The 57671-nt window shown below is 42.5% G+C and carries 51 protein-coding genes (2 of these 51 running past the window's edge); 24 read left to right on the forward strand and 27 right to left on the reverse strand.

The annotated features are described in order from the left end of the window. Positions 1–952, forward strand: partial view of a M13 family metallopeptidase gene (locus BUC20_RS23370; protein WP_073233611.1) — the end only. 1082 nt of this gene lie to the left of the window's left edge; only the last 952 of its 2034 coding nucleotides appear in the window; its start codon lies off the left edge, out of view; its stop codon occupies positions 950–952. 77 nt (positions 953–1029) lie between these two features. On the opposite strand, the gene BUC20_RS23375 is transcribed toward BUC20_RS23370, so the two are convergent. Beyond that, positions 1030–1365 carry an MmcQ/YjbR family DNA-binding protein gene (locus BUC20_RS23375; RefSeq protein WP_073233614.1) on the reverse strand — a complete coding sequence of 112 codons (336 nt, stop codon included), beginning with the start codon at positions 1363–1365 and terminating at the stop codon, positions 1030–1032. Positions 1366–1424: 59 nt separating this feature from the next. Between BUC20_RS23375 and mnmD the strand changes: the two genes are divergently transcribed. From mnmD to BUC20_RS23410, 7 genes are all read left to right on the forward strand, one after another. Further along, positions 1425–2087 (forward strand): tRNA (5-methylaminomethyl-2-thiouridine)(34)-methyltransferase MnmC2, encoded by a 663-nt coding sequence (gene mnmD / locus BUC20_RS23380; protein ID WP_073233616.1) that lies wholly within the window; start codon positions 1425–1427, stop codon positions 2085–2087. 202 nt (positions 2088–2289) lie between these two features. Further along, positions 2290–3240 carry an aldo/keto reductase gene (locus BUC20_RS23385; protein ID WP_073233618.1) on the forward strand — a complete coding sequence of 317 codons (951 nt, stop codon included), beginning with the start codon at positions 2290–2292 and terminating at the stop codon, positions 3238–3240. A gap of 120 nt (positions 3241–3360) precedes the next feature. Next, positions 3361–4476 (forward strand): AI-2E family transporter, encoded by a 1116-nt coding sequence (locus BUC20_RS23390; RefSeq protein ID WP_073233620.1) that lies wholly within the window; start codon positions 3361–3363, stop codon positions 4474–4476. Positions 4477–4480: 4 nt separating this feature from the next. Next, positions 4481–4777, forward strand: coding sequence for a hypothetical protein (locus tag BUC20_RS23395; protein WP_073233622.1), 297 nt, complete (start codon positions 4481–4483; stop codon positions 4775–4777). 8 nt (positions 4778–4785) lie between these two features. Then, a complete protein-coding gene (gene mazG / locus BUC20_RS23400; RefSeq protein WP_073233624.1) occupies positions 4786–5592 on the forward strand; it encodes a nucleoside triphosphate pyrophosphohydrolase in 807 nt (268 codons plus the stop codon). A 14-nt stretch (positions 5593–5606) separates the two neighbouring features. Then, complete coding sequence (locus tag BUC20_RS23405; protein WP_073233626.1) at positions 5607–6728, forward strand: helix-turn-helix domain-containing protein; 1122 nt, start codon at positions 5607–5609, stop codon at positions 6726–6728. 83 nt (positions 6729–6811) lie between these two features. Continuing rightward, positions 6812–8224 carry a carcinine hydrolase/isopenicillin-N N-acyltransferase family protein gene (locus BUC20_RS23410; RefSeq protein WP_073233628.1) on the forward strand — a complete coding sequence of 471 codons (1413 nt, stop codon included), beginning with the start codon at positions 6812–6814 and terminating at the stop codon, positions 8222–8224. 7 nt (positions 8225–8231) lie between these two features. Here BUC20_RS23410 and BUC20_RS23415 read toward each other — a convergent pair whose 3' ends face one another. Next, positions 8232–9533, reverse strand: a complete 1302-nt coding sequence (locus tag BUC20_RS23415) for a DEAD/DEAH box helicase (RefSeq protein ID WP_073233630.1) — start codon at positions 9531–9533, stop codon at positions 8232–8234. Between the two features lie 104 nt (positions 9534–9637). On the opposite strand from BUC20_RS23415, the gene BUC20_RS23420 reads away from it, so the two are divergent. Both BUC20_RS23420 and BUC20_RS23425 read left to right on the forward strand, forming a co-directional pair. Further along, positions 9638–10396: a YqjF family protein gene (locus BUC20_RS23420; RefSeq protein ID WP_073233632.1), complete on the forward strand. Its 759-nt coding sequence runs from the start codon at positions 9638–9640 to the stop codon at positions 10394–10396. 6 nt (positions 10397–10402) lie between these two features. Continuing rightward, positions 10403–10945, forward strand: coding sequence for a YfiT family bacillithiol transferase (locus BUC20_RS23425; protein ID WP_073233634.1), 543 nt, complete (start codon positions 10403–10405; stop codon positions 10943–10945). Positions 10946–10962: 17 nt separating this feature from the next. Here BUC20_RS23425 and BUC20_RS23430 read toward each other — a convergent pair whose 3' ends face one another. From BUC20_RS23430 to BUC20_RS23440, 3 genes are read right to left on the reverse strand one after another with little or no spacing between them, the layout of a single operon-like run. Then, a complete protein-coding gene (locus BUC20_RS23430) occupies positions 10963–12720 on the reverse strand; it encodes an ABC transporter ATP-binding protein (protein WP_073233636.1) in 1758 nt (585 codons plus the stop codon). Beyond that, the gene (locus BUC20_RS23435; protein ID WP_073233638.1) at positions 12704–14440 is read right to left on the reverse strand and encodes an ABC transporter ATP-binding protein; all 1737 of its coding nucleotides are present in this window, start codon (positions 14438–14440) and stop codon (positions 12704–12706) included. The genes BUC20_RS23430 and BUC20_RS23435 overlap by 17 nt, the downstream gene beginning before the upstream one ends. A 21-nt stretch (positions 14441–14461) precedes the next feature. Next, a complete protein-coding gene (locus tag BUC20_RS23440) occupies positions 14462–15682 on the reverse strand; it encodes an ABC transporter permease (RefSeq protein ID WP_073233640.1) in 1221 nt (406 codons plus the stop codon). Between the two features lie 81 nt (positions 15683–15763). Here BUC20_RS23440 and BUC20_RS23445 point away from each other — a divergent pair, with 81 nt between their 5' ends. After that, complete coding sequence (locus BUC20_RS23445; protein WP_073233642.1) at positions 15764–17035, forward strand: exo-beta-N-acetylmuramidase NamZ family protein; 1272 nt, start codon at positions 15764–15766, stop codon at positions 17033–17035. 13 nt (positions 17036–17048) lie between these two features. Beyond that, positions 17049–17261 carry a hypothetical protein gene (locus BUC20_RS23450; RefSeq protein WP_073234062.1) on the forward strand — a complete coding sequence of 71 codons (213 nt, stop codon included), beginning with the start codon at positions 17049–17051 and terminating at the stop codon, positions 17259–17261. A gap of 19 nt (positions 17262–17280) precedes the next feature. Here BUC20_RS23450 and BUC20_RS23455 read toward each other — a convergent pair whose 3' ends face one another. Continuing rightward, positions 17281–18336, reverse strand: coding sequence for a DNA topoisomerase IB (locus BUC20_RS23455; RefSeq protein WP_073233644.1), 1056 nt, complete (start codon positions 18334–18336; stop codon positions 17281–17283). A gap of 59 nt (positions 18337–18395) precedes the next feature. Here BUC20_RS23455 and fmt point away from each other — a divergent pair, with 59 nt between their 5' ends. Beyond that, positions 18396–19316 carry a methionyl-tRNA formyltransferase gene (gene fmt, locus BUC20_RS23460; RefSeq protein ID WP_073233646.1) on the forward strand — a complete coding sequence of 307 codons (921 nt, stop codon included), beginning with the start codon at positions 18396–18398 and terminating at the stop codon, positions 19314–19316. Here fmt and BUC20_RS23465 read toward each other — a convergent pair. Both BUC20_RS23465 and BUC20_RS23470 read right to left on the reverse strand, forming a co-directional pair. Next, on the reverse strand, positions 19284–20129 hold the full coding sequence (locus BUC20_RS23465) for an aminotransferase class IV (protein WP_073233648.1): 846 nt from the start codon (positions 20127–20129) through the stop codon (positions 19284–19286). The genes fmt and BUC20_RS23465 overlap by 33 nt on opposite strands. Then, positions 20130–21161, reverse strand: a complete 1032-nt coding sequence (locus BUC20_RS23470; RefSeq protein ID WP_073233650.1) for an RluA family pseudouridine synthase — start codon at positions 21159–21161, stop codon at positions 20130–20132. It abuts the gene before it with no gap. A gap of 351 nt (positions 21162–21512) precedes the next feature. On the opposite strand from BUC20_RS23470, the gene BUC20_RS23475 reads away from it, so the two are divergent. The 8 genes from BUC20_RS23475 to BUC20_RS23515 all read left to right on the forward strand — a co-directional run bounded on the left by BUC20_RS23475 (position 21513) and on the right by BUC20_RS23515 (position 31625). Further along, positions 21513–22382: a 1-aminocyclopropane-1-carboxylate deaminase/D-cysteine desulfhydrase gene (locus BUC20_RS23475; protein ID WP_073233652.1), complete on the forward strand. Its 870-nt coding sequence runs from the start codon at positions 21513–21515 to the stop codon at positions 22380–22382. 43 nt (positions 22383–22425) lie between these two features. Then, positions 22426–23217: a class I SAM-dependent methyltransferase gene (locus BUC20_RS23480; RefSeq protein WP_073233654.1), complete on the forward strand. Its 792-nt coding sequence runs from the start codon at positions 22426–22428 to the stop codon at positions 23215–23217. 14 nt (positions 23218–23231) lie between these two features. After that, positions 23232–24170: a hypothetical protein gene (locus BUC20_RS23485; protein WP_143166889.1), complete on the forward strand. Its 939-nt coding sequence runs from the start codon at positions 23232–23234 to the stop codon at positions 24168–24170. Between the two features lie 153 nt (positions 24171–24323). After that, positions 24324–27167: a TonB-dependent receptor domain-containing protein gene (locus BUC20_RS23490; protein ID WP_084529200.1), complete on the forward strand. Its 2844-nt coding sequence runs from the start codon at positions 24324–24326 to the stop codon at positions 27165–27167. 37 nt (positions 27168–27204) lie between these two features. Further along, positions 27205–28440, forward strand: coding sequence for a RagB/SusD family nutrient uptake outer membrane protein (locus BUC20_RS23495; RefSeq protein WP_143166890.1), 1236 nt, complete (start codon positions 27205–27207; stop codon positions 28438–28440). Between the two features lie 388 nt (positions 28441–28828). Further along, a complete protein-coding gene (locus BUC20_RS23505) occupies positions 28829–29731 on the forward strand; it encodes a prohibitin family protein (protein ID WP_073233659.1) in 903 nt (300 codons plus the stop codon). 17 nt (positions 29732–29748) lie between these two features. Beyond that, the gene (locus BUC20_RS23510; protein ID WP_073233661.1) at positions 29749–31125 is read left to right on the forward strand and encodes an aspartate kinase; all 1377 of its coding nucleotides are present in this window, start codon (positions 29749–29751) and stop codon (positions 31123–31125) included. Continuing rightward, entirely contained in the window at positions 31125–31625 is a 501-nt protein-coding gene (locus tag BUC20_RS23515) for a GNAT family N-acetyltransferase (protein ID WP_073233663.1), read from the forward strand. Before BUC20_RS23510 ends, BUC20_RS23515 begins: the two co-directional genes overlap by 1 nt. Here BUC20_RS23515 and BUC20_RS23520 read toward each other — a convergent pair. The 12 genes from BUC20_RS23520 to BUC20_RS23580 form a co-directional block, all read right to left on the reverse strand. Beyond that, positions 31615–32019, reverse strand: a complete 405-nt coding sequence (locus BUC20_RS23520) for an iron chaperone (protein WP_073233665.1) — start codon at positions 32017–32019, stop codon at positions 31615–31617. The two genes, BUC20_RS23515 and BUC20_RS23520, sit on opposite strands and share 11 nt — an antisense overlap. Before the next feature lie 72 nt (positions 32020–32091). After that, complete coding sequence (locus BUC20_RS23525) at positions 32092–32997, reverse strand: AraC family transcriptional regulator (RefSeq protein ID WP_073233667.1); 906 nt, start codon at positions 32995–32997, stop codon at positions 32092–32094. Between the two features lie 106 nt (positions 32998–33103). After that, on the reverse strand, positions 33104–34348 hold the full coding sequence (locus tag BUC20_RS23530) for an NAD(P)/FAD-dependent oxidoreductase (protein WP_073233669.1): 1245 nt from the start codon (positions 34346–34348) through the stop codon (positions 33104–33106). 34 nt (positions 34349–34382) lie between these two features. Beyond that, on the reverse strand, positions 34383–35384 hold the full coding sequence (locus BUC20_RS23535) for a 4-hydroxyproline epimerase (RefSeq protein WP_073233671.1): 1002 nt from the start codon (positions 35382–35384) through the stop codon (positions 34383–34385). Next, on the reverse strand, positions 35384–36964 hold the full coding sequence (locus tag BUC20_RS23540; RefSeq protein ID WP_073233673.1) for an aldehyde dehydrogenase (NADP(+)): 1581 nt from the start codon (positions 36962–36964) through the stop codon (positions 35384–35386). The genes BUC20_RS23535 and BUC20_RS23540 overlap by 1 nt, the downstream gene beginning before the upstream one ends. 20 nt (positions 36965–36984) lie before the next feature. Further along, a complete protein-coding gene (locus tag BUC20_RS23545; protein ID WP_073233675.1) occupies positions 36985–37902 on the reverse strand; it encodes a dihydrodipicolinate synthase family protein in 918 nt (305 codons plus the stop codon). Positions 37903–38163: 261 nt separating this feature from the next. Then, on the reverse strand, positions 38164–39924 hold the full coding sequence (locus BUC20_RS23550) for a RagB/SusD family nutrient uptake outer membrane protein (RefSeq protein ID WP_159441152.1): 1761 nt from the start codon (positions 39922–39924) through the stop codon (positions 38164–38166). 28 nt (positions 39925–39952) lie between these two features. After that, on the reverse strand, positions 39953–43414 hold the full coding sequence (locus BUC20_RS23555) for a TonB-dependent receptor (protein WP_073233677.1): 3462 nt from the start codon (positions 43412–43414) through the stop codon (positions 39953–39955). 245 nt (positions 43415–43659) lie between these two features. Then, positions 43660–44796, reverse strand: a complete 1137-nt coding sequence (locus tag BUC20_RS23560) for a FecR family protein (RefSeq protein ID WP_073233679.1) — start codon at positions 44794–44796, stop codon at positions 43660–43662. Positions 44797–44863: 67 nt separating this feature from the next. Beyond that, entirely contained in the window at positions 44864–45427 is a 564-nt protein-coding gene (locus BUC20_RS23565; RefSeq protein ID WP_073234067.1) for an RNA polymerase sigma-70 factor, read from the reverse strand. A 313-nt stretch (positions 45428–45740) separates the two neighbouring features. Further along, on the reverse strand, positions 45741–46259 hold the full coding sequence (locus tag BUC20_RS23575; protein ID WP_073233683.1) for a hypothetical protein: 519 nt from the start codon (positions 46257–46259) through the stop codon (positions 45741–45743). A gap of 60 nt (positions 46260–46319) precedes the next feature. Then, a complete protein-coding gene (locus BUC20_RS23580) occupies positions 46320–46961 on the reverse strand; it encodes a DUF4272 domain-containing protein (protein WP_073233685.1) in 642 nt (213 codons plus the stop codon). 281 nt (positions 46962–47242) lie between these two features. On the opposite strand from BUC20_RS23580, the gene BUC20_RS23585 reads away from it, so the two are divergent. After that, the gene (locus BUC20_RS23585) at positions 47243–47749 is read left to right on the forward strand and encodes a hypothetical protein (RefSeq protein ID WP_073233687.1); all 507 of its coding nucleotides are present in this window, start codon (positions 47243–47245) and stop codon (positions 47747–47749) included. Positions 47750–47776: 27 nt separating this feature from the next. Here the strand turns inward: BUC20_RS23585 and BUC20_RS23590 are convergent, their stop codons facing one another. Beyond that, positions 47777–48709: an Rpn family recombination-promoting nuclease/putative transposase gene (locus BUC20_RS23590; protein ID WP_073233689.1), complete on the reverse strand. Its 933-nt coding sequence runs from the start codon at positions 48707–48709 to the stop codon at positions 47777–47779. Positions 48710–49030: 321 nt separating this feature from the next. Here BUC20_RS23590 and BUC20_RS23595 point away from each other — a divergent pair, with 321 nt between their 5' ends. Further along, a complete protein-coding gene (locus tag BUC20_RS23595) occupies positions 49031–49633 on the forward strand; it encodes a Crp/Fnr family transcriptional regulator (RefSeq protein WP_073233691.1) in 603 nt (200 codons plus the stop codon). Positions 49634–49697: 64 nt separating this feature from the next. Next, the gene (locus BUC20_RS23600; protein ID WP_073233693.1) at positions 49698–50393 is read left to right on the forward strand and encodes an alpha/beta hydrolase; all 696 of its coding nucleotides are present in this window, start codon (positions 49698–49700) and stop codon (positions 50391–50393) included. Positions 50394–50455: 62 nt separating this feature from the next. Here the strand turns inward: BUC20_RS23600 and BUC20_RS23605 are convergent, their stop codons facing one another. The 6 genes in view from BUC20_RS23605 to ispG are tightly spaced (at most 57 nt apart) and all read right to left on the reverse strand, a layout consistent with a single transcriptional unit that may run on beyond the window. Continuing rightward, positions 50456–51478 carry a terpene synthase family protein gene (locus BUC20_RS23605; RefSeq protein WP_073233695.1) on the reverse strand — a complete coding sequence of 341 codons (1023 nt, stop codon included), beginning with the start codon at positions 51476–51478 and terminating at the stop codon, positions 50456–50458. 28 nt (positions 51479–51506) lie between these two features. Continuing rightward, on the reverse strand, positions 51507–52499 hold the full coding sequence (locus BUC20_RS23610; RefSeq protein WP_073233697.1) for a terpene synthase family protein: 993 nt from the start codon (positions 52497–52499) through the stop codon (positions 51507–51509). Positions 52500–52516: 17 nt separating this feature from the next. Further along, positions 52517–53704 carry a 1-deoxy-D-xylulose-5-phosphate reductoisomerase gene (locus tag BUC20_RS23615; RefSeq protein ID WP_073233699.1) on the reverse strand — a complete coding sequence of 396 codons (1188 nt, stop codon included), beginning with the start codon at positions 53702–53704 and terminating at the stop codon, positions 52517–52519. Between the two features lie 14 nt (positions 53705–53718). Beyond that, entirely contained in the window at positions 53719–54924 is a 1206-nt protein-coding gene (locus tag BUC20_RS23620) for a 4-hydroxy-3-methylbut-2-enyl diphosphate reductase (protein WP_073233701.1), read from the reverse strand. Beyond that, on the reverse strand, positions 54911–56857 hold the full coding sequence (gene dxs, locus BUC20_RS23625; RefSeq protein WP_073233703.1) for a 1-deoxy-D-xylulose-5-phosphate synthase: 1947 nt from the start codon (positions 56855–56857) through the stop codon (positions 54911–54913). Before dxs ends, BUC20_RS23620 begins: the two co-directional genes overlap by 14 nt. Before the next feature lie 57 nt (positions 56858–56914). Further along, positions 56915–57671, reverse strand: the end of a protein-coding gene (ispG, locus tag BUC20_RS23630; RefSeq protein ID WP_073233705.1) for a (E)-4-hydroxy-3-methylbut-2-enyl-diphosphate synthase. It continues 1187 nt past the right edge of the window; 757 of the gene's 1944 nt are visible here — the last part of the coding sequence; the start codon falls outside the window, past its right edge — the gene reads right to left on this strand; its stop codon occupies positions 56915–56917.

Genomic DNA, 57671 nt, shown 5'->3' on the forward strand with positions numbered 1-57671 from the left:
AGGTCAGCTTTATGTGGCCAAATATTTCAAGCCTGATGCCAAAGTACGCATGACAGAGCTGATCAGTAACCTTAGAAAAGCATTTGAAATCAGGATTAAAGGACTGGACTGGATGAGCGATGCCACCAAGGAAAAAGCATTGGCAAAACTGCATGCTTTTGTACCAAAAATCGGTTATCCTGAGAAATGGAAAACTTATGATGGACTACAGATCGGCCGTACCACTTATCTTCAAAACTTACGTAACTCAGGTGCCTGGGCATATAAAGAAATGATCGATCAACTGGGTAAACCAGTAGACCGTACCCGTTTCGGAATGACCCCACCAACAGTAAATGCCTATTATAGTCCAACCATGAACGAGATTGTATTCCCTGCCGGAATCCTTCAGTTCCCATTCTTTGACCCGAATGCTGATGACGCTGTAAATTACGGTGGAATCGGTGCGGTAATCGGACATGAGATGTCACACGGATTTGATGATTCAGGTAGCCAGTACGATAAAGATGGTAACCTGCGCAACTGGTGGACACCGGAAGACAAAGTTAAATTTGAAGCAAAAACAAAAGCACTGGGCGAGCAATTTGATGCCTATACTGTATTGGATACCATTCATGTAATTGGTAAACTGACCATGGGCGAAAACATTGGTGATCTGGGTGGATTAAATGCAGCATATACTGCTTTCAAATTAACCAAACAAGGTCAGTCTGAAGAGAAAATTGATGGCTTTACCCCTGATCAGCGTTTCTTCTTATCATGGGCACAGGTATGGAGAGGAAATGTGCTGGATGAAACCGCAGCACAGCTGATCAAAACGGATCCACACTCGCCAGGCCCTTACAGAACCATTGGTGCTCCGGTAAATATGGACGCGTGGTACAAAGCATTTGATGTGAAACCAGGTGATAAACTATACAAAAAACCCGAAGACAGAATCAGAATGTGGTAACACATATTGACACATAGACTTCTATACATATAGATATCTATATACAAAAAGGCATCATGAAAATGATGCCTTTTTGTTTACTTATACTTTTCCTGAAGTTTCTTACTGAGTTTAGCCACTACAAATGCCCTGGAATCGGAAACCCTTCTTTTGAGTTCATCCTCCGGCATTACTTCCAGACCATCTACCCTGATCCATTGTCTTTTTGCCATATGTGAAGCCTGTTGGATTCCAGGCCTGCCAACCAGTCCATCAAATTCCTCGGGGTCACATTTAACAGAAAAGCTTCCGTCTTCCAAAGAAATGATCACATACATTTTTTCTTCCACCATAAAACAAAGATGCCCCCATTTCATGCCTTCGGTAGTTCCGTTTAAAGTCAGGCAGTGTTCCCTGAATGTTTCGATATCCATATATCAACAATTAATTCCCTGCAATTTAAAAAATCTTATCTTGCGGTTCATCTTTAAAAATGAATAAAATAACCATAACTGCCGACGGCTCGAATACCTTATACAACGAAACGATTGGCGAACATTACCACTCCAAACACGGCGCTTTACAGGAAAGCAAACATGTATTTATTGATGCAGGTCTGAAACACGTAGCTGCCGGAAGAAACGACATTGCCATTCTGGAAATCGGGTTCGGCACCGGACTTAATTTCCTGCTCAGCCTTGCTCATGCCGTGTCAGAAAAACTGCAGCTTAATTATACCGGGATTGAGGCTTTTCCTCTGGAAACAGCAGAGCTGAAATCTACCGGATATGATCAGTACGTACCCGAAGAAATCTGGAATAGCCTGGAAACAAATTACCTTTCCGCTTTAAAAGCGCCGGTATCACTTTTCCCGGATCAGCAGTTGTTCATTCCACATACTACGCTCGATCAGTTTCAAAGTCCGCCGCAGTTCGACCTGATTTATTTTGATGCTTTTTCGGTACAGCATCAACCCGAAATGTGGTCTGATGAAATCATTGCACATACCTGCAGTTTCCTTAAACCAGGTGGCACTTTTGTGACCTATGCGATCACCGGAAAATTGAAACGTGCCTTAAAAGCCAATGGCTTCAGCATTGAAAAACTTCCCGGAGCACCCGGAAAAAGGGAAATGCTGAGAGGGACAAAGTTGTAATCAACCGGGTTTACAATTCCATCCCCCGTTCCGGAGTTGGGAAAATATTCAGGAAAGCCGCCAAAATATTCAGAAAAGTCAGCGAAATGTTTAATTCCTGTTTTTCTTCCTATTTTCCAGTAAGAAGCTAGATATTGTGGAACAAAATCATCCCGGTGTTGTTAATCATCCTACGTTCCCAACATCATCATATAGCTACAAAATGGAAAAAAGAAAATTAGGCAATTCAGACTTATTTGTATACCCGATCACCTTTGGTGGTAACGTTTTTGGCTGGACAATAGATCAGGCTAAATCATTCGAAATACTAGATGGCTTTACAGAAGCCGGCTTCAACTTTATAGATACTGCCGATGTATATTCCAGGTGGAAACCCGGAAATGAAGGAGGAGAATCAGAGACGATCATTGGCAATTGGCTGGCGGAAAGAAAAAACAGAAGCGAAGTGATTATTGCCACAAAAGCAGGTGCAGACCTTGGAAATGGAAAGTCACTTTCGAAGAAAAATATTCTGGAATCGGTAGAAAACTCACTAAAAAGGTTAAAAACAGATTATATAGACCTTTATCAGTCGCACTATGACGACCCGGCTACGCCAATTGAAGAAACACTGGAAGCTTACGATCAACTCATCAAAGCAGGTAAAATCCGTTGGATTGGTGCTTCCAATTATTCCGCAGCACGTTTAAAAGAATCATTGGATACTGCACAAAGGCTGAGCCTTCCAAAATACCAGACCTTCCAGCCGGAATATAATTTATATGCCCGTGAGGGTTATGAAAAAGAGTTGGAGCAGGTGGTAAAGGAATATCAGCTTGGTGTGATCAATTATTATGCGCTGGCTAGTGGTTTCTTAACTGGAAAGTACCGTTCGGAGGCTGACTTAAATAAAAGTCAGCGGGGCGGTGGAATAAAACAATATCTGAATCCCAGAGGATTTAAAATATTGAAAGCATTGGATGAAGTTTCTGAGCAGTATAATGCTTCTCCTGCAAGCGTGGCCCTGGCCTGGCTGATTGCACGTCCTTCGGTAACGGCTCCAATTGCCAGCGTAACGAGCCTGAATCAGCTGGAAGACCTGAAAAAAGCAGCTGCGTTAAAATTAAACATCGAAGATATCGCGATTCTGGATCAGGCAAGTGACTGGAAATAAACCAATCCCATGTTCCGGCAAAGGAATATCCTCAAAATAAAAATGCCCTGCTGAATAATATTTGGCAGGGCATTTGTCTTTATGTGTAAATTACATCTAAATTAAAACCCGGAAACAACGATGAAGAACCTTTCCTCACAACCTTTTAACACCAAGTTAGCGATGGTATTATTTTCCATCATCTGTGTAGGCTACCTTGCTATTTTAGGGCAAACGCTCCTTGCTCCATTGCTGACTTCATTCCTGCTTGCAGTATTATTATTGCCAATGGCTAATTTTCTGGAGCAAAAATGGCGTTTTAAGAGAAGTCTGGCTTCGATCGTATCAGTCATCCTGATGATTGCTGTAATTTCCAGTATCCTTTACTTTCTGGCCAACCAGCTCACTGATCTGTGGCAAGACTGGCCCTTGCTGAAGAAACAAGGGGAAACCTCTTTTCATGACCTTCAGCATTGGATCTCTTCTAGCTTTGGGGTAAATGCACAAAAACAGATTGAATATGTTAAAGATGGTGCTTCAAAAGCATTATCCACCAGTGCAACGGTACTGGGAGCTACTTTACTGACGCTTTCCTCTACCCTGTTATTCTTATTTTTCTTGTTACTCTTCACCTTTTTTCTGCTCAATTACCGCAAGGTATTGTTCAGCTTCCTGACCTCCGTATTCGAAGAAGAACATACTGAAAAAGTGAGTGAAATTGTAAGACGCATTCAATACATCATCAAAAAATACATCACCGGACTGTTCTTACAAATGGTGATTGTGACCTTAATGATGATGCTGGTTCTCTGGGCACTTGGTGTAAAATATTCGGTGCTATTAGGCTTAATTGCAGGTATTTTTAACATCATTCCTTATATCGGAATCTTCAGTGCCCTGCTCATCAGTGTGCTGATTACCTTTGCCACCGCAGGTGCAGCAAAAGTACTCCTGGTAGTGATTGCCTATGCCGCAGTCCATGCTATTGATGGAAATATCCTGATGCCATTGGTAGTCGGTTCAAAAGTAAAAATCAATGCTTTATTTGCCTTCATTGGAATTGTCGTTGGTGAAATGGTCTGGGGAATTTCAGGAATGTTCCTTTGTATCCCATATCTGGCCATGCTAAAGATCATCTTTGACCGTGTTGATTCCCTAAAACCATGGGGCATTCTTCTGGGTGGTGAAGATAAGCCACATAAAAAGAGAAAGGTATACCGGATTACCAAAAATATCCAGCTGGAAGAACAAGAGTAATTGTATGCGCGAAAACAGGTCCCCCCATATCCTTAGTACCTCGGCAAATTTGCTGGGATTGTGCTTTATCGTACTGACCTCGATCAAGGTTTCAAAGATGCAGGATGTGACCCTCATTGATGAAACCACCGCCCTGGCAATTATCCTGTTTATGACGAGCTGCATTCTTTCCTTTCTCTCTATGCGGAAAAAACAGGGCAGTAACGACCGGTTGGAAAAAATAGCCGACATGATCTTTTTATCCGGCCTGATTGTTCTTTTTTTAACCACAATGATGATTACCTTTAACGTCATAAAATAATACGTAAAATGCCTAATCACATCGCCCCATTAACTGCTTCCGATCCTTCTGCTGCTTTTCTCCGCTTATTAACCGTTCTTGATACCCTTCGGACCGACTGCCCATGGGATAAGAAACAAACGATGGAAAGCCTTCGCCATCTGACGATTGAAGAAACCTATGAATTGTCGGATGCCATTCTTGAAGGCGACCTGGAAGAAGTAAAAAAAGAGCTTGGCGATGTCATGATGCACCTGGTATTCTATGCAAGAATTGCCTCAGAAACGAACGATTTCACCATTGTTGATGTACTGAACGGAGTTTGCGATAAGCTCATTAACCGTCACCCGCATATCTACGGTGATGTAGAGGTTCAGGATGAGAACGATGTAAAACGCAACTGGGAACAGATCAAACTTAAAGAAGGAAATAAATCAGTATTGGCAGGAGTTCCTGCAGGTTTACCATCCCTTGTTAAAGCAAGCAGGATCCAGGAAAAAGCCAGAGGTGTTGGTTTTGACTGGGAGGATAAAACCCAGGTTTGGGAAAAAGTAGAAGAAGAACTTCAGGAGTTTAAAAATGAATTCAATACCACTGACCATACTGCAATAGATGTAGAAAAGGCAGAAGGTGAATTTGGAGATCTTCTTTTCTCACTGATCAACTATGCGCGTTTTATCAATATCAATCCGGAGAATGCCCTGGAGAAAACCAATAAAAAGTTCATCAAACGTTTCCAGTATCTGGAAACCAAAGCAAAGGAAAACGGGAAAGCGTTACAAGACATGACCCTTGCTGAAATGGACGTTTACTGGAATGAAGCCAAAAAGGTTTAAACCAATAACTGCATATGAATGCTTTTTTTATGTGCTTTTCCGCAGGAGCATCTTTCCTGCTTAGTTTTTTACTCTTTTTCCATCCCCTGAGAGAAAACCTGACAGCCAATAAATGGCTGGCCTTGTTTGTGTCTATTATGGGCAGTGCTTTTCTGGGCATTTACCTGAACCATACAGAAATAGGGGAATCGCATCCAGGCTTCATTCAATGGATCAATGGCTTGCAATTTATACTCCCGCCCAGCCTGTTCCTGAGCACACAATTTTTCATCAATCCAGTCAAAGTGCTGAGTAAAAAGGATTGGATTCATTTTGTGCCTTTTCTGATCTTTCTCTTTTTACAGGTTGTCTTTGCCGGTGATCACGCCATTTTTATGAAGGCAAAGCTTTTCGAAATCGGAAATACCAGCTTTTTATTCCGCGATATATTGCCTTTTCAATTGTTGCTCTACCTCTGCCTTTCTTACCTCCTGCTCCTCAGACATAAAAAGAATCTCAGGAAAATTACCGCCTCCATTCAGGAAATAGACCTGAACTGGCTAAGCAATTTCCTGCTCATTTTAACGGTCATCTTAATCTTTTGGATCAATGATACACTTTTTGGTATACCTTTCCTGATTGGCGTTATGCCCATTATTTACACTGCATCCATCTTCTTTCTTGCCTATTTTTCCATCAGACAAAGGACAGTTTTCGCTTTTAATAAAAAAGACCTGAAGGACATTTCAACGTTCCTGGAAAGCCCGGCCAAAGATCAGCTTCAGAAAACAGAAAGACTGAACGATCAGCAGTTTGCCCTGCTCTCCGCAAAATTAAATGAACTGATGACTAAAGAAAGGCTCTTTCTGGACAACAACCTCAGCTTGCCTATGCTGGCAGATCAATTGGAAATCAGTATCCATGATACATCTTACCTGATCAACAGACTCACTGAGGGGAACTTTTACCATTTCATCAACAGGCTTCGCGTGGAAGAAGCCAGGCAACTGCTCAGCTCTAACCGGGTAGAGGAATTAAATATGCTAGGCATTGCTTTCGCTTCCGGATTTAATTCCAAGACGACCTTTAATACAGCCTTCAAAAAATATGCAGGAATTTCGCCCAGTGCATATGTAAAACAGCAAAGAACGACATAAAAACATGTTCGGATGGATAAATCCGAACAGCACAAATGAAGGTTTCGGGTACTTTTGCAAACACAAATACCCGAAACCTTTGTATGAAATACCGTTTTTATCATTTTATTTTCAGCATCATATTTTTTAGCAGTATTGGCAGCAACTATGCTTGTACAATATTCATAACGAACGACGGGAAACAGGTCTGGGTTGGTAATAATGAGGATGAATTACCTTCCCTTACCTACCGTCTATGGTATTATCCTGCCTTCAAAAAGGCCCATGGCTATATGCTATGGACAGAGCTTTACGCCGATGAGAAACTAAACCGTATAGGGTATAAAAATCCGCAGGGAGGAATGAATGAGTCCGGGCTTTTTATGGATTATACTGCCATTGATGAAATTCCGGCCATACGCGATCCCCGCAAAAAAGACCGGGAAGAAGAAGTGGTGACTGACCTGCTGAAACAATGTAAAACGGTAAATGAAGCATTGAAATACCTCTCCCGCTTTAACTTAATCCGGCTCAGCGGAGCGCAATTGTTTATCGCTGATGCCAGCGGTGATTATGCAACGGTACATGGCAGCTATGTTATCCGCCGAAAAACCACAAACTTCGCATTAACGAACTACAGCATCAAAGATGGTTACCATGAAAACTGCTGGCGAAGGGATGCCGCTATGCAATCCATCACTGAACTGAAACCGTATGGATTAAATGACATCACCAATATCCTCCAAAAAACGAGTCAGAAGGAACCAGGTAACCTGATCTCGAACTACTCCATGGCCACAAATCTGGGAAAGAAGACAATTCATCTTTATTATAAAAATGATTTCAGTAGCCCGGCAGTGATTACTTTAGCATCGGAATTGAAAAAGGGTAAACACCACCAGGATATGCAACGCTATTTCCCAATGGGTTTAAAAGAACCGCTGCTTAAAAAATACCAGGAGGGAGGGATAACAGCTGTGATATCGACCTACAAAGACCTTAGGCTGAACTTTCCTGGAAAGTACAATTTTAAAAATAACGAGGTTCTGAACCTCGCAGAACAGGCAATAGCCAGGGGAAATACCGCTGATGCCATCCAATTACTGGAATGCCTGAGCAATTATGATCCCAGACGGACGGACATCCATACCTGGCTTGGCGTGGCCTATCGCCGTGACGGCAGAATTTCCGAAAGTGATACCTGTTTCAGATCAGTGCTGCAAAGCGACCCTGAAAATTATATTGCCACCCTCTTTGGGAAGCAAAAAGATCAGATCGTGACGTTTAAAATGAATGATTTTGAGGGCGCTGAGGAACTCTCCCTGATTGGTGATTTTTCAAACTGGAAACCGATACCAATGGTAAAAGAAAATGGCAGGTGGACCTGCCATTTATACATCGCCCCGGGGGCATACAATTATAAGTTTTTGGTAAACAAAGAATACCTGGCCGATCAGATCAATCTGATGTATACCGGATCAGGACCAAAGATCTATTCTAAACTTTATGTATGGTGATCCCGGTTTATCCGTGTTTCTTCTTCATGGTCATTTTGGCTTTTTGACCAATGCCATAGTTATAGTCTTTGGTATTGCTTTCTTTCTTCTCATGGTACGCACCTCCACCCTGAGGTGCCACATTCTTCTCTTTAACAATCCTGCTTTTGTCTATTCCGCCTTTAGATTTGATTACTTTATCAATTACCAGGTCTTCAGGCAATTCCATCAGTGCTATTTTCTTTCCGATAGACTGCTCAATCTTTTTCACTTCTACCAGTTCCATATCCGTAGAGAAGGTAATGGCAACCACTTCTTCCTCATTGGTTTTTACAATTCTGGATAAGAAGGTTTCTTTTTGTTCCGGAACTTCAAAGTGGAACAGGAAAGGAATACCAGACAGATCTAATGTACCGGCACCTTCATTCGCAACGATCAGGACCCTTGCTTCCGGAGTTTCCTTGAAATCTTCGATATGATCAAAACCTTCTTCATCAAAGAACAAAGGGTTCAATACCGAAACTGCACCAGGTCTGGCTGAATGTAAGCTTTTTCCTAGCTTTTGGGCAGTTAAGCGGGTGTTTACAAATACAACCACCTTATCAAATACCTCATCATCTCTTAAAAGAAGGTTCAGCAGGTTGATTTTTGTTTTAAAGTTAGGGACAGGATATAAAATCAGTTCATGGGTATTGGCCTGACTCTCGCCAAGATCTTCTACTTCTAAGGTTGTTGGAAAGTTCAGGAACTGATCAATCATATTGTTCAGTTTTTCATGAACAACAGTGGTAAAAATCAGGTGTTGACATTTGCCCGCACTTCTTGCCAGTTCACAAACCGGAAGCTGCATTCCCTGTTTTACAATTACTTCTGCATCATCTACAATAAACATTTGCAGTTTGCTCATGTTTAAACCAAGCTTCAGATAAATTGCACGTGCACGCGTTGGCAAAGCCACTACGATATCTACTCCGTCTACCAGATCCAGGACATCCTGTTCTGTCCCACCGGTTCCGTAAAGGCCCATGATGCGAAGGTTTTTATTTCTGTTCAGCTTCTCGAATTCGGCAATAACTTCCAATACTTTTTCCTTAGTCGGAACAAGGATCAAAACTTTCGGTGCTTCATCCGCAGTATATTTAAAGCGCATCAGGACCCCAAGCACATAATTCGTTGTTTTACCTGAACCTTCAGGACCAACAGCAATGATATCCTGTCCGCCAAGAATTCTTGACATTGTTTTTGCCTGAATCTCTTTTGCGGATATATATCCGGCATCAGTCATTGCTGTTACCAGTTGCTTGCTTAGTTTTAATTTCTCTAATGACACAGTTTCCTTATTAGTATATAATTCTGCAAATTTACGTAATATTTAATTGAGGTCTGTAGGGTTTTCAAATTGTCTTGCCTAATTGCCTGTAAAAGCTGTTCTAAATGATTAAAAACTGGCATCAGGCCTACATTTCAACAGATCTTCAGCACCTGCTGAAGGAAACTGCTCACCGTCCATGGGAAATCCCCTCCGGAGATTGGAAATATTACCAGGAATGGAATGAGGTATTGTTCTTTCATTGGAAGGTGCCAGCGGAACTTTTAAAACCGCTCATTCCGGAAGGACTCGAATTAGACCGCTTTGAAAATGAGGCCTGGATTTCTCTGGTTCCATTTACCATGCAGAAAATTAGTCCGGCAGGGCTTCCTCCCCTGGCTTTCATCTCTGATTTTCACGAAATTAACCTGAGAACCTATGTACTGGTGGAAGGAAAGCCCGGAGTCTATTTTCTGAATATAGAAGCGCAAAAGCATTTGTCGGTATGGATTGCCAAACAGCTATCAGGACTACCCTATGAGAAAGCAGTAATCAGCCGTAGCAAAGACATTTACCGCTCGCAGAATGACCTGAAGGGCTTTAACCTGGATATTGAGTTTGAGGTTAAAGATTTTATAACCCTAAAAAGCAAGCTGGACCTCTGGCTTACAGAGCGGTATTGCCTTTATCTTGATCGGGAGGAAAAACTTTTCAGATATGAAATCCATCATCTGGAATGGCAGGTTGCTGAAGTAGCGCTAAAAAAAATCCGGATCAATTACCATGTTAACGGTTTTAATCTGGACAGCCGTACTCCAGACCTGATCCGTTATTCACCGGGCGTAAAAGTCCTGGCCTGGACAAAAAAAGAAATCAAAACATAAATCCCGATGACTGAAGAACTTGAAAAACTTAAATACCCTATAGGGCAGCATGAAAAACCGACTTTAATTACGCAAGAGCTCATGCAAAGCTATATCCAAAAGATCGCTGCCTTTCCGGGAAATCTTAAAGAAGCCGTCATAAGCCTGACTGATGAACAACTGGATACTCCTTACCGGCCAGATGGCTGGACCATAAGGCAAGTAGTACACCATTGTGCTGATAGTCATATGAATGCCCTTTGCAGGTTTAAATTGGCATTAACAGAAGACAATCCAACGATTAAACCTTACCATGAGGAACTATGGGCGGAACTTGCAGATAGTAAAACCCTGGAGATCAGCCCAAGTCTGATCCTGCTGGAAGGATTACACCAGCGTTGGGTGAAATTACTCAGCAGCCTGTCTGCCGCAGAACTGCAGCGCAGCTTTGTACACCCTGCACATGGGAACAAAGTGTTCCTCGATGAGAATACAAGCATCTATGCCTGGCATGGTGAACATCACCTGGCGCACATCACTGAATTAAAAAAGAGAAAGGACTGGAATTAATCTATGCAGGTGGGCGGTTAGCTTTTTCTCTTTCCCTTTAACAGCATGTCCATTGCATGGTCTAAAGTCCCTGCTCTGAGCACCTCTCCCGAGTTCACAAAAAAGATTTCATCGGCATTCTCAATTGTATTCAGTCGGTGGGCAATGATCACAAGCGTCGTATCCTTAGATAATTTCTTTAGAATCTTACCGAGCAATTGCTCGGTAATCGTATCTATATTTGCCGTGGCCTCATCCAGAATCAACAATTCCGGATTGCGCAGCACAGCCCTCATAAAGGCAATCAGTTGTTTCTGCCCAAGGCTGATGTTGTCTGATCCTGAGGTCACCGGGGTTTCCAGTCCTTCATCGAATATGGCCAGCAGGGCTTCCAGGTTTGCCGCTTTGATCACTTCTTCCAACTCAGCGTTTGAATAATCTTTGTACTTCGCATTTCCATACAGGATATTGTCCTTCACCGTTCCGCTAAATAGAAAAGGTTCCTGTAAGATAAACCCAATCTTATTACTTCTTTCCTCATCTGTATACGAACGGATGTCTTTTCCCCCAAGCAAAACTGTCCCTTCAGTGGCATCATACAACCTGGCAATCAAAGAAGCCGTTGTTGTTTTCCCCCCTCCCGTAGGGCCAATCAGTGCATATGTTTTTCCTTTTTCCAGACTGAAATTAATGTGATGCAGAATTTCCTTTCCGGCGGTATAGGAGAAATGCACATTCCTGAATTCCAGTAATGAGCCGGAGGTTTCCACATTGTCTTTTAGTAAAGGCAAATCGTTTTCCATGGATAGGATCTGTGAGATCCTGTCCCAACCTGCCATGGCCACCTGAAAACTCGCCCATAAAGCCGCCAGTTGTCGGAGTGGATTATAAAAGTTAGTCGCATAAGACAGGTAACTCACCAACAGACCAATTGTAAACTCTCCTGTGGAAATCAGGTATATTCCAAACAGTAAAACAATCAGTTGCGCCATACTTGACAGCAAACCATACACTGGCATTAAGATGTTATTGGCCAGTCCGGCACCTATTGCAGTACGGTAATTATTCTGGTTGGCCTCATCAAAGCGCTTTCTGAAATAATCTCTGCGGTTAAAGGCAATGATCACTTTAAAGTTATTCAGGCTTTCCTGAATCTCGGCACTCATCCCTCCTACGCTCTTTAAATTGGCCGCATTTCTTCTTTTCACCCATGGAGAAACCAGTGCTGTAAAAAGCAGGATCAGCACAGCAGGGCCCAATGCCGCAGCACCAAGCTTAAAATTGATCAGCAGCAAGAAAATCCCTGCCCCGGTCATCGTTACAATACTTCCGATAAACTGCATCAGCGACTGGGAGAAAAAATTATTGATTTTATCCGTATCGCTGTTTACCCTGGAGATCAGGTCTCCGGCTTTATTTTCATTAAAAAAGGCCACCGGCAATTCCTGCAATTTATTGAAGATGGCATTTCGAAGGGTATAAAGCATCCGTTGCCCCACCCCACCCATCAGTTTTGTCTGCAGGTATCCCGTGCAAAAAGCAATCAGGTACATTCCCAGTAAAATACCTGCAAATACCAATACACCATGGTATTGTTTGGTCCGTACATAGGTATCAATAGTGTGTCCGATTAATAACGGTCCCAGTAGCAACAGACCGGAATTGATGAGGATAGTTCCTGAAGCAATCCACAGGTTTCTCTTTTCGTTACTGATCAGTTGTATCAGCTTCTTTAGAGCCTGATAAGTAGATGGTTTCTCCTTCCCGGCACTATCCTGGTTAAGATTGTAATTCATAATTGCTTGTGCTCTGTTGTGAAGTATAAATCTGTACATACTCAGGGCTGCTTTTCATCAGCTCCGCATGTGTTCCCTGGGCTACGATCTCGCCCTGCATCAAGACAATTACCTTATCGTAATGTGCTACAGCGGCTACTTTTTGCGTCACAGAAAGTAAGGTAATGCCAGGATAATTACGTTGTACATTTTCTAAGATCCTCTTTTCTGTATTGTGGTCTACGCGGGAAGTAAAATCATCCAGCAGCAAAACTTTTGGATTTAGTGCCAAGGCCCTGGCCAGCATAATGCGCTGTTTTTGTCCGCCTGAAAGGTTAGATCCCCTTTCAGAAACGATGGTATTCAGCTGATCCGGAAGTCCGGCAATGAAATCATTCAGTTCGGCAGTTTCAATTGCCTTTTCCAGGGATTGATCAGTAACCGTATCACTGAATGCAATATTTTCCCGGATGCTCATATTAAAAATGATGCTGTCCTGAAACACAAAACCTACCTGTTGGTGGAAAGCTTCCTGGTTATAACTGTTGATGTCGTGACCGTCAAATAAGACCGCTCCGGATTCCGGGTTGATCAGACCGGTAAGGATGTACAGCAGCTGCGATTTCCCTGCCGCAGTAGGGCCGATAATTGCTGTTTTGGATCCTGCTTTTAAAGTAAAGGAAATATTTTTCAACGCAGGTTTTTGTCCGTACGAAAGACAGACTTCTTTCAGTTCCAGTTCTCCTTTTAACGGGCTGCTTACTGGTCTTTCAGATGGGACTTCAGCGATGTTCAAGACTCCTTCAATCCGTTGATAAGAGGTGCTGGCCTGGGCAATCACGTTGCTCATGAAACCAATCACCAGGATCGGGAAAATCAGAATACTCAGATAACTGTTAAAAGCAGCAAATTCACCCAACGACATGGTCCCCTGGATCACAAAATGACCACCTAAGGCGAGGATCGTCAAAGCGGCCATATTGGCGATAAAAATGATGAACGGGATTAAACCGGCAAATAACTTCAGAATCGATAAACCAAGTTCCTTTGCCTGAGTATTCGCAGAGAGGAACTTATCATACTCCAGCTGTTGGGAATTGATGACCCGGATAATCGCCGCACCTAAAATACTTTCATTGATGACCTTATTGAGCCAGTCGATCACTTCCCTGCTTTTCTTAAACAGTGGTTTAACTTTACTCAGTACCAGGTAAAAGGAGGTTCCTATAATGGGAACGATCGCAATTACAGCCAAAGCAAGTTTCCAGTTCAGGCTGAGCAGCAGGATGCTGGCACCAATTATAATGAAAATGGAAGAAGAAATGGATACAATCGCTTGCGACACAAAGGATTTTATGGCATCTACATCGGTAGTCAGATTGGTGAGCAATTTCGAAGGGTTAGCCTTTTCAATGTACACATGACTCTGACGGGAAATCTGATCGGAAAGCCGCATTCTCAGGTCCCGGGCCACCCGCTCGGAAGCATAGGTCTGAACCACACTCTGCAGGTAAGTAAACAGGAATATAATGAGGATTGCGATTCCAAATTCTATAAATATCAACCGGATTTCAAAGCTTCCGGCAGTATAGGCATCGATGCTGTTCGCAATGATTTTAGGGAGTAAAAGGTTCACCCCATTGCTCAGCAAGGCCAGGAAGATCAATAAAAGGATCATTCCCTTGTATGGCTTTAGCAGACTAAAAACACTTGACTTCTGCTCTGCTTTTGTAGTTTTCATGTGCTGATGAGTTATAATAAGCTATTTAAACCTGATGGCCTTAAGAGGGGAGATTTTACTGACCAGTAAAGATGGCAAAGTTAATACCACAAAACAGATGAGCACTGTACAGATATTTAACAGCAATACTTCAGAAAAATGAAGCTGTATAGGTACATAAGACAAATAATAAGAACCCTGGTCCAGTTTAAACAGATGGGTATACTGTTGTAAAAAAGCCAATCCAAGACCCAGGAGATTCCCTAATAACAAGCCTATCCCAACCAGATAAATGGCATTGTAAAGGAAAATTTTCATCACTCCAAAATCAGTCATCCCAAAGGCTTTCAGCATACCAATCATATTGGTTCTTTCCAGGATCATGATCAGCAGGGCCGTAATCATATTGATCACCCCCACAATCATCATCAGAATGAGTAAAACTCTTGTATTGACATCCAGCAGCGACAACCAGGTAAAGATCGCAGGAAAAAATTCAGAAACGGATTCCGATTTAAGGTTTACTTCCAGGTCCTTATACAGGTCGGCAGCAACGAGTTTGAGTTTAGCAAAGTCTTTAATTCTGATTTCTATGGCTCCGATTTCATCCGGCGACCAGTTGTTTAACCTGCGGATCACATTCAGATCACCCAGCACAAAGCCTTTATCAATCTCTTCTACGCCAACACTGTAAATACCCACGACGGTAAACTTCCTGCTTCGGGGTGGATTCTGCACAAAATTCATGATAAAAGAATCACCGCTTTTCAGTTTCAGCCGGTTTGCAGTAAACTGAGAGATCATGATTTCTTTCATGGCCTGAGCACTATCGGTAAAATTGATTACCCTGCCCGTCAGCAGATGTTCGCTGATGTATTTCCAGTTGAAGGTTTTGTCTATTCCCTTAAAATTAACCCCCTCTACCTCATCATTCACAGAAATAATCGCGGGTTTGGTGGCATAAGGCTGGTAATACTCCACATCCTTATTATTTTTAAGACCATTAATGGTTTCCGCCTCCGGAACGAATGGCGTCATTTCAAAAGAATTGTTCAGGTCGAACTTAAAGATGCGCACATCTCCCAGATACCCCCTGACCTTTTCCTGAATCTCCGTTTTAAAACCGTTAATGATACCAACAGACAGGATCATTACGGCCAGACTGAGCATCACACCAGCTATGGCGATACGAACAATCAGCTTAGAAAAAGTACGCTCAGATTTAATGGCTATCCGCCCTGCTATGAAATATTCTGTATTCAATCTTTTGCTATAAATGGTAACTTAGCAAAAATGCTCAATTGATTTTGATTTAAAGTGATAATTATAAAAAAAGGTTCCTTCATGAAACGATTACCCGCTTATATTTTCCAGGCTGTATTGCTGACTTTTAGTCTTCAGGCCTGTGCTTCCCGTACCGCTGTTACTGCTCATCCAACAATAAATAATGAGGTAGTCAAAGAAACGAAGACCTCAAAAGTTCCGGAAAACCCCATCCGTACCGGAGCCGAACAAACAGAAAAATACCTGCCTTACCTGAAAGGTAAGCGCATTGGAATGGTGGTCAATCCAACCTCTGTGATAGGAAAAGAAACGTCTGTAGACAGCCTGTTGAAACTGGGTGTAAACATTGTGAAAATATTTGGACCGGAACATGGTTTTCGCGGTGATGCCAGTGCAGGTATCCATGTAAACGATGCGGTAGATGCAAAAACAGGGATTAAAGCCGTTTCCCTATATGGTAAACATTCTACGCCTACCAAAGAAGACCTGGCAGATGTAGACCTGATGATCTTTGACATTCAGGATGTTGGGGTTCGTTTTTACACCTATATCAATACCCTGCAACATGTGATGGAGGCCTGTGCGGCAGAAAACAAAGAAGTACTGATCCTCGACCGGCCCAACCCCAACGGTTTCTATATTGACGGTCCGATCCTGGATCCAAAACTCGTTTCGGGAATAGGCTTACAGGCCATCCCTATCGTTCATGGACTGACCGTTGGAGAATACGCCCAAATGCTCAATGGTGAAGGCTGGCTAAAGAACAGGGTAAAATGTAAAATCAAGATCATTACGGTAGAAAACTATAACCATGACCTACCTTATGACCTTCCGGTGAAACCATCACCAAACCTGAATACGCAACAATCCATTTTGCTTTACCCAACGCTATGCCTTTTTGAAGGAACTTACCTAAGCCAGGGACGTGGTACCTTATTTCCATTCACGGTATTGGGTGCACCGGCATTAAAAGGAAAATACGACTTCAGCTTTACGCCTAAAAGCATCAAAGGAATGGCCGAAACACCTTTACACCAGAACAAAGCCTGTTATGGCCTGGATTTAAGAGCTTACGATGTGGCAAGAATCCGCAAAGACAAAGCATTAAACTTGAACTGGTTAATAGAATTGTATAACGCTTATCCCAATAAAGCAGATTTTTTCAACTTTAAGCTCAGCACCCAGATGGGGAATTTTGATAAGCTTTCGGGAGACTACGCTCTGAAACAACAGATCATTGCTGGCAAATCAGAAAAAGAAATTCGTGCCAGCTGGGAGCCTGGACTAAGGAAGTATAAAACAATGCGTCAGCAGTACTTGTTGTATCCTTAAAGAAAGGATGCCCATGAACAGCGGACCCAAAAAGAAAAGCGACAAACCAGGCAGCAATTACCTGGAAGAAAGCCCTAAGGATAAGGTTCCTGCCGGAGATAAGGCAGTAAAGAAACCAGAAGATAAAGACTACCGGAAAGAGGAAGCCAATTTTGAAAATCCGGCTAAAAAGAGAGAGCAGGGAGAACAACCCGTCCATCCGATAAAAAAGGCACCTAAAGAATAACTCCGGCCCTGAGCTGAGCTCAGGGCTTCTTTTTTTTCCGGGTATTTTTTAAAAATGACATCAATACCTTTTCATCGTTTTTCATTCCTGCTAAAGTATCAGCCGGTTCAATATTGATTTTCTTCAGGTATTTTGTGAGCTCCCCCTGCTCGAAAGCCTCCAGCAACAAAGGATATACGTAAGAACTTTTGCATACCGCCCTGGTGTTTCCTAATCTGGATGCCACGCAATCCAGAACTTCAATAATGATTTTTTTCCTGGATTTTTCTTCATCAGCACCAGTCCCACAGACGGCCAGCTGCCGGAGGGCTTCCAAAGTTCCTCCCCAGGTCCGGAAGTCTTTGGCGCTAAAATCACCTCCTGTGATCTCTTTGATATAATTGTTAATCATGCCGGAATCAATTGGCTTCCGTTCATTTCCATCAGCATAAAATTGAAATAAGTCCTGACCAGGAATATCTTTGCATTTTCTCAATAACCTGGACAGACTGCGGTCATTGAGATTCAATTCTTGTTGAACCCCTTTTTTCCCAACAAAACTCAAAACCAGGTGATTTCCATTGATCTTTACATGCTTATTCCGCAAAGTACTCAGGCCATAGCTTCCATAAAGTTGTTTATACGACTCATTGCCGATCCTGATTAAAGTTTTCTGCATAAATTCTATACAGATTGCCAGCACTTTCCGCTCATCAAAATCTTTACGTCTCAGGTCGGAGGTCATTCTTTTTCTTGCAGCGGGCAATGCTTTCCCAAAATCCAGCAGCCTGAAATACTTGCTGTCGGAACGTCTGGAAGTCCACTCGGTATGGTAACGGTATTGTTTTCTTCCGGCCACATCAATTCCTGTTGCCTGCAAATACCCATTTTGCTTCGGGGAAATCCATACCTCTGTCCATGCCGGCGGAAGCACCAGCTTTTTAATCCTGTCCAGGTCATCTTTGTCTTTCAGGGTATTTCCGTCTTTATCTTCATAACGAAACTGACCAGGCTTCCCCTTTCTGTATATCCCAGGTTTGCTGTCGGTTACATAGACCAATCCGGTTGATTTGAGCGCTTCCAGTGTCTCCACCATACAATTCGATAAAATATGCGTGAAATTTTTAGTTATTTTGTTATCTAAAACAACGGATGATGAGATTAGTTTTTATGGGTACCCCCGATTTTGCAGTGGCTTCTTTAAATGCTTTGGTGGAAGCAGGATTTGATGTAGTAGGTGTGGTTACTGCCGCCGATAAGCCTGCAGGAAGAGGTCAGAAGCTACAGGAAAGTGCAGTAAAGCAGTATGCTGTTGCAAAAGGCTTAACGGTGTTGCAACCCCTGAAACTAAAAGATCCGGAATTTATTGCGCAATTAAAGGCATTGAATGCCGATTTACAAGTGGTGGTTGCCTTCCGCATGTTACCGGAAATCGTATGGGATATGCCCGCTAAAGGAACGATTAACCTCCATGGCTCCTTATTGCCGCAATACCGTGGGGCTGCTCCCATCAACCATGCCATCATCAACGGAGAAAAAGAAAGTGGGGTCACCACATTTTTCCTGAAACATGAAATAGATACAGGCGATGTGATCTTCTCTGAGCGCGTAAACATTGGCGAAGCGGAAACTGCAGGCGAACTCCATGATCAGCTCATGAACGTAGGCGCAGGACTCCTGGTGAAGACTGTAAAAGCAATTGAGGAAGGGAATTATGAAGAGCAACCGCAACCTCAGCATGATGAGCTGAAACACGCGCCTAAAATCTTCAAGGATTTTTGTCTGATCGACTGGAATCAGCCGGCAAGGAAAATCTATAACCTGATCCGCGGACTAAGTCCTTATCCTACCGCATTTACGAAGCTCAACGATAAAACACTCAAGGTATTCGGCGCCGAGCTGGAAGAAAAAGAGCCGGGCATTTCGGCCGGAGGTTTCTTATCGGATGGCAAAACCTTTATTAAATTCGCAGCAAAGGATGGCTTCATCAAACTCACCGACCTGCAATACGAAGGAAAGAAAAGAATGACAACTGAAGAATTCCTAAGAGGTTATCGCATTGAGCCTGGCACTTAAGTCTTTGGAGATCTCGTTAAAATAACGTTTCCTTCCATAACCCATCACCCATCTGATCCCGCCTGTTGCATTCGTGATAAATACCTCTTCTGCTTCCTTAAGCACTTCAGGATTGATCTGCGCTTCAATAAGCGGGATGTTATTGCTCTTGGCCATATTCATCACCACGCTACGCATTACGCCTGCAATGCAGCCTTCAGACAAAGCAGGGGTATAAATCTGTTTATCATAGACTACAAAAACATTAGAGCTGATGCTTTCACATAGAAAGCCATGCTGGTTTAAAATAAAAGCCTCATCCAGGTTGTGCTGTTTCTTATACAGACCCGCCATTACATACAACAAAGAATTTGTCGTTTTGTAATTGGAGAGTTTGTTTACCGGCTTGGTAAGCTCGTCATAAACATCTACAATAAGCCCTTTTTTGTTCAGCTCATAGGTAGGATGAGCTAAAGGAGCAGCTTCCAGGACGTAGCCTGATTTGTTGCTATCCGGAGTATACAAACCTTCCCCTTCCCTATACACGGAAAGGCGGAAACGGATGTGATCCTTCAATTTGTTCTTTTTACAGAGCTCTGCAGTTTTCTGTTTCAGAAAATACTCGTCCATCAGGTTACTGCCATCCATTTTCAGAGCTTTCATCCCTGCCCTGAGGCGGTCTGCATGCTGCTCTGCAAATTTCAGTTTCCCATTGTCCATGCGCATAGACTCAAACAAGCCATCACCATATCTGAATGCACGGTTCTGCACCCCGATCACAGGGTGGTTTGCCGCTACAAACTCATCATTATGTAAAATATATTCCTGTTGCATTTATGACGGCTCAACGATATAGTTTCTCCATTTGTTTAATACCGAATCAAAATCAGGAGGCAAAGGTGCCTCAAATTCCATGTACTCTTTAGTAGTCGGATGGATAAATCCTAAAGTTTGTGCATGTAAAGCCTGACGTGGCAACATCTGAAAACAGTTTTGAACGAACTGTTTGTACTTATTGAAAGTTGTCCCTTTTAATATTTTATCTCCACCATAATTGGCATCGTTGAATAAAGGGTGTCCGATATGTTGCATATGCGCTCTGATTTGGTGTGTGCGGCCAGTTTCCAGCTGACAACTAATTAAGGTTACATATCCTAAACGCTCCAATACCGAATAATGTGTTACAGACCACTTACCTTTTTCTTCATCATCATACACATCCATTACAATTCTGTTCTTCGCGCTCCTTCCGATATAACCGGTAACGGTTCCATCTTCCAGAACATCGCCCCAGGCCATTGCGATATATTTACGGGTAATGGTATGGTCAAAAAACTGTTTTGCCAGTTTGGTCATGGTGATCTCGTTTTTACTGATCAGCAACAGACCCGAAGTATCTTTATCAATCCGGTGAACCAAACCCGGCCGGCCTTCATTCCCTGGCAATTGTGGTAATTTTTCAAAATGGTAGGCAAGGGCATTCACCAGTGTACCTGTATAATTATTAAATCCAGGATGCACCACCATCCCTGCCGGCTTGTTGACAACCAGCAAATCATCATCTTCATAAACGATATCCAATGGGATATTTTCCGGATAAACTTCGGTGTCTCTTGGTGGATGTGGGAAGACAATAGAGATCTCATCTGCCGGTTTTACCTTATAGCTCGCCTTAACAGTCCCCTGGTTAACCAACACATTTCCAGCATCAATGGCATTTTGAATACGGTTACGGGAAGCATTTTCCATGCGTCCCATCAAAAATTTGTCTATTCTTAACAAAGACTGTCCTTTATCAACAACAATATTAAAATGTTCGTATAAATCCTGCTCTTCTAATTCCTGCACACTGTTGCTATTTTCCATGAAATGTATCTCTGTTTATGATTGAAGAAGCCACCTTCGAGGATGGTTTCATTATGCAAAACTAATCTTTAACAACTACATAATTCAAAAAAAATAAATTGGTCTGCTTTTTGATAAGCCCGTAGTCCAATCACAAATTATATTTTTTGTGAATTCTTCAAGGCTTAGGCTTATAAAACAGCGGGTAGCAAAGGCCGTGACGAATCAGGATTAACAACTTAAATTCCATGATTATGAAAAACTTTACTCAAAACGTTAAAATCATCTTGAACTTTTTCCCTTATTTGTTGAGAAAAATCTATTTCAAGCCTTAAGTTATCTACTTAGAAAAAGGCGTTTATATTTGTAAACATGTTTACAGATATTTATAGTCCGCTTCAACAATTAAAACATCCCATTCTTTCCCAATTCTGGATGAAAAGAGATGATTTAATTGATCCCTACATCTCAGGAAATAAATGGCGTAAACTAAAATACCTTCTAGCCAGAGCCTTTAAAGAGAATAAGCACCACCTGGTTACTTTTGGAGGCGCTTATTCTAATCACCTTGTCGCTACAGCCGCTGCAGCTGCCAAAGCAGGACTAAAATCATCAGCCTTTGTACGTGGGGAAGAAGTAGAAAATGAGATGCTCATGATCTGCCGGCTTTTCGGAATGAACCTGATCTTTACCGATAGAACCAGCTACAAAGACAAGACTCAACTGTTTCTACAACATTTTGCTGAACAGCCTGAAGCCTTCTTTATTGACGAAGGAGGCGCAAGCGCGGAAGCGGTACAAGGTTGTGCAGAAATCATTGCCGAACTCCCCGGAGATATTGACCATATTTTCTGTGCTGCCGGAACGGGCACTACAGCCGCAGGACTTTTAAAAGGAATCCAGGAACGGGGACTAAAAACAACCCTTCATGTCGTTCCTGCACTAAAAGGAGGCCAGTTTATTGAAGATGAAATCTTTAAATATATCGGCAATACAGCTCAACTCGTGCTCCATACCAATTACCATTTTGGTGGTTATGCCAAAACCCAACCAGCCCTCATCAGCTTCATGAAAGATTTTGTGAGTAAACAGGGCATTCTGATCGATCCGGTCTATACCGCTAAAATGCTTTTTGCCATAGAAGACCTTATTGCCACAGACTACTTTAAACCGCAGGACAAAATAGTTGCCCTCCATACCGGCGGGCTCCTTGGCATCCTGGGAATGAAGGAGAAATTTTAATGGGATAATAAGAAATTCAGAACCTACGTTTATTAAGCTAACTATGGATTTATACCATCAAACCGGACTAACCTATAATAAAACCAGAGCAGCAGATCCATTGATTAAACAGCGGCTCATTGCACTGATCAATCCTAAAAACGGAAAAGACATTCTTGATGTCGGTTGTGGCACAGGCAACTACACCATTGAATTGTCCAGGGCTGGCTTAAATATGTATGGAACAGACCCTTCCGATCAAATGCTCAGGATTGCAGCTGAAAACAGTGATCCGGTGGCCTGGAAAAAAGGATATGCAGAAAAGATTGACTTTGCCGGGGATACTTTTGACGGAGCCATTGCCACCTTAACCATCCACCATTGGATTGACCTGGCACAATCCTTAAAAGAGCTGTACAGAGTGCTCAAACCAGGATCAAACCTGGTGATCTTTAGTGCGACCTCCGAACAAATGAGAAATTACTGGTTACATCATTATTTTCCAAAGATGATGGCCGCGGCCATGAACCAAATGCCCTCTTTCTCAAAAATATGGGAGTATGGTACGGATGCAGGATTCGAGGTGGTTAAAACCGAAAAGTATGTTGTGCATGACGAGTTGCAAGACTTGTTTCTTTATGCAGGAAAACGAAAACCTGAAATGTACCTCGACCCGGAAATCAGGGAAGGAATTTCATCTTTTACAGATCTCTCAGCTGCGGATGAAATCAGCTCGGGGCTCACATTGCTGGAACGCGATATAAAATCCAAAAAAATCAATATTATTCTTGATAAGTTTGATGACCGGATGGGCGATTATCTTTTTATGGTACTATCCAAACCAGAACAACCTTAACAAACCAAATATTGATGATGAGAAAAATACTCCTTTGTTTATTAATGAGCAGTTCATTACTTTCCTGTGCACAAAATAATCCTGCGATTCCCGACTTATACAAAGAGGTGAAATTCAAGAATAAAAACATCCATTACAGGCTTGGAATTCAGGTAGCTGCCTGTAATTTCAGCTTATTCATTAACGACGTTCCGGTAGTCCGGAATTTTGAAGAAGCTTCGGGCACATTCAATACCAGTGCACCGGTTAATGATCTGATTCTGAAAAGTGGGAAACAACACTTTAAGCTGATCTTATATCCGGGTTTCAAAAACGGATTACCACTTCCGGCTTTAGCTGAAAATATCCTGGCAAAAATCACCGTTGAAGGCTTGAAATATGAAGGCGAAGGAGTAAAGACCCTGATTGACCCTTTTACTATTCTGGAAATTGGCGGAGAGGGTAAGAAGTTTACCGAAAAAGGAAAAACAACGGCTGTTTATGAGGGGACATTTGAAGCCAAAGTTCCTTACGACCTTACGGCATGGTCCGGAAGTAAAGACCTGAGGAAGGAAGATCCGGCAACTCTGGAGAAAGAAGTGCTGGCCTTTTATCAGCAATACATCAGTATTGTAAAAGAGAAGGATGAAAAAGCATTAGCCAGGCTCGTTTACGAAAAAGAGAAATATTATGCGCAGGCACTATTTCTGGGTCAGGACGGAAGTCAGGCACAATGGGATGCTTATCTGGATTTGACCAGAAATTCGACATTGGTCATGATGCCCCTGGAGAAATACAAAATGAATTTCTATGCGAACGGACGTTTAGTCACGCTGGAACGTATCGATTATCCAAATATCGGGGAACCGGCATTGCGCTCCGAATCCCAGGAAAACGGAAGAACAGTGGTGGGATTTTACTTCTGTCAGCTGCATAAACGGGAAGGAAGTAATCAGCTGGAACTGATCCATTAAGCGCTCCGCTTCAAACAATTTTTCATATGTCTTGACTTTTTTCTAATAATTGTTACCTTTGCGGCCAATTGGCTTATTTAGATTTAAACTAAATAGCAAGCCTATTCTTCTGAGGGGAGGATGACCGTTTCTGCGAATAATTAGAATACACATATGAATAGATTTTTTACCATTTTAGGGGTACTAATGCTCCTTTGCACTGCCGTAAATGCACAGCTGATCAAAGGAACCATATACGACAAGAGTACCGGCGAAAGTATCATCGGGGCAAGTATTGCCATCAAAGAACAGCCAGGAAAAGGCGTAATGGCGGATGAAAAGGGACAATTTAGCATTCAATTGCAATCCGGCGAGACCTTAGTGGTTAAAATGGTCGGTTATAAAACCCTTCAAAAGCAATACCATTCCAAAGATGGCCAGCAACTCAGCATTTACCTGGAATCCGGACTGGCTTTAAGCGAGGTGATGGTAACCGCCAGTTTAGCAAATTCCAGAAGTAAAAAAGCAATTGGAACCAATGTGGATCATATTGATGCCGCTGCCGTTGCTGCAACCAGCAATCCTTCTTCCCTTGCAGATATTGTAAATGGAAGAATCTCTGGCGCACAGGTATATAACACCAATGGAAAAGTGGGCATGCCCATCCGCTTCGACATCCGCTCTGCGGCAACCTTTAGCATGGAACGTGATCCTCTGATCTTTATTGATGGGGTCCGCTATAACAACAGCAATACTGCAGATGTGAATTCTCCACAGGAAGCCATGAGTGCTTTGAATGACCTGCCTTTAAATGATATCGCTTCAATAGATGTGATTAAGGGTCCTGCAGCTGCCGCCTCTTATGGTGCAGAGGCGGCAAATGGGGTAGTAATTATTCAAACTAAACGTGGCTTAAGCGGACAAAAAGGAGTAGCGGTAAACGTAAAATACACTGCCGGCTTTAGTGAACTGGCAAAAAAATATGATCAGTTTGTCAACAATGATCCCTTAAATGATTTCTTCAGAAAAGGAACACAACAGCAATTATACGCGAATTTAACGGCACAGTTGGACCAGAGCAACAGCATCTTCTTTTCTGCCAATACCAATAAAAATGCAGGAATTGTTCCGGGAAACCAGGACAACAGACATACTTTCCGTACCGGATATGACCTGGTAAAAGATCGTTTTAAACTTTCTGTTACCGCTGGTTATGTGAAAGGAAAACTCAGCATTCCACAATCGGCTTCCGGACGTGATGATGCGATATGGAACCTGATGAGAGACCGCACACCATGGCCTTTTATCGCTGAAGAAACCTGGAGAGCCATTCAGAAACAATACGATAATGACCGCTTTACCGGAAGTGTAAAATTAGGTTATACCTTACCTTTCGAAATCAAAATGGAGACCCTGATTGGTCTGGACCTGAATCATATTGAAGGTTTAAATTACCTTCCTTACGGATACCTGCAAGGCACAAACAATACAGGAGCCAAACAGATCAGCAGCCGTCGCAATCAGAACATGAACTGGGACTTTAAAGTGTCACGTAACTTTGTGTTCAGTCCGAAATGGCAATTGAACTTAAGTGTACTCTCGCAGTTAACCAGTGCTACAGAACGGGTAAACGGAATCAGTGTAAAAAACTTTGCTGTTCCGGGCATCAGCAATATTGCTTCTGCAGCAGAGATCCTTGGTGTAACCGATACAGATTATGAGAAACGTACACATGGTTTATACGGAGAGGCTTTCCTGAGTTATGATAACAAATTGTTCATCAATGCCGGACTTAGAAGAGATGTTTCCAATATGATCGGTGCCAATGTAGCCAATATCTGGTATCCTACCGTAAGTGTGGCTTATAATGTGGCAGAGATGCCCTTCCTGAAAGGAAAAGTAGAAGCATGGAAGTTCAGGGCTGCTTATGGGGAATCCGGCCGTTTGCCTTACCCTAATGATGCACAAACCGCTTATCTTGTAGAAGCTTCTTCTTTTGGTACCATGGTCAGACCTTTAAGAAAAGGAAATCCTGACATCAAACCAGAGCGGACAGGAGAGCTGGAAATGGGAACAGACATCAGCCTGTTTGGTCAGCGCTTTGGCTTTACCTATTATCAGCAACATACCCGTGATGCCATCGTTTACACCACCTTATTGCCTTCTCTGGGCTGGCCATCGAGCTTAAGCGGAGACTATCCTGAAAACATCGGAAAGATCAAAGGAAAAGGGATTGAAGTAACCTATAACGGCCGTGTGTTTACCAGCAGCAATAAAAAACACAGCCTGGACATCTTTGCGATCTTCAACCATCAGTCAAATGAAGTGGTCAATTCAGGTGGCAGGGATATCCTGAATACTGTGAACCTGATCCGCGAAGGATTGCCTGCCTTTGCTTTTTACTCCAACGTTTCTGAAGGTCCTGTTTTCAATGCAAAAGGAGAATATACAGGGGCAAAAGAAAGTGGATTAAAAGAACTGGGCAAGCCCTTCCCCACCTATAATGGTTCATTTGGTTTTGGGCTGCAGCTATTTGAAAACCTGCGTTTACAATCGCTCTTCACCTATTCCAAAGGTGCAAAAGTGTACAACATTTCCCATCGTAATGTAGCCAGTCAGGGGACAAACTTTAAAGCCAAAGAAGATTTAAAAGAACAACTGGCCACCCAAACTCCGGGAACAGCAGATTACATCGCCACGGCAACACAATTGTCTAAATTCGAAGGAACAAGAGGTGATTACATCCAGAAAGCAGATTTCCTCAGATTGAGCAACCTGACCCTTTCTTACGACCTGGGTTCATGGGCAAAGAAACAAAGCAATGGTATTCTGAAAAGATGTGTGGTTTCCGTTACCGGAAATAACCTTTGGCTAAGCAGCAATTATGGTGGAGCTGAGCCTCAGATCGACTCTCAGGGAGGAAGCAAAAGAAACAGAGGAATCAGCTACCTTTCTTCCGACTGGACCACAGTCCCTACTCCACGCACTTATGCATTTAGTTTAAATATTGGATTTTAATAACAACAGATTACCGCTGTTGATGATCAATAAAATTATGTTAAAGAACACAAAAAGCCTTTTAAGCACCGCAGCGATGTTCATCCTTGCATTCAGCTTTTCATCTTGTGATAAATGGGTAAACGATTCAAAATTACCCAATAACACAGTTGATGAATCTCAATTGAACAACATTCAAATGCTGGGCCGCATTGAAAAGGGGAATTATGTATACGGACCTGTTATTGCGGGAGTATGGCGTGCAGGTGCTGCTTCAGCCTCAGACTTATTGGTGGCTTCAGGTGCAATTGCTGATGAAATTATTCCTACAGCAGTCCCAAACTCCCCTTTTTACAAGGAACTGGATGAGGATAAACTCAGCCCCGACAATACTTCCCTTTATAGTGTATGGTCTAATGTGCAGAACTACAGGGCCCGCGCTGAAGATGCCATCAAAATTGCAGAGCAGCTAAACCCGGCTGATGCCGATCAGATTAAAATCAAACAATCAGCCCTCTATAACGCTAAACTTCATGCAGGTTATGCCTGGATGTTAATGGCTGATTATTTCAGTGTGAGTGAAACCAGTCCCGCAGTTTATGCGGATCAGCAATTGGTAAAACATGCAGATGCTTACGCTAAAACGCAACGTTATTGGGAAGAAGCCCTGCCCCTGGCCAATGACCAGGAAAAAAGACTACTTCACTCCTTACTGGCTAAACTGGGAATTCATACCAGCAATTTTCCGCTTGCCGTATCACACATCAACCAATCGTTCCAGACAGGCGAAAACTTTTCCTTTCTGAATACGGTGGGTACTACCAGTAATGCATTCTTTACCGCTTTAAATGTGAATGTGAGAGATGCTGCGGTTGATCCGACTTTAGTTGCCCAACTGAAAACAGCTGCTGAAAAAACACGTATTCCAGTGGTAAAAGCAGCAAAAGGGCACTGGTCATTGACCTATTACAAAGAAAGAGACCCCTTAATGGTAACCGATGAAGAAGAGATGCAACTGATCAGGGCTGAACTGGTATTCCGCGGTTTAATTTCCGGAAATGCCATGGAGCTGGTCAATACAGTCATTCAGAAATATGATGTTACGGGAAACTCCAACCTAAAAACTCCGGTTTCGGACCTTTCAACATTAACTGCTATCCGAAGGATCTTTTTATCCTGGAGAGGTACCCGCTTAATTGACCTGAGAAGGCTCAATATTGATGGAGATCTGAATCCAGGCTTTACCAAAAGGAAATGGCACTGGATCAGTGTTCCTGAAATTGAAACCCGCTAACACTTTAATCGGTAATCCCTGATTGAATTAATAGTTTAAGATAAATTTAAATGCCCTGGTAAGAGATGAAATACTGACCAGGGCTTTTCTTTTCTACTTCAAAATGAAAATTTCCCCTTTCAAAATGAAAAATACCCTACCATTTTGAAAGATCTCCCGAAATCAGATCGCTTTCAGAAAAAAGAAAAATCTTCTTTTAGACGTCCTGGCAGGCTTTTATCCACGATTATCACTTTCGGGCATCCCCTTTGCCGCTTCCATCCTATAAAAATCAAAAAGATGGAAAACAACAAACTTCCTGGCAGCCTCGCTCTTCAGGCCATGACTACATTGCTGCTTGAAAAAGCAGGCCCAAAATCTCAGATAAATCTAAACTAAGCCTCAGATCATGTTTCTTATTATTTTAGGATTACTCATAGTAATTGTAAGCTTCGTAATTGCCAGAGCTGAAGAGCAGGTAGCCCGGTTCAGCAAAATCATCCGTATTGCAGGTCTTGTACTTCTCTTATTAGGTGCAGCATTATCCATGTTCAAAGTGGTCGATGCCGGGCAGGTGGGCGTAAAAACCTTATACGGAAAAGTAGATAATGATGTACTTTACAGCGGACTGAACATCATTAATCCGTTGGTAGAAGTCACTACTTTTGATGTTAAAACACAAAACTACACCATGTCTGCCATTCATGATGAGGGTAGCAAATCGGGTGATGATGCCATTAGAATCTTAACCTCCGATGGACTGGAAGTAACGATCGACCTTTCTGTTTTGTTTAGTGTACAGCCCCGGGATGCACCGAAGATCCTCAAAGAAATCGGTGGTGATTACCTGGACAAAGTCGTTCGCCCGATTACACGAACGGCCATCCGGGACAATGCAGTTTCTTATGAGGCGGTATCCTTGTATTCGACCAAACGGCAGGAGTTTCAAAACAAGATCGTTTCTGAGATCAACCGTAGTTTTGCAAAAAGGGGACTTAAACTCGAGCAGTTGCTCATCAGAAATGTAACCCTCCCTGAATCCGTTCGTAAAACGATTGAATCTAAGATCAATGCTGAGCAGGATGCCCAGAAAATGCAGTTCGTCTTGCAGAAAGAAAAACAGGAAGCCGAACGGAAGCGTGTGGAAGCACAGGGTATCGCCGATTATCAGCATATCCTATCTACTGGTCTGAGCGATAAACAGCTCCAGTACGAATCCATAAAAGCGCAGAAAGAGATCGCACTCTCCCCTAATACCAAGGTAATCATTATGGGGAATGGAAAAAATCCTGTAATTTTAGGCGGAAACTAAGCCGTTATAAACCTTACATGTTAACAGTAGAAAAAATTGGTGGCACTTCGATGAGTGCCTTACAGGAAGTCATAAAAAATATCATATTATTTGAACGTACCGGAGCACAATTGTACAACAGGATATTCGTAGTCTCTGCATTTTCAGGGGTTACGGATCTCCTTTTGGAGAATAAGAAAACCGGAGCTCCGGGTGTTTACCACCGCATTGCAAAACAACAGGATTTTCATCGCCCGCTAAAGGAACTGATTGTTAAATTAAAATCCATCAATAAAAAATACGTAGACCTGGGTTTAGACCTTGCTGTTGCCGATCGTTTTATTGAAAGCCATATCAAAGAAGCACAAACCTATCTGGAAAACCTGGCCAATATCCTGGCCTCAGGTTATGTAAGCAGAGAAGGAATCCTTCAGGCTGCCCGCGAAATCCTGGCTTCCATCGGAGAAAGCCATTCGGCATTTAACTTTACCAATATCCTGCAAAACATGGGCATCAATACCCGCCTGGTTGACCTGAGCGGATTTGGTGATCATCGTCCTTTTACCATTGACCAACGGATCAAACACGCCTTCAAAAACATTGATTTTGAACAAACCATTTGCATCACTACCGGTTATGCGAAAGGTACTGAAGGGATCATGAGAGAGTTTGACAGGGGCTATTCGGAAGTCACTTTCAGTAAAATTGCGGAGTTTTTAAAACCGCAGGAAGCGATCATCCATAAGGAATACCACCTCTCTACTGCCGATCCGGCATTGGTAGGTATAGAAAACTGCATTCCGGTTGGTTATACCAATTATGATATCGCCGATCAGCTGGCAGATGTGGGCATGGAAGCCATCCACCCTAAAGCGTCAAAACCGCTGGAAGTAAGTGGCATCCACCTAAGGATCAAAAACACTTTTGAACCCTCCCATCCCGGAACATTGATCACACGTGAGTTCATTTGTGAAACCAAACGTGTAGAAGTCATCACAGGAACGGATAAACTGATGATGATTGATGTTTATGATCCTTCAATGGTAGGAAATGTAGGATCTGACCTTCAGATCATGCAGACCTTTTTTGATTATAATGTCAGTTATACGTTCAAATCAACCAGTGCCAACAGCATCTCTATTGTGATCTGGGCACGTGATTTCAATAAGAAGCTGATCAGCAAACTGGAAGAAGATTTTGAGAAAGTTACCGTAGAAAATGTAGCTATGGTGTGTTTGTTGGGTACCAATATGGACCAGCCTGGCTTACTTGCAAAAAGCGCTGCCGCTCTGACCGATGATGGTATCAATATCAAAAGTGCCGGATTTGCATTGAGAAAAGTAAACATACAGTTCCTGATTGATCCTGAACATTTCAAAAGAGCCATTATTGCCTTAAATAAAGTGATGGGCTAATGACAAATAGAATTTACACCCGGAAATTCTCCACACTTACGGATTTTTCTGACTATTACCTGCTCGTTTCCAATGAGCAGGTAATGGCAATGGTTACGGAAAGAGCTATTCCATTAGAAGAGGCAACAGCAACCTTTGAAGACATTCTTAAACAAAACGAAAAACACCCTGATTTTGGGCGTTTTAAAATATTTGACGCTGCAACAGATCAGTTTATAGGTTTAGGGAAACTCGAACTTAGTGAAACCGTTGCCACTGAAGCAGAACTTGGTTATTTACTCTTACCGGAATATTGGGGTAGAGGTCTTGGAACGGAAATCGCAAATCATTTTATGGCACTTGCAGCAACTACTCCATTTCTGACCAGAGTTACTGCCATCATTGATCCTGCAAACCTTGCCTCAAGAAGCATCCTCATCAGACAAGGATTTATTTCTGAGTTTGTTGGAGAAATAGAAGGCCTGCCTGGAGAGATACTGGCTAAAAAAATTATAAGGTAGTTTTCTTTTTATCCGCCTTCGTTTTCTTTTTATCGGCCTTTGCCAGGTTTTCCTGAATCCTGTACTCCACGATCTTTGTGATCAGGGTTAATGGCATGCGCTGATTGATTGGAAACTGAATGGAACCTTTTCCTGTCTTATAAACAGCTAACTCCTTTTGAAAGGCTTCATTTCCAGTAGGCAGCGCATAAAAGCCTATGTGTGCTTTATAAGCAGCAAAATAAACCAGAATTCCTTTATAGGTAAAGGCAGGCATTGCATAACTAATGGTTTCTTCTGCCATTGGTGCCGCTTTTTTGATCGTTCCACGAACTTCTTCCAGAATGCCCTGCACCTCTTCAGGAAATCCCGAAATGTATTCGTCTATGTTTTTAGGCTTAGGTGTTGTTTCCATACTTCTGTATCTTTCTTCCACCAATATAAATAATCCATGTCATCTTACCAGTGCAAATTTTAATTTCCGGGTTTATCCCCTCGCAATTAAACTCGTTCTGCTCAGATTCTGGTAAGCATCAATATATGCTCTTGGTGATTGCCCGGTAATGCTTTTAAATACCCGGTTAAAATTCGTGAGGCTGTTAAAGCCGGCTTTGTATGCTACCCCGGAAATGCCAGTCACTTTATTCCCCGCAAGCAGACTTTTACAGGCATCATTTACCCGGACTTCATTTAAAAAAGATACAAAAGTATGTCCGGTATGTTGTTTGAAATAACGACAAAAAGCAGGTGGGGTCATGTACGCCTTATTGGCAATGTCATCCAAAGTGATTTGCTGGTTATAGTTACGCATGATAAAATTGATGATATTGCTCAGTCTTATGCCTTCATTTTCTGAAATATCGGAAGAATAGATCTCCGGGCAAAGCGCTTCGACCGGTTCATTTATACCTTGTAAGATATTTAACAACTGAACCAGGTTAAACAAAACATCCGTTCCTGAAGCCTCATGGACAGCAAAAATTTTAGATGAAATGTCCTTATTCCATTTAGCGGGGATTTTAAATCCATGTTTGTTATTCTTAAAAAAGACATTCAACAACTTCATTTCGGGTAAATCAAACAATGCTCTTAAAATCCCTGAGGGGTTAAAATAAAGAGAACAGGCTTCAATGCTTTTACTTTCATCACCTACGAAATAGGCCGGACTGGATTTGAAAAGATGCGGCAGGTTGGCACCAATCAAAAAGATATCTCCTGCAGAAAAGGAATGCATGTTATTACCGGCAATCAACGTTCCTTCCCCCCTCTGCACCCGGGTAATCTGCCATTCATCATGGCGGTGGAGGTACTGGTAAAAATGAGGTTGCATGATGTGTTCCGATATCACACTCTTATCGTCTGGTACGAAAACGGTAAATGGAAGTACTTTCATATGAGTTGCTTTGCTGGAAGTTAATATACGGATATTAACTTCCAGTCACCAAATACAAGCAACATCATGTTAAGATATGGTCAATACCTGTTAATATTTGTCAACATCAGCCCCTTGATGGAGAAAAGGCTTTGAGGTCAATACTGGTTTGCTGACCAGAAATGAGCTGACTCACCAGTGCGCCCGTAGCAGGGCCAAGGCTTAAACCCATCATGCCATGTCCGGTAGCTATGGTCAGGTTTTTCATTTTGGAACTGTTTCCAATATATGGCAGTCCATCTGGCGAAGATGGCCTGAAGCCAAACCAGACCCCTTCGGCTGAAGGAAGTTTTGGATGCAGGTTGGGAAAGTACTTTGGTACCGATTCCACAATACCTTTTACCCTTTGCATATTGACCCTTGTGTTTATTTTATCCAGCTCCATGGTTCCACTGTACCTGATATCGCCGTTCATTGGCGTAATGGCTACCCTGGCTTCACAAAGCAAAGCGGGAATCGTCATTCGCTGTTCCGGTTCTCTTTCCATAAAGGAGTAGCCCTTGCCAGGCATTAATGGCACATTAATGTCCATCATTTTGGCAATGGCCGGTGACCATGAGCCGGAAGCCAGTACATAGTGATCCGCTTCCCATACTTTATTTCCCGTAAAAACTTTGACGATCTTTCCGTCTTTCTTTTCAACCGCTGTTACCTCAGAGTGACGCACAACATGGGCTCCGTTTTGTTCCAGGAAATTCAGTAAAGCCCCCATTAATTTTGGCGGATACAAATGTCCGTCGCAACGATAATGTACTGCGCCAAGCACATCTAACTGAAGGCCTGGTTGAAGCAGTTGACATTCCTCCGGATTTAACACGCCCATATCCAGTCCAAGTTCTGTTCCTTTTTGCGCCAGATGTACCTCTTCTTCTCCTGCTTTCTCCGTTTTGTAAAAAGCAAGAATTCCTTTATTTTTCAACTCAAACTCAAAACCGGGTTCCCGGCTAAGCGCCTCAAAAAGCTCTTTACTAAGCAGGGATAAATCCCTTAACGGAACTGCAGAACGGGAAACGTGCCCCTCATTTGCTGATTTAAGGAATTTCCATCCCCATCTGATCAGGTTCAGGTCCAGGGAAGGTCTGACATAAAACGGACTTTTGCTATTGAACATCCAGCGGATGCCCTGTTGAACCATCCCCGGTGAAGCCAGGGGAACAAAATGACTTGGCACGATCATTCCTGCATTTCCAAAAGAACAGCTCCCGGAGATGTCCCCTTTATCTAAAACCGTGACCTGATGACCTTGTTTGTGGAGGTAATAAGCGGAACTCAAGCCCACAATTCCTCCTCCTATAATTAAAACATGCGACATTTAAATTCCGTTTTTTTTAAAAAATATGACCAAATTAAATCACCTGAAATCCATGTGCATACGGATCATCATCATCGATCTTTATCGTATTGTAACCATATACTTTTGCCCATCCTTCTACACTTGGAATGATCGCATCAAGATCCCCTAACTTCAGGACCTCCTCTACTTTTCCTGTAAATTTGCTCCCAATAATACTCTCATGAATAAAGGCTTGTCCGGGTAATAATTTTCCTTTTGCATGCCATTGCGCCATACGGGCAGAAGTACCGGTGCCGCAAGGAGAACGGTCAATCGCTTTATCTCCATAAAAGACAGCATTGCGTGCGGTGGATGTTGGATCCAGGGGCTCGCCTGCCCAAAGAATATGGCTGCAACCATTGATGGTATCATCTAAGGGATGAACAAAGGTATGTGCTTCATTGATGCGTTTACGGATCACCTGACTCCAGGCAATCAATTGCCCTGCAGTATACTCCTCCAGACCGGGAAAATTAGGCTGAGGGTCTACAATTGCATAAAAATTACCCCCGTAAGCCACATCAAAAGTAATTGTTCCAAGGTCAGGACATTCAACTTCCAATCCGGATGCAGCAAGATAAGCAGGAACGTTCCTGAGTTTTACAGCGGTTACTTTTTTCCCTTCCTGCCGGTACTCAATGAGCACCAGACCTGCGGGAGCTTCCATTCTTACCAGCCCGGGAACCTTAGGGTGGATTAATCCTTCCTCTATGGCAATGGTGATCGTTCCGATCGTTCCATGACCGCACATCGGCAAACAGCCACTCGTTTCTATAAACAGTACCGCAACATCATTTTCCGGATCGTGTGGCGGATAAAGTATACTTCCCGACATCATATCATGGCCTCTCGGCTCGAACATCAGCCCGGTACGGATCCAATCGTATTCTTTAAGAAAATGCTGGCGTTTTTCACTCATATTGGCTCCTCTCAGCTGAGGGCCTCCTCCGGCAACCAACCTTACCGGATTTCCACAGGTATGTGCATCTACACAAAAAAATGTTTTACTTGACATTAGGCTTGAATTCGTTTTTGGTTGATCAGTCTGTAAATTCCGAGGGGGTTGCCATCTTTCAGCGCATCCGGTAAAAGTTCCGGATCCCAATCCTGCCAGGCAAGCGGGCGGACAAAACGATAAATCGCCGAAGTTCCGACTGAACTAAACCTGCTGTCGTTGGTTGCAGGATATGGCCCCCCATGTTGCATTGCGCTACAGACTTCTACGCCTGTTGGCACTCCGTTTCTGATGATCCGACCTGTTTTATCCATGATCTGACTGACTAAGTCTGGGTATTGCGCCAGTTCATCTCCCGCAGCAAACAGGGTGATGGTCAGCTGTCCTTCAAGTGCAGCGATCAGTTCCTCCAGTTCAATGGTATTTTCGGCCACAACCAGCAAGGAATAAGGACCAAAGACCTCTTCCTGCAGCGCCGGTGATTTCAGAAAAGTAGCGGCAGTAACCTGAGCTATTTTAGCGGTAGACTGGTGTTTTAACTCCTCGTTCCTTAGTCCGGACTCCGCTAGCAGGCTAAGCCCGGCTTCCTGTAAGATCTTTCCCGAGCGCTGCTCATAATTGTTAAAGATACCAGGTGTCAGCATTGTTGCCGAAGGCGTTTCCGAGATCAGGGTACTTAACAATTGTTTAAAACGCTCCAAACCTTCAGACTGAACAGCGATCAACAAACCTGGATTGGTGCAAAACTGCCCTGCTCCAAGGGTAATAGAGGCGGCACATTTTCTGGCCAGGTCTTCCGGATTTTCTGCAATCGCCTGTGGAAGTAAAATCACCGGATTGATACTCCCCATTTCGGCAAACACGGGAATCGGTTGTTTTCGTTCCTGTGCCAGTTTAACCAACTCCATTCCTCCTTTAAACGAGCCCGTAAAAGTCACGGCCCTGGTTTTTGGATGTTTTACCAGATAGGCACCGATTTCATATCCATCGTCATACAATAATGAAAATACGCCCTCCGGTACCCCAGATTTACGAATGGCCTTTATTACAGCAGATCCGACCAGGCTACTGGTGCCTAAATGTGCCGGATGTGCCTTTACAATTACCGGACAACCTGAAGCAAGTGCTGAAGCGGTATCTCCTCCCGCAACCGAAAATGCAAGTGGAAAATTGCTCGCCCCAAAAACGACAACCGGGCCCAGGGGAACCAGCATACGTCTGATATCCGGTCTTGGGAGGGGTTGTCTTTCCGGCATGGCCGTATCTATAACCGCCTCTACCCATGATCCTTCTTCTACCAGTTGTGCGAACAACCTCAACTGTCCGGTTGTACGTCCCAGTTCTCCCTGCAACCGTCCTATTGGCAAACCACTCTCTTCAGCGGCCCTATGGATCAGTTCGTCTCCTAAAGCGGCGATCTCATCGGCTATGCACCTTAGAAAGGCAGCTTTTACATCCTTATGGAGATGCTTGTAAGTTTGAAATGCCAGTTCTGCACCTTTCAATGCTTCATCTGCCTCGGTTATTCCAGCCTTAAAGAAATCTCCTTCCAGTATTTTACCGGTAGCCGGATTTAGAGCGGAGAAACTGCCATTGGCAGTTTCCCGTTCATACGAGCAAACCATATTTTTTCCGTTCATATTTTTCAGTATAGATCTGTTTAGATTCCCCAGCTACCTTCCGGCAATTGTGGACGATTGGCCAGTGCATCGTTAATGACCTTTAACACGCGTTCTCTTTCTGCACCTTTGATCGCCAGACGCGGTGCCCTTACGGTCTCGGTTCCTATGCCTGTTGCAGTTTCTGCAAGTTTGATGTATTGAACCAGCTTAGGGTGGATATCCAGTTCCAATACCGGCAGAAACCAACGGTAAATCGTCAAAGCTTCCGGAATACGGTTCTGTTTTACCAACCTGAAAATTGCTACTGTCTCTTTAGGGAAAGCGTCAACCAATCCTGCTACCCATCCATGGGCTCCCATCACCAGGCTTTCCATTGCCAGGGGATCTACTCCGGTCAGGATTTTAAACCTGTCGCCAAAGCGGTTGATCATCCGGGTCACATTAGAAATATCTCTTGTCGACTCTTTTACGGCCTGTATGTTTTCATGTTTCGATAATACCTCAAACATATCCAGCGTCACTTCTATCTTATAATCTACAGGATTGTTATAAATCATGATTGGCAATGGTGTGCTTAGCGCCACTGCTTCAAAAAAGGCAAGTGTTTCTTCCTGATCTGCAAAATAGCGCATTGGAGGAAGCAGCATCAGTCCGTTTGCCCCTAATTGTTCTGCCTTCTTAGCCGCAGCTACTGCTTTTTTTGTAGTTGGTTCTGCAATATTTAACAATACCGGAACTCTTCCGTTAATCACCTTTAGAGTATGAGACAATAACTCAAACTTTTCCTCATCACTCAGCACACTCGCCTCTCCTAAGGAGCCTCCAAGAATAATACCTGCAGCACCTGCAGCCAGCTGAGCCTCCAGGTTAATATTAATCATGTTAAAATCTAACTCATCCTGGTCCGTAAATTTTGTGGTTACAGCAGGAAATACCCCCATCCAATTGATACTCATACGTTATTTGATTTATTTTTTAATTAAAAACAAGAGCTGATTGCCTTTATAGCTCCTGATGAAAATCAAATTTAGTCGTTTAACAGGGGGCCAAATGACCGGATATTAACCAATATGCCTTGTAAATACACCAGATCATTTCCATTCATAAAGAATCCGGGTTCGGGAAAGAAAATAAAAAAACAGGTACGCGACCAAACGTACCTGTTAACCAACCTAAAGTAAATGGAGAGCGTTAATTCTCAGATGGAGTTTATTTTCTTACCATCCGGGATTTTGTTTGATTGCCGGATTTAAACTCATCTGTTCGATTGGAATTGGTGATAAATAATCCCGTTGAATCTTGAACTGGTAACCAGCAGCCATTGCTGGAATATTCTTGAACAATTCAATATAACCGTTTGCATCAACAGGATAACCGGACAGATTTCCCGCAGGAACTATTCCAACCCACTGCGCCAATATTGCACCTTTAGGTTTCCAACCCACTAACAATTCATCGGCCGCAGCCCAACGGTAAAGGTCATCTCTGCGATAGCCTTCACAAGCCAGCTCTATTCTTCTTTCTCTCCGCACTTCATTGATGATTGGTCCCAATGCTGGAAACTCCCATTTAGGATCCGGAGTAATTCCTCCCAATACCAGGTTAGGCATTCCAACCCTTGTTCTCAATTTATTAATGGTCAGGTCGGCATCTCCCTGAGTAAAAGTTCCTAATTCCGCTTTAGCTTCTGCATTGATCAATAATGCTTCCGCAAATCTGAAAATGATGTACCCTGTTGTTCCTCTGTCCTGTTGCTGATTATAATCCGGGTTATGCCCTTTATAAACCTGATAGCCTGTAGCAGGTTTGCTTTCATTGGCAGCAGTAAAACTTGGGACGGTAAAAGGGATACTCGCTCCACCGTTAGGTACATTATTCGTGTTAAAGTGATTGCCGTCATTCACATATAGGGTCTGCACCATTCTCGGATCTCTGTTTTTAACGACATTCAACAAATTGGCATCTCCCTGATATAAAGCATTTCCGGTAATCGGTTTTCCATCAGTACAGAGGTAATAATCGATCAGATTTTTAGTAATCCCTCTTCCTGCACCTGAATTGGTATATCTATGCCAGTAATGCCCACCTACTGTACTCAGGTCATATTGTCGCCAGAGCATCATCTCAGGATTTGTGGAGTAATTGCTTTGATTAAACAGCTTCCAGTATCCATCTGGCCCGGGTGTCGGGGCAAGGCCATAGCCACCGGCATCTCCGATCAGGGTGGTCGTTACTGTTGCTGCCTTTTCCAGGAATTTTTTGCCATCAGAACCACTTACACCAAAAGGAGTATTGGCATGGTATTTCTCCCATGTTCCTTCAAAAAGAGCTATCCTTGCCTGAAGCAATTGTGCTACCTGTTTATTTACTCTGGAAGCCTGTGCGGCAGGTTTGGAGGGTAAATATTGTACTGCTTTATCCAGGTCATTCATAATGGAATCAACAATGACCGATCTTGATAATCTTCCGGCTGTCAATTCATCTGAAGCTGGATTCAGGGGGGTATTGATCCATGGAAGATCGCCAAACTGTTTCAGTTTACTAAAATAAAACCAGGCTCTGAAAAATAAAGCCTCTCCTACATAGCTTTTAGTATTATCCCAGGAAGCATTTACCTTATTGTAATTGGCCATAAAGTAATTGATATTTCTCAGCATGGTCCAATCGCCGGTTGCCCATCCACCGGCAGAGCCCGGCACTACCCTCGCTCCATTCAATGTTTCATTTACTGACATCGTGATCATATTGTCGCTCCCCTCATCGGCATCCTGTCCATATGGACCTATCGTACCAAATGCGCTTATTGTAGATGGAAAAGCAGTGTATAGGTTATTGACATATAACTGAAGATCTCCCGGAGTTTTCCAAAATTCTGTTTCACTGATGTTCGTTTCCGGATTCCTGTCCAGAAAATCTTTCTTACAACCCGCCAAAAAAATCAGGCCTATAAGTACTGTTAGATATAGTTTATTGCGCATAATCATATTTTTTTATAATCCCTGTTAATTAAAAGGTCACACTTAATCCGGCAGAATAACTTCTTTGCAGCGGATATACTTTTCCTTCATTCAAAGTCAGTTCAGGATCCAGAGCTTTGGTAAATTTGGTAAAGGTGGCCAGGTTTTCTATGCTCAGATAAAACCTGACTTTACTCACTTTTACCCTTTCCAGCCATTCTTTTTTCAGGGTATATCCCAGCTGTACATTTTTTATTCTCATGTATGATGCATCCTGCAGGTAACGCGTTTGTGCCTGGGTATTTTTATTATTCTGGCCACTCATATAAGCTTTAGGATAATACCCATTCGGATTCCCGGCCGACCAGCGGTCCATATGCGTGGTAAATAAGGAGCTTTGCCATTCATCACCAACAATGCCCCAGAAGTAATTTCCAGTGATTGCAGCATCTCGTTTACCTACTCCCTGTACAAAGATCATGGCATCAAATCCATTCCAGTTCGCATCAAGGGTAAGTCCATAGGCATATCTGGCGGTATTGTTTCCAATGATTTTACGATCACCCGGATCAGAAAGCGTAGAAGTTCCCGCATCTATTTTCCCATCTCCATTAAGATCCGCATAACGTACATCTCCCGGAGTCCAGGCATTCTGATCAATTCTGGACTGTGAAGGTGCTCCTGCTACTTCTTCAGCACTTTGGAAAAGCCCCATCGTTTGGTAACCCCAGATTTCGCCCAGTTGCTGGCCTTTATACGAAGTACTTAGCTGACCTGTTGGATTTGGATAATTGGTTACTTTTCCACTATAATCACTTAGTACCCCTTTAAATCCATAATTCACATTTCCGATTTTATCTCTCCATCCAACCGACAGTTCCCATCCTCTGGTTTCAACAGAAGAATTATTTACCTGTGGAGAACCTGTCCCTAAAACCGCAGGCACAACGGCTGCCGGGCCTCTGACATCAGTTGCCTTACGGATATACCAGTCGAATGAGGTATTCAGTCTATTGTTAAAGAAAGCGATGTCTGTTCCAAAATTCAAAGTAGCTGTTGTTACCCAGGTCAGGTTATTGTTTACCAATCCAGGCAAACCTACTACTGCCTGTTGTGCACCACCAAACAACCAGGAACCTCTTCCCGTAGGCAGGCTAGGATAGAAAGGGTAATAATTATTCTCTAAAAACAGCTGATCACCCAACTCTCCATAAGAAGCCCTGAATTTTAAATTGTTTACATACTTTTTTACCGGTTCAAAGAAAGATTCCTTATCGACATTCCAGCCAGCCGAAACTCCCGGATAAGCCTTCCACCTTACATCACTTAAAAAACGGGACGTTCCATCATAACGGGCACTCAATTCAAGCAGGTATTTTTCTTTATAATTATAGTTTAACCGACCGAAAAAGCCTTCCGAAGCCAATTTTCTAATTTGATCAGAAACCCCCGGGCTCGTTCCGTAAGAAGTAGAAAGTGAAGGAATATTATCAGAATACAGAAAATTATTGCTGGCGGTATAGGCCTGAAAATTGGTATAATCACTTACAAACCCGCCCATCACGCTGAAATAATGATCTTCCAGCTGTTTTTCATATTGTGAGTAAATATTGATCACCTCATGCTGAATTCTTTCATTATACCGGGTAAAACCATTAGGTGTTGTTCCACCTAATGTCCGTTGAGAACCATCAGGCAGATAAGTATATAAGGTCTTCAGGTGGTTACTCTGGTCAAAATAAGTACCATCAAAAGTATAATTTGCAACTGCTGTCCATCCCTTTGCCAATTTAAAATTAAGCTCACCGGTTAGCAAACCTTTATCTGTGATTTGATTGTCCCGTCCCCCTTCTTCCATTAACTGCACATTACTATCTGCGGAGAAACGTCCATCCGGATTGTAAAGCGGAACAGTTGGAAACTTGCGGGCGATCTGATGCATATAGGCACGATCGCCACCTCCGGTTTGTCCGGCATAAACATTTGGTGTATTGAACAATTCCCTGGAGAAGGTACCTCTTACACTCATGGTCAGCCATTTGGAAACATCAGAAGTCAGGTTCACACGAAGGTTATAACGTTTATATTTATCATCACCGTAAGTGTACATTCCACTCCTGTCGTTAAAACCTGCACCCACAAAATAAGTTGAAGCTGCAGAGCCTCCGTTGAGGCTTAAATTGTGTTGCTGGCTATAAGAATGGTCTTTATAATAAATTTTAAACCATTCGTTATTTGCGTTCGCAGCATTGTAAGAGAAGTAATTATTGTTTGCAGGATCCTTGATTGTTTCTGTACTCAGGATTCCGGCCTGAAAGTCCTTGATTCGCTGAAGGGTAGGTCCATCAAAGAAAGGAGATTTTCCTGCGTTTACAAATGCTTCGTTATACGTATTGGCAAAATCCAGGGAGTTTACCATTTGCGGTAAATTGAAGATTTTGTTCATGGAGATGTTGTTGTTGTAGGTGATGGTTGTTGGCTTATTTCTATCTCCCTGCTTGGTTTTGATCAGGATGACTCCATAAGGTGCACTTGAACCATAAATCGCAGCAGAGGACGCATCCTTCAGTACCGAAATACTTTCCACATCATCCGGATTGAGGGTATTGATATCTCCCCCCTGAATTCCGTCGATCACGATTAAAGGACTTCCGGGTTCCCCAAGTCCGGTATACCCTCTGACATTTATTCCCTGTTTTGCATTTGGCCCCCCTCCGGAATTTCCAATACTGATGTTTAAATTCGCAACCTGTCCTTGCAAAGCCTGGCTTACGCGGGTGATGGGACGATCGGCAAGATCTTTTCCAGTCACCTGAGCAACAGCACCTGTCAGGCGTGTTTTCTTCTGACTTCCGTAAGCCACCACCACCACGTCCTCCAGTTCATTTGGTTTGGGCAATAACTTAATGACCATATTTTGAGAACCAGCCTTGATTTCCTGAGAAATATAACCCACAAAAGAAACTTCGAGGATGGCATTCTCGTCAACGCCTGCGAGTAAAAAGGCACCGTTGACATCCGTTACAGCTCCTTTACTCCCTCCTTTTACTTTAACTGAGGCCCCTGGCAAGGGGCTGCCGCTTTCATCCAGAACTTTCCCTTTAACATCCAGGAAACGAAGGATCACCTGGATTTTTTCAGAAATGACCGTTTCTTTTTCTCTGATGACCACGATTTTATCTTCTACCACATAGGTTAGTGGCAAATCTTTAAGGCAAACATCCAATACCGTTTCGATGGAAGCATTGTTAAAGTTTGCATTCACACTGGTGGTATTTTTTACTTTTTTAGCCGACCAGATAATGTTGTAACCTGTTTGTTTATTGATTTCATTAAACACCTGTTTAAGGGTCGCATTTTTTCTGGAATAAGTAACTTTTTGTGCGAAGCCTGTAGCACTTACCTGCAGGGCTGTAGCGATTAAGAAAATGACGGTCAGTTTTACACTTACCAGAAATTTACGGGTATACCTGGGCGGCACACCAAAACTTTTAGTATAATTTTTATACATTTGGTTGTTCTTTTCGTCTGATTGCCACAGCTTTCGAAGGTTATGGGCAATTAGAAAATGATTAAGAAAATAATTGATTTCAATTTTTTTAACGATCGCAGAACATTAGTCAGGGGCGTTCCAGCGCTCCTGATTTTGTGGACTGAGCATCTATTGATCTAGCTAGGGATCTTTTTCTACATGTCTCATACTTGGTTAGGTTTTTGGTTAGTAATATTTATTTTCTCTGGTCTGATTCTTAGTTGTTATTTTTTGTGTCCGATGATGATCTTTCTACCTTCCAGTTTAAAGCTTAGCTCTTTGGTCATTTCCAACATTTTCAATACCTGAGAGACTTTTTCAGAGCGCTTTACAATTCCACCAAACTCCAGCTCTTTAAGGTCCTCATTCTGAAATTCAATTTCCACATCGTACCATCTGGAGACTTTTTTCATGATACTCTCCAGGGATTCATCATCAAACCTGAAGTTCCCCATTTTCCAGGCCATCACATTTTCGATATCCGCGGGGACGACCTTTATGTTTTTTCCATTAAGCACAGATTGTTGATCAGGCCTAAGCCGCGTTCCATTTACCACAATACTTCCCTCTAATAAGGTGGTGTATGTATTTTGTTCATCAGGATAACTATTGATGTTAAAATGGGTTCCTAATACACTCACTTCCTGTCCGGCGGAACTCACGACAAATGCTTTCTTTGGATCTTTGGCCACCTCAAAATAGGCCTCACCAATCAGCTCTACCCGACGTTCATTACTGGCAGAAAAATTTGTTGGGAATTTCAGAGAAGAGGCCGCATTTAACCAGACCTTTGTTCCATCCGGCAGGTTCACCTGATATTGACCAGCCCTTGGTGTACTGATCGTATTGTATTCGAGCTTAGTTCCGGCGGAAGGCATCACAGTATAAATTAATTGTGCGTCTTTTCCTTTGCTGATCTTTACCCCTGCCTGTTCAATCAGTTTACCTGATTTGGTATCTGTAAGAGATAATTTAGTGCCATCCGCGAGGGTTAGAAAAGCTTTATTCGATCCAGGTAAAATATCCAGTTTAGCAATATCCTGCGGTTGATCCTTCGATGTTGAAGCATATCGGTAGAAGAACAATCCAAAAGAAAGACTGATGAGCAGGATTGCTGCTATGGCAATGCGGTACCTGATAAAAAATGGTTTTTCCTGCCGGATTTCCTGCTGGATTTTTTTAAACATTCTGGACTTATGCCAATCTTCATTATTTACAAACGTTTCCGGAATTTCCAGATCCAGGTTCTGGTCTCTGTTATACCAATTGGCAAACTCTACCTCTTCTTCGGCTGTAATTGTTTTATCCAGCCATTTAGAAGCCAGTTCCTGATACCGTTTATTTTCTTTAGAATCGTCCATCCGTTATAGGGCTATATAACAGAGGTCTCCTGTGAAAGGCGAATCCCTTAGTGGAATTAAAAATATTTTACAACAAGGTCGTCATAAATTGATTTAGCCCTGCCCGCAAAGTTTTCAAAGCTTTACCTAAATGGGCCTCAACCGTCTTTTCAGAGATTTCCAGCTCTTCCGCGATTTTTTTCTGAGAGCAGCCATTTTCTCTACTCATCCGGTATACGAGGCGGCATTTTTCGGGTAAGGCACAAACGAGTTTTTCCAGACGTTCTTTCAATTCCAGGAAGTCAAGCCATTCCTGAGTAGAATCGTCTGTAATTCCTTTCATGCCAAGACTGGCAGTATATTTTTGCTGGTTGTATTGTTTATCCAGGGATTTAATGACCCTATATTTTACAGAGACAGCGAGGTAGGCAGAAAGGCTGGAGGTAATTTTCAAACTGTCTCTCCTGTTCCAAAGAGAAACGAAAATATGCTGCACAATTTCTTCTGCCTCTCCCAGGTCTTTTATTTTATGCGCTGCCACGAGAAATAGCTTTTTCCAATACCTGTTGTAGATCTCGGTAAAAGCGGCATGGTCTCCATTCTCCAGCAGAGCAGTCAGTTCCGGATCAGTAAAATTTCGATACCTATTCATGATGATTCCCCTTTCATAAATCCTAAAGAATAATACCATTAAAGAATGGCCTATCTCTATACATGTCCCCACACAATTGTAACGAAAAAATTAAGCAAAAAGAATTGAGAGAGACGATGAAAGGCTGCGCATACGTTTGCATTGACAATTTCAAACGTATGCGTAATTTTCTGGCGGGAGGAAATCAAACACTCAAATTGGAGGAACACATGAGATATCTTGATGTCCTGACATCTGAATATATACATATCTTAATATCAGAACTATATAAATCTTCAAAAGATCATTAACATGACAATAAATTAGAAGAGCATTAGCTCAATCTCCATACCTTGTCATACCAATCCTTTTTACTATTGATAGCCAGCTCAAAATCTGGTTCAATCTGCATCCCTTGTACTTTATTGAAAGCATAGTTTCCAATTTCTGTTAATGCTGGATTTAACTGTGACCAACACCTCCCCCCCTTTTCATATTCCCAATTTACCGGGATATCAGGATGTTTGGTTTCTTCAAAATCTCTGAGTTCAAAATCAGCAGGATTACAATTTCGCTGCATCCATGTCTCTGGTTTAAATAATTCAGCACCTTCGAGGTCCCCATCTAAAAGGAGTTCTTCATATTCTTCTTTATCAAATTCATTTGATTGTTTCACTACTTGTTCTGAGTTCTGCTTGCCGTCAAAACTAATGGCACTAGCAGCGGCATTGGGATCTGTCCAGATACTGATCGTATAAATTACAAAGTCCGGTTTTTCTGCGTTCAGTCTTGCTATCGCTTTATCTACCATAACTTTCATTTCCAGCAGATATTTTTCTTTGTTAAAGGCCATAAATCTTTGTGTTAATGGAACACATATTCACGATGTTCCATTATTTTCTACCATCTACTCCTAAGTTCCCATTTCGACATCATCCCAATCATTAGCTCTGTTGAAGACCCATTCTAAAGCCCTCCGTCTTTCATAGACTTGTCCTTCGTTTAGTTTTGGTTCTCTGCCATTTAATCTTTCATCAACGCAATACCAATGCAGACGGTAATAATAGTCTAACATCGTATAAATTTCCAGTTCTGGTCTGATGTCCTGTATACTGTCGAGTTTTTCATTTGTATCACCATCTTCCAGATTTGGCAACAGGCTAGCCATGTTGTCTCCCACGTGTTTTTCTGCTTCCAGTTTATCTACCATTCCTGTCAGCCACATCAATGCCCACAACGCTTCGAGGTACCACATAAGTAAATTGACTTCTTCTGTTGTCAGGTCCTCATTTTCTTTAGCTAAAATCTGTTGTTCTTCCTCTGACAGAAAAACAGTCAGTTTCTGTGCTTTAATCCATTCATCAATAATATAAGTTGGTGCTTCAAAAGCGATGTTAATCATTGCATTCATGACCGACATGCGTCCTTTTATTTCTTCAACTGTCCTTAACTTTGGCGTATCTAAAATAGGAAGCCAGTTGTTGACACGGTATCCTTTCTGATTAATAATCTGATCATTCTCTAATTTAATCTGCTGTTTCTGTTCGTCTGTCATAAATGATAATCGCTAAAGCTTAAGGTAATGTTCCAAATTGAAAAATAGACAATATGGCTAATCTTCCCAAATCGGCAAAAACCATGCTAAGGTTTACCATCAGATTGATGTAACAGGAAATTAAGATCCTCTAACAGGGATAGGATGCCAGCTTATTTTTCTGAATCAGACTAATCATTTAAAAAACAACAGATTGAGTATCTCCCCGCTTTGGGTAATCTTTTTGTATATTATCTTCTGATAATACCTTTACCTTAATAGGTGTCTAGCCAAAAATAAAGATGAAAATTGAAACCAGGGAGTATTTAGGTCGATTTCAAAAAAGCGCTGATGAACTGGACAAACTGGTCAACTTCAATCAAAAAGAACTGGTGTATAATGTTGGGATCTGGTTAGATTCAGTGGTGTTAAAAATCCAGAACAGATCCTGGCTTAACACTTCTCCAGAGACAAAACCATTTGAAGAATCTGTTTTCTTTTCGGTTTGGTTAAACGACGAGTCCATACAGAAAGGAAAAATATATTATAATATACATGCTTTAAAACTAAGGCAACTGACAAACTATTCCATCAAAAGCAGGGAATTTTCTAATGCTTTCCGGTTGAGGTTTATGCCCTTTGAAAAACAATGGCCAAATGTCAGTGTCGATTTTGGTCCTCTGACGCTAATGGAAGGCTGGGTTCCCTTTGATCATGAACATATTGAAAAGCTGGTTGCTGATCTTGCCAGCAATTTTTTGGAAATAGCAGTTATCATTGAGGATCTTCTGAAGGAAAGAAAAAAATAATTGTAAACACCAAAAACAAACGCAGAATTACAATTTCTCAATTTCTTCAACTGAAAGCTTTGTGATTTTGGAAATTTGATCAACTGGCATCCCTGTTTCCTTTAATTCAAGGGCAATAGCCAATCTTGCTTTTTGGTCACCTCTCTCCATCCCTTCCTGCAGACCTTTCTGCCTACCTTCCTCTACCCCCTCAATCCTGGCCTCTTCCATCCCCTCTTTTCTGGCGAATTCAATAGTAGCCATATAATCCCGTTTCGCCTTTAAATTAGATTCATAAACTTTCCGTTGTTCTTCTGTTAATTTACTCACCTCTGCGATTTTAAATAGTTTTTGAAAAATTCCTTTATTGAGGTACAATGGGATCTTGTCCATTTGGCTCATATTTTTTAGAATATAAAGCCACTTGTCCAGATCTGATTCCAGTTCGTTGCCCCCTTTATCAAAATTAGGTAATTCCAGGAATTTAAACCCTAACCTATCGTAGAAAACTTCACCCGTATCTTTGTTCATTAAGGCGATGTCATGTAAATAACGGTCATGATCCTGATCTTTAAGCTTGAATTCCAATATTGCGATTAAATACACCTCCTTAAGCTTGGTATCCCAATTTGGTGTTCCTTTGGGAAGCTGTTCGCTAATTAATCTGGATAAATAAAAAATGCAACGGTCATGAAAACATTCTTGTTCCCTCCGCTGCATTTCGATAATAAACTGGTCACCATCTTTTCCTGTACACATCAGGTCAAAAAAGACTTTCTTATACTCATCGGTGTTTCCCCCATACTCTGTCGGACTAAAAACCAGATCCACAATTTCCTTTTTTCCTGCAAAAATGGCATTCAGAAAAGCAATCATGATTTCTTTATTGGGTTCACTCCCTAAAAGATGTTTAAAACCAAAGTCTGTAAGCGGATCAATGTATCGGGATATAGGACCGGAAGTTATCGTTGTAAGTATCATAGGCTAACTTATACATTACACACAACAAAAACCACAAATAAAGAAAATAATTATTCTATTAATAAATAATCCACTTACTTTCAGTACATAAATCTTTAAATCATCCTCCTGAAGCTGATCCTTATTAGATAACCCGATAAGGTCGAACATCACTCTTTAGTATAAATTCCATTAGAAATTCTGATACCAATACATCTTTAAATCTTGACACCTATATATCATCAGCCACCTTAACACCAACCATCTTCAGATTTCCAGATCCCCTTTCTAAATATCAAAACAAACGGCTAATATCTTGTAAAACAGACTAACTTTGAAGGTATGGAACTGACCTATCTACATACCATGCTAAAGGCTTTTGCCAACATTTCAGAAGAAGACTATAAGCTATCAGAAACCTTTTGGAGCATAAAATCTTATAAAAAAGGCAGCTTTTTCAACAACTATAAAGGAGTTTGTAAAACGGCAGGATTCATTATGGACGGCGCCTTCCGGGCTTATCATATTGATGAAAAGACAGAAGCCGAGAAGAATGTATTTCTGTATTCCAAAGACCAGATTGTAGTGGCATATAAGAGTTTTATCGACCAGGTCCCCTGCAATTATTATACCCAGGCACTTACTGATGCCACGATCATTTCCATTTCTTATGACAAATTGATTAAGCTATATGGATTATCGCATGGATGGGAAAGGTTCGGAAGATTAATGGCCGAGTATGCCAGTAAAATTGCGGTAGAACGCATGGAAAGTTTCTTATTTCAGACACCTGAAGAGCGTTACCTGAGCATGATGAACCACCATCCGGAAATTTTAAACACCGTTCAGCTATACCACATATCGTCCTATCTTGGTATTCAGGGCCCCTCCTTAAGCCGGATCAGAAAAAGATTGTGCCATGTGAACGATTTTAACCGAGGTTAATATTTCTGGCTTTGTTTCTGCTGATCTTTGATCTCAATATCTATTCACCTAAAGAATAACAATTATGAAAAAGAAAATCAACATTGCATTGGTACATGGCGCATGGGGCGATGGTTCACACTGGCGTAAAGTGATCCCAATTTTAACCGCCGCCGGATATACAGTAGGTTCCGTTCAAAATCCACTGACTTCCCTTTCGGATGACAGTGAGCAAACCCGCAGACTGGTCGAATCTTTTGACGGACCAACATTATTGGTCGGACATTCATATGGTGGCGCTGTAATTACAGAAGCTGCCGGAAAGAGTGATAAAGTTGCTGGCCTTGTCTATATTGCTGCTTTTGCACCTGATGAAAATGAGAACCTGGGCATGCTACTGGGCAGAACTACCGCTCCCGCTGGTGCCGCAGCATTACGTCCCGATCAATATGGTTTTCTATGGATTGAAAAAAGTTTGTTTGCAGAGAATTTCGCTCATGACCTTCCCGCAGATGAATCTCTGGTCATGGCACTTGCACAAAAACCGACTTCAGGAAAATGCTTTGAAGATAAACCAGATTATGTGGGCTGGAAAAAATTACCAACCTGGTATCAGGTCTCTGAGCTGGACAGGATGATCCCGCCGGAAACACAACATTTTTTTGCAGAAAGAATGAAAGCAGAAACGATTAGTTTATCATCAAGTCATGCTTCAATGGCTTCTCATCCACAGGAAATCGCCGATTTGATTATAAAAGCAGCAAAAACACTGGAAGGATAAGGTTATCTTATTAGAAAACACCTCCTGATCCCAGCCATAAGATCAGGAGGTATTTATGCTGTTTACTTTACAAAATCACGGTGTGGAATAAAAATATCATCCCCCTCCCTTCCATATTGCGGCACAATAAACGCCTTGCTTTCGTAACGTTTGGTCCCTGAATTATAGTACCAGTCCGCGCATCCGCTGATCTGCAATTTGATGTGATAAACATAATTGGATGCTTCCTCCTGGTATGGACTAAAATCGGGTAGAGAGGCATGTATTTCATTCAGCTCTTTCGCATATTCATCATGAATTCTCATCCCTTCAATACAAGCTTCCTGATAAGATAACTGATAGTGATGCCTTAGAATAAATACGATATTCATAAACTCACCTTCTATATCAAGTTCCTTTTTCAGAGAAGCAAAATCATTCTGAATGACAATGATCAATGCAAGCAACTCATTTGCACGCTTAATCAAAGGATGCTTATGAATATGCACCGGCAATGCAAAATTGGTACAAGGATCGATCAGATCGCCAAAAGGTCCCATCCCGATAGAATACTTGCGAAAACTGAAGTAATGGGCCAGCGTAGGATAAGTTCTCTTTTCAGCCAGTTTAAATGGTGCTTCCTCGAGCATTCCATAAACGATAAATTCATAAAAATTCAGAGAAACCCGCTCTATCCAGAAACGCGGCATAAATACTTCCCATTCCTTTCTTGCCTCAGCCATTTGCCGGAGTATACCGAGTTCATCAGGCTGAGGATCATCACCAAGCATGACTTCATAAACCCGGTCCGCAATGGCCTTTAATTCCTTTACAGGAGTGAGTCCAAAATAATCATCGAAAAGTGTGATATAAATCATCAGCCTTGCACAAGGACGCATACGCTCTATACTATCACAGGTTGGGTTCATATAAGTGGCCACCTGAGAAAGCTGTTGTATTTTACACCTTTTTATTCCTTCTTCAGAGATAAAAGTATAATCATTGTCGTACCAGGCAATTTCTTCCTGATCAAAATCTGTTGCGATCGGACTTGGTATGGTAGCCCATGGATAATAGCACTTAGGGACAACTAGTTCTTCATTCATATATTTGAGTATTAAAAAAGTGTAATCATTAATTATTGAGTACCGGTTTCACCTTTTCTGCTGAAGGGAAACCATTTAGTGAATTGTATCTTTCCATCTTTGCGGATACATTTTTCCAGCCACTTAAAGTCATGCTGATATAATGTATACGGTTCACTACTGCATCCTGCCATTCTCCAAAATCAGGAAGCGAATTTTGCAGGTACAGGAATTCTTCCAGTGCTTCATTGTGTATCCGCAAATCCTCCAGACAAGCTTCCTCTAAGGAAATGTTCCGGTTATACTGAATGGCTTTTACCACATTGTAATAGATGCTATCCGTTGCTTCATCCTTGATCACAGATTGCACCTCGTTGTAGTAAACCATCATTCTGCTGGCCAGTGCTTTCAACCGCTGAATAACAGGATTTCCGTAAATTTCTGCCGGCAATGGCAATTTCGTTTCTACATCGGCAAGCTCCAGAAAGGGAAAAAGGCAGAGTGAATCTTCCCGGATGGCAATACATTCTTCCACACTTGGGAAGGCTCTTTTATGCTTGTAAATGAGCTCCTGCTCCAGCCCCTTAAAGTACCTGCTGAGTGCTGTCGTAAAATGAAGAAAAGATTCTTCGGATATAAACTGAAGCAATTCAGTTCTCAGGGAAGCCAGTAAACCGGCCAGGGGAATTTGGGCATCTTCCACAGACAATACGCCTTTAAGCACCGCGAGCGACTGTTCATGGACCATCCTGATTTCTTCAGGAGTCCCTTCTTCATACTTATCATCATTATAAAGTGTCCATAACATGAACCGGCAAATGGGCTTCAACCGCTCAGGACTGGCAGTCGGAAACCATTGAGAGGCAATGTGTGCCGTTTTCGTTTTCTTGTACTTATACCTGGTGTCAGGATCATCCTTGTATAACCAGAGGTACTCCCCATCAATCCACTGATGATCCGTGAGTTCTTGCAAAGCCTCGGCAGATGGATTCTTCAGCATGGGAAAAGGGTAATGAAATTGGGAAAGCAGGTGTGCGTTCATAGGACATGATTTTTATGTTATATATTGATAACAGTTCTTTTTTTAACGAGGGAAGCAGCAATCTGACGGGCCTCCTGATCACACTCGATATAATCATCAAGGCTTAGTTGCTCCATAAATGGCATGACCGACATGGTGTGTCCGATCACATCGCTCATCTGAAGAAATCCAACATTTTGCAAAAGAAAGGCAGCCACAGCAACCTCATTGGCAGCATTCAGCACACAAGGGATATTTCCTCCTCTGTAGAGCGCATCTTTTGCCAGTAAAAAATTCGGAAAAGTGTCGGTATCTATCTTTTCAAAACTCAGCTGACTGGAACAATCAAAATCAAACCGAGGTAATTTTCCCGCCAGCCTTTCCGGGTAAGACAAGGCGTATTGAATCGGCAACCTCATATCCGGAACTCCCATTTGGGCCTTGATACAGCCGTCTTCAAACTGCACCATACTATGTATGATGCTTTGAGGATGCACCACGGCTTCTATCTGGTCCGGTCTCACGTCAAACAGCCATTTTGCTTCGATCATTTCCAATCCCTTGTTCATCAGCGAAGCGGAATCAATGGTCACTTTAGCGCCCATATCCCAATTTGGATGCTTTAATGCATCTGCAGGTCCAATCCGCTCCAGATCATATTTCTTCTTTCCCCTGAAAGGCCCTCCGGAAGCGGTGAGGATCAATTTTTCTATGTTATTTAGTTTCTCCCCTTCCAGGCATTGGAAAATCGCAGAATGTTCTGAATCCACAGGTAGTATCTCCGAACCGCTGATTTTCGCCATTCTGGTGATCAGTTCTCCGGCAACCACAAGGGTTTCTTTATTGGCAAGGCCAATTTTCTTTCCTTTTTCAACGGCTTTCATGGTTGGTCTCAAACCTGCATAACCTACAATGGCTGCAATCATGATGTCGTAAACTCCCATTTCAGCTGCATGTTCTAATGCCTTTACCCCTGCAGCCACAATGGTTTCGATGTTGATCAGAGCATCTTTCACCTGGTGGTATTTTTCTTCTCGTCCAATCACAACGAGGTCAGGTTCAAATTCTTTAGCCTGACGGATCAGCAGATCGGCATTTTCATAAGCAGTAAGGACAGTTATTTTAAAGCGTTCAGGATATTGCCTGATGACGTCTAAAGTCTGGATGCCAATGGACCCTGTGGATCCAAAAACGGCAACTCTTATTAATTCGGAGTGATGGTTCATATAGGGATGATGATTTAGTAGAGATCAATAGACAGATCGTAATAGGAGAGCAGTTTCCTGATGACATTTTCAATGAGGATATCGGGACAGGATGCACCACTTGTCAGATGAACCACAACAGGTTCTTTCGCTGGCAGATAAGAGAAGCTGGTTTTCAGTTCTCTGGAATGAATATCCCAATGACTGATCTCCTGATCAGACACCATACTATCACAGGAAGAAATAAAATAAGTAGGGAGCTTTTCTTCACATAACTCCACCAGATGAGAGGAGTTGGAACTGTTATAACCACCCACCACAATTGCCAGATCTGCATCCATTAACAACATGTTGATGACTGCACTCTGGTTGTCATTAGTGGCATAACAAAGCGTATCCTTCATATTCGCAAAATGCTGCGAAGTATTGGATTCCGTTAAGCCATGTTTTTCCTTCACGGTTTGCAATAGAAAATCAGCGATATCCTGTGTATCACTCGCGAGTAAGGTTGTCTGATTGACCACTCCTATCCGGTTCAGGTCCTGGGTAGCATCAAAACCTTCAGAATACCGGTTCCTGAATACTTCAGGAAAGTCAGTTGCCGGCCTTCTGTTCATCATAAAATCGGCGAGCAATAAAGCTTCTGCCATATCCTTAATGATCAGAGAGGGCGCAACACTTTTACTATGTGAGAAAGTAGCCCTGGTTTCCTCATGATCAGGCTGACCATGGACAATTACCGTATAATCACTATCCGCTATCTGAGAAACCCTGGTCCATACTTTTTCTACAAAAGGACATTTACTTTTATAATAAATCTGCTTTATCCCTTTGTTCTTTAAAATACGCTCCATCTCAAGCGTAGTTCCAAATGCAGGAATAATAATCACATCGTCTGCATTTATTTCCTCCCATGGAATGAGCTGTTTACCGGCGGTGTCCATGATAAACCGGACTCCATTCTCCTGTAAGGCGAGGTTAACATGCGAATTGTGAATGATCTCGCTCAGTAAAAAGATTCTTTTGCCAGGATTTTCATTGATGGCGGCATAAGCAATTTCTATCGCATTCTCCACCCCATAGCAAAAACCGAAATGACGGGCAAGGTGAATCCTGACTTTTCCAAAATCAAGTATAGAAGGCATAAGATCCCTTTTCATCCGGTCATTCTCCTGCCGGCCTTTTTTTATGGAGGTGATGAATTCACTTTTATAGATCTCGGGAATATCAAAAGCTTTCATGTCGCAGGAGTTTTATGGTCAATACCTTTTCTCCAAGACACGCTCTCGCCGCCGCAACTATTCCCTCCTTGTCGTATTCACATTCCTTATACAACTCCTCTACTTTTCCATGCTCAACGATGCGGTCGGGAACACCCAGAATATGAACTTCTGCATGATATTTATGCTCAGCCATAAATTCCACAACTGCCGTTCCCAATCCCCCGATCCGGCAGCCATCTTCCACTGTAATCAGCTGATTATAATTCTGAAAAATATGATGTAAAAGTTTTTCGTCCAGGGGCTTTACAAACCTCATATCGAAGAGCCCGGCACTAATCCCTTCTTTTTCCAGTTCGTCGCAAGCTTCACTTGCAAAATTTCCGGGATGTCCAAATGATAAAATAGCAATATCACTTCCTTCCCTGATCACCCTCCCGGTTCCGATTTCAATTTCCTCAAAAGGTCTTCTCCAATCTGACATCACTCCCTGCCCCCTCGGGTAGCGAATGATAAATGGGCGGTCCATTTCTTCCAGCTGAGCGGTATACATCAGGTTTCTCAACTCGCCCTCATTCATTGGGGAGCTGATGATCAGATCCGGCAAACAGCGGGAATAAGCGATGTCATAAATTCCGTGATGTGTGGCTCCATCTTCGCCCACCAATCCGCCACGGTCCAGACAAAAGATAACCGGCAACCGCTGCAAGACCACATCATGGATCATCTGGTCATACCCCCGCTGCATGAAGGAGGAATAAATGTTGCAAAACGCTTTCAGGCCCTGTGCAGCAAAACCTGCAGATAGTGTTACCGCATGTTGTTCGCAAATTCCGACATCAAATGTCCGGTCGGGCATTTTTTCCATCATAAATTTGAGGGAAGAACCCGATAACATGGCAGGAGTTATTCCTACTATTTTTTCATTCAGTTCTGCCAGCTCAATGATGGTATGACCAAAGACATCCTGGTACTTAGGTGGCTGAGGTTCTGCGCTTACCTTTTTATGTATTTCTCCGGTCACTTTATCAAAAAGACCGGGGAAATGCCATAAGGTTTTTTCTTCTTCGGCAGGCAAAAAACCTTTCCCTTTAGTGGTCACGACATGAAGAAGTTTAGGCCCTGGAATGGCTTTCAGGTCTTCCAGGATATCCGCCAGTTTCAACACGTCATGCCCGTCAACAGGCCCAAAGTACCGCATATTCAAGGCTTCAAAGAAATTAGCATGTTCCGCCATTGCACTTTTCAATCCGGCCTTCGCATGGTTCAGAATGTCTTTGGAAAGCTCTCCCACTACAGGGATTTTATCCAGAGTCCTTCCCAGTTTCCGCCGGATTTTGTTGTATGTTTTTGAAAGCGTCAGATGGGTCAGGTATTCTTTTAACGCACCAACATTCTGATCTATGGACATACAGTTGTCGTTCAGGATCACAATCAGGTTCGTATCGGAAATTCCCGCATGATTGAGTGCTTCGAAGGCCAGGCCTGCAGTCATTGCCCCATCTCCAATTACAGCGATGTGTTGTTTATCATGTTGTCCTTTGCGTTTTGCGGCAAGCGCCATTCCCAGTGCAGCCGAAATAGAGGTAGAAGAATGACCCGTTCCGAAAGTATCATAGTCACTTTCATTTCTTCTTGGGAAACCACTGAGTCCTTTATATTTCCGGTTGGTGTGGAAATGAGCTTTCCTGCCAGTCAGGATTTTATGGCCATAAGCCTGATGCCCCACATCCCAGACCAGCTGATCGTAGGGAGTATTCATTACATAATGTAAAGCAGCAGTCAGTTCAACGACCCCAAGACTGGCCCCAAAATGCCCTCCGTTCTGACTCACAGTATCGATGATAAATGACCTCAGTTCGGCACACAACTGAGGAAGTTCTGATTGGTCTAATTTTCGCAAATCTGCAGGAAAATTGATCTGATCCAGTAGTGGAAGTTCAATATTTTTCATGGTTTAAAGAGGTTAATCAGGGATGAAACTTTCTAGTATAGGAAAAGAAATATCTGGCTATGGGGGTTCTTCCCACATTTCATACTCCTTAATGAGGTCTATCAGCATATCTACAGCCACTTCACTAGCCACATTTCTCCTGATCATGTCCTTCCCCCGATAGAGAGAGATCCTCCCCGGTCCGCTTCCTACATATCCGAAGTCTGCATCCGCCATTTCTCCCGGACCATTTACAATACAGCCCATAATCGCTATTTTCAATCCTTTAAGGTGATTGGTGGCCAGACGGACCTTCTCTGTTGTGGTTTGCAGGTCGAATAAGGTACGGCCACAGGATGGACAGGAAATATATTCGGTACCCGAAATTCTTGCACGGGTAACCTGAAGAATGCCGAAAGCGATATTGTTTAAAACCAGGGGCAGGTGATCAAATTCATTACTTACAGGCGGAACTAACCAGATGCCATCTTTCCAGCCATTTAAAATCAGTTCGCCTGCATAGGCAGCATAGTTAACGATTAAATCGTCCATACTGCGATCATCAGGATAAGCTCTTAAAATACAGGGAACCTGCAGCTTACTGATTTCTAAAAGATGAAGTTGTTTTATGCAATCCTTTGCCGGGCTTAGCCCAGCGGTATCGATCACTAAAACTACCTTAGATAGATCCTGGCCTTCAAATTCAGCGATAAAAGAGCCTATTTCCAAATAATTAAGCAGAATCATATTCGCCTTGCCGGAAGTATACCGGCTGGATTTATACTCATCTAATTCAAAAAGAGGGAAATAGGTCTCTTTATCAGGGAGCGTTCTC

It is taken from the genome of Pedobacter caeni (genome assembly GCF_900129215.1).
In the GTDB taxonomy this organism is placed as follows: Bacteria; Bacteroidota; Bacteroidia; order Sphingobacteriales; family Sphingobacteriaceae; genus Pedobacter; species Pedobacter caeni.

What these genes read in the sequence shown, in the direction of transcription:
- BUC20_RS23375 (WP_073233614.1), bottom strand. Translation starts at nt 1,365, where the DNA reads ATGGATATCGAAACATTCAGGGAACACTGCCTGACTTTAAACGGAACT.
- mnmD (WP_073233616.1), top strand. Translation starts at nt 1,425, where the DNA reads ATGAATAAAATAACCATAACTGCCGACGGCTCGAATACCTTATACAAC.
- BUC20_RS23385 (WP_073233618.1), top strand. Translation starts at nt 2,290, where the DNA reads ATGGAAAAAAGAAAATTAGGCAATTCAGACTTATTTGTATACCCGATC.
- BUC20_RS23390 (WP_073233620.1), top strand. Translation starts at nt 3,361, where the DNA reads ATGAAGAACCTTTCCTCACAACCTTTTAACACCAAGTTAGCGATGGTA.
- BUC20_RS23395 (WP_073233622.1), top strand. Translation starts at nt 4,481, where the DNA reads ATGCGCGAAAACAGGTCCCCCCATATCCTTAGTACCTCGGCAAATTTG.
- mazG (WP_073233624.1), top strand. Translation starts at nt 4,786, where the DNA reads ATGCCTAATCACATCGCCCCATTAACTGCTTCCGATCCTTCTGCTGCT.
- BUC20_RS23405 (WP_073233626.1), top strand. Translation starts at nt 5,607, where the DNA reads ATGAATGCTTTTTTTATGTGCTTTTCCGCAGGAGCATCTTTCCTGCTT.
- BUC20_RS23410 (WP_073233628.1), top strand. Translation starts at nt 6,812, where the DNA reads ATGAAATACCGTTTTTATCATTTTATTTTCAGCATCATATTTTTTAGC.
- BUC20_RS23420 (WP_073233632.1), top strand. Translation starts at nt 9,638, where the DNA reads ATGATTAAAAACTGGCATCAGGCCTACATTTCAACAGATCTTCAGCAC.
- BUC20_RS23425 (WP_073233634.1), top strand. Translation starts at nt 10,403, where the DNA reads ATGACTGAAGAACTTGAAAAACTTAAATACCCTATAGGGCAGCATGAA.
- BUC20_RS23430 (WP_073233636.1), bottom strand. Translation starts at nt 12,720, where the DNA reads ATGAATTACAATCTTAACCAGGATAGTGCCGGGAAGGAGAAACCATCT.
- BUC20_RS23435 (WP_073233638.1), bottom strand. Translation starts at nt 14,440, where the DNA reads ATGAAAACTACAAAAGCAGAGCAGAAGTCAAGTGTTTTTAGTCTGCTA.
- BUC20_RS23445 (WP_073233642.1), top strand. Translation starts at nt 15,764, where the DNA reads ATGAAACGATTACCCGCTTATATTTTCCAGGCTGTATTGCTGACTTTT.
- BUC20_RS23450 (WP_073234062.1), top strand. Translation starts at nt 17,049, where the DNA reads ATGAACAGCGGACCCAAAAAGAAAAGCGACAAACCAGGCAGCAATTAC.
- BUC20_RS23455 (WP_073233644.1), bottom strand. Translation starts at nt 18,336, where the DNA reads ATGGTGGAGACACTGGAAGCGCTCAAATCAACCGGATTGGTCTATGTA.
- fmt (WP_073233646.1), top strand. Translation starts at nt 18,396, where the DNA reads ATGAGATTAGTTTTTATGGGTACCCCCGATTTTGCAGTGGCTTCTTTA.
- BUC20_RS23465 (WP_073233648.1), bottom strand. Translation starts at nt 20,129, where the DNA reads ATGCAACAGGAATATATTTTACATAATGATGAGTTTGTAGCGGCAAAC.
- BUC20_RS23470 (WP_073233650.1), bottom strand. Translation starts at nt 21,161, where the DNA reads ATGGAAAATAGCAACAGTGTGCAGGAATTAGAAGAGCAGGATTTATAC.
- BUC20_RS23475 (WP_073233652.1), top strand. Translation starts at nt 21,513, where the DNA reads ATGTTTACAGATATTTATAGTCCGCTTCAACAATTAAAACATCCCATT.
- BUC20_RS23480 (WP_073233654.1), top strand. Translation starts at nt 22,426, where the DNA reads ATGGATTTATACCATCAAACCGGACTAACCTATAATAAAACCAGAGCA.
- BUC20_RS23485 (WP_143166889.1), top strand. Translation starts at nt 23,232, where the DNA reads ATGATGAGAAAAATACTCCTTTGTTTATTAATGAGCAGTTCATTACTT.
- BUC20_RS23490 (WP_084529200.1), top strand. Translation starts at nt 24,324, where the DNA reads ATGAATAGATTTTTTACCATTTTAGGGGTACTAATGCTCCTTTGCACT.
- BUC20_RS23495 (WP_143166890.1), top strand. Translation starts at nt 27,205, where the DNA reads ATGTTAAAGAACACAAAAAGCCTTTTAAGCACCGCAGCGATGTTCATC.
- BUC20_RS23505 (WP_073233659.1), top strand. Translation starts at nt 28,829, where the DNA reads ATGTTTCTTATTATTTTAGGATTACTCATAGTAATTGTAAGCTTCGTA.
- BUC20_RS23510 (WP_073233661.1), top strand. Translation starts at nt 29,749, where the DNA reads ATGTTAACAGTAGAAAAAATTGGTGGCACTTCGATGAGTGCCTTACAG.
- BUC20_RS23515 (WP_073233663.1), top strand. Translation starts at nt 31,125, where the DNA reads ATGACAAATAGAATTTACACCCGGAAATTCTCCACACTTACGGATTTT.
- BUC20_RS23520 (WP_073233665.1), bottom strand. Translation starts at nt 32,019, where the DNA reads ATGGAAACAACACCTAAGCCTAAAAACATAGACGAATACATTTCGGGA.
- BUC20_RS23525 (WP_073233667.1), bottom strand. Translation starts at nt 32,997, where the DNA reads ATGAAAGTACTTCCATTTACCGTTTTCGTACCAGACGATAAGAGTGTG.
- BUC20_RS23530 (WP_073233669.1), bottom strand. Translation starts at nt 34,348, where the DNA reads ATGTCGCATGTTTTAATTATAGGAGGAGGAATTGTGGGCTTGAGTTCC.
- BUC20_RS23535 (WP_073233671.1), bottom strand. Translation starts at nt 35,384, where the DNA reads ATGTCAAGTAAAACATTTTTTTGTGTAGATGCACATACCTGTGGAAAT.
- BUC20_RS23540 (WP_073233673.1), bottom strand. Translation starts at nt 36,964, where the DNA reads ATGAACGGAAAAAATATGGTTTGCTCGTATGAACGGGAAACTGCCAAT.
- BUC20_RS23545 (WP_073233675.1), bottom strand. Translation starts at nt 37,902, where the DNA reads ATGAGTATCAATTGGATGGGGGTATTTCCTGCTGTAACCACAAAATTT.
- BUC20_RS23550 (WP_159441152.1), bottom strand. Translation starts at nt 39,924, where the DNA reads ATGCGCAATAAACTATATCTAACAGTACTTATAGGCCTGATTTTTTTG.
- BUC20_RS23555 (WP_073233677.1), bottom strand. Translation starts at nt 43,414, where the DNA reads ATGTATAAAAATTATACTAAAAGTTTTGGTGTGCCGCCCAGGTATACC.
- BUC20_RS23560 (WP_073233679.1), bottom strand. Translation starts at nt 44,796, where the DNA reads ATGGACGATTCTAAAGAAAATAAACGGTATCAGGAACTGGCTTCTAAA.
- BUC20_RS23565 (WP_073234067.1), bottom strand. Translation starts at nt 45,427, where the DNA reads ATGAATAGGTATCGAAATTTTACTGATCCGGAACTGACTGCTCTGCTG.
- BUC20_RS23575 (WP_073233683.1), bottom strand. Translation starts at nt 46,259, where the DNA reads ATGGCCTTTAACAAAGAAAAATATCTGCTGGAAATGAAAGTTATGGTA.
- BUC20_RS23580 (WP_073233685.1), bottom strand. Translation starts at nt 46,961, where the DNA reads ATGACAGACGAACAGAAACAGCAGATTAAATTAGAGAATGATCAGATT.
- BUC20_RS23585 (WP_073233687.1), top strand. Translation starts at nt 47,243, where the DNA reads ATGAAAATTGAAACCAGGGAGTATTTAGGTCGATTTCAAAAAAGCGCT.
- BUC20_RS23590 (WP_073233689.1), bottom strand. Translation starts at nt 48,709, where the DNA reads ATGATACTTACAACGATAACTTCCGGTCCTATATCCCGATACATTGAT.
- BUC20_RS23595 (WP_073233691.1), top strand. Translation starts at nt 49,031, where the DNA reads ATGGAACTGACCTATCTACATACCATGCTAAAGGCTTTTGCCAACATT.
- BUC20_RS23600 (WP_073233693.1), top strand. Translation starts at nt 49,698, where the DNA reads ATGAAAAAGAAAATCAACATTGCATTGGTACATGGCGCATGGGGCGAT.
- BUC20_RS23605 (WP_073233695.1), bottom strand. Translation starts at nt 51,478, where the DNA reads ATGAATGAAGAACTAGTTGTCCCTAAGTGCTATTATCCATGGGCTACC.
- BUC20_RS23610 (WP_073233697.1), bottom strand. Translation starts at nt 52,499, where the DNA reads ATGAACGCACACCTGCTTTCCCAATTTCATTACCCTTTTCCCATGCTG.
- BUC20_RS23615 (WP_073233699.1), bottom strand. Translation starts at nt 53,704, where the DNA reads ATGAACCATCACTCCGAATTAATAAGAGTTGCCGTTTTTGGATCCACA.
- BUC20_RS23620 (WP_073233701.1), bottom strand. Translation starts at nt 54,924, where the DNA reads ATGAAAGCTTTTGATATTCCCGAGATCTATAAAAGTGAATTCATCACC.
- dxs (WP_073233703.1), bottom strand. Translation starts at nt 56,857, where the DNA reads ATGAAAAATATTGAACTTCCACTACTGGATCAGATCAATTTTCCTGCA.